The organism is Pseudomonas sp. CC11G (genome assembly GCF_056174845.1).
In genome coordinates this window covers 1-57,671 of the sequence record NZ_JBWBZC010000019.1, presented here as the reverse complement: position 1 = coordinate 57,671, position 57,671 = coordinate 1, and the positions used below count along the sequence as shown (strand labels likewise).

The following is a 57,671-nucleotide window of genomic DNA, read 5'->3' as shown; positions in this document are numbered from 1 at the left end:
TTTTCGCCGCCGCCAGCCACGCCTCCCTGCGTTGCGACAACGGCATCGCCAGCGAAGGCGACCGTGCCGTTGAAGTGCAAACCAAGTGCGGCGCTCCGGCCAGCAGCAGCGTGGTGGGTTACGAAAAAACCCGACACGGCTCGAGCAGCACCGAAGTGGAAGTGCAGGAGTGGGTGTACGGCCCACGTGAAGGCGGAATGATGTATTTCCTGCGATTTGAAGGCGGGCGGCTCATCAAGATCGAAAGCAAACGCGGCTGATCGTATCGAGCTTCTGGTCGTCGGCCATACGGCGTTGAAAGCCTTTTTTAAATGCTCACGTACTACAGTACGCTGCGCTTGAAAAAAGGCTTTCGCCTTGTCTGGCTCTAGCCCCGAAGCTCGAGGCCCAAAGATCAAAATCAAAGTCATCGGAAGACAACGTGCTGATCATCCCCGCTGAACATCCCCTGGACTGGAAAAAACCACCCGTCCTGACCCTGCTTCTGATTCTGATTCTGCTCAATACCCTGATCTACTTCGGATACCAGAGCGGCGACAGCGCGCGGATGGACGTCGCGGTCAAAACCTACCTGGATGGCGGATTACTTAACCGTGAGAAGGCGCTTTTTATCGAGTCGTTCAGCAGCCGCAACGAGCTGGATGAAGCAGACCGAAAATCACTGACCGCCGCCCCGCGGGCCGCGATGTCACGGCTGATCCTCACCGACCTGCAATTCGAAAACACCCTGCATTACACCGCCGCATACCAGGACGACGCCGACTGGAAAGCCGCCCGCGCCAAGGCCGAGGCGGCGCGCGATCAACTGAGCCATTACCGCTTTGGTTTTATTCCAGCCAAATTCACCGTGCAGGGCCTGTTCGGCGCGATGTTCCTCCACGCCGACTTCGGCCACCTGGCCGGCAATATGCTGTTCCTGTTTATCTTCGGCTTTGCTCTGGAGCGGGCGCTGGGCGGTGCGATGTATATCGGCCTGTACCTGCTCAGCGGCCTGGCATCGCACCTGCTGTGGTGGGTGATGGATCCGGTGTGGGTCACCGGCATCGGCGCCTCGGGCGCCATTGCCGGCCTGATGGGCATGTACCTGGGTATCTACGGCCTGCGGCGCATCAACTTCTTCTACTGGCTGGGGCCGATGTTCGGCTACTTCCGTGCGCCGGCGCTGTGGATTCTGCCCATCTGGATGGGCAAGGAACTCTACGGCCTGTTGCTGGCCGACGACCACGTCAACTACTACGCCCACCTCGGCGGCATCGGCGCCGGTTTTCTCGCCGTGTGGCTGCCGCGGCAGATCGGCGGGTTGAAAGTCGACGAGGCCTACCTGAACAAGGAAGACTCGGACGCCCCGTTCAAACGCGAAATCGCATCGCTCGACACCCTGATCGGCAACTTCAACCTGGAACAAGCCGCCAGCCGTGGCGTCGACTTGCTAACCCGCTACCCCGGCCGCCTGCTGCTTATCGAGCGCCTGTACCCCGTCGCCAAAAGCCGCGAAGACAAAGTGCTGCTGAGCGCCGTCCTCAAACAATTCTTCGCCCTGCCCCCGGCCACCGCCAACCTGCCGCAACTGCAACGCCTGGCCGACGACAGCGCCCAGTTCGCCCTGCTGCAACACCCCGCCGTGCAACTGCACCTGCTGCAGCGGTTGCTGCAATCCAAAGACAGCACACGCGCCTTGTCCGCCTGGCGCAAACTCATCCAAAACCGCGCCCGCCCCCCGCAGCTGCCAGCGCTAACCCTGCAACTGGCCAAACAACTCGGCCGGCAAGACGACCGCAGAAGCGTGAGCGAACTCCACGAGTTTCTGCGCGCTATCTATCCCGACGCGGAGCAGACGCAGCAGTTGGGGGTTTATCAGCGGCACATTGCCCGGTAGTCCAAACGCCGGCCGTAGGAGCCAGCTTGCTGGCGAACCTGCACACCTCGGTTGCGAATGGCGTTTGCAGGGTTCGCGAGCAAGCTCGCTCCTACAGGGGAACGCGGAGCCGTTTGGATTGCGGCCGTTACTCGGTCGAGGGTTTCGGGGCTATGGTCAGGCAAGGCGCCCCGGAGCTTTTGAGCGCAGCGTACTCTAGTACGTGAGCATCAAAAGCGAGGAGCAACGCAGCATGGCCGACGCCCCGGAAGCCGATGGTTGTGAATACAAATAAAAAGACCCCGGAGGGTTAACTCCGGGGTCTTTTTATTTGTGTTCACAACTTACTTTGAAAGTCGTGGAGCTCTTCCTGAGCTTTTTCTTTGGTCCATCCATAGCGCTCCTGAAGTTTCCCTGCCAGGTACTCGCTATGCCCTTCGGCGACATCCAAGTCGTCGTCCGTCAGGTCGCCCCAACGTTCCTTGATCTTGCCGTTGAGCTGTTTCCACTTGCCTTTGATTACGTCGGAATTCATGGGAAGTCCTCCTTTGTCTGGGCTAATCAGGCGTCACCGGTGGTCCGGGACGCCCGAGGGAATGCTGTCAGGCGGTCGACTGATTACTCAGCCGATTTCAGGCCGTCGGCAGAAACTGCCTTCACGCCTTTGATGCCTTTGGTCTTGGCCACGGCCAGGTCACGTTCAGCATCGCTTTTCACGACGCCAGACAGCGATACCACGCCTTTGTTGGTTTCAACCTTGATGTCCAATGCGCTGAGTGCGCTATCGGCTACGAAAGTGGATTTGACCTTGCTGGTGATCCAGGTATCGGTCACTGCTTCTTCAGCGGTGTCAGTGGTAGCAGCCATCATCAGCGGGGCGCTGTGAGTGTTAGCTACGTCGGCGAACGCCAGAGGGGACATCAGGGCGCCGGCAGTGGCAGCTGCGATAACGAATTTATTGAAAGGCTTGTTCATAACGTCTCACTCCTAGTTCATTTGAAAATTCCGCCACCTGTCCTGGCTGCGGTTTCATAGGAGATATCGCAAGGCGTGTGCCAACCTTGATATCAATTTTAATTCGTTATTAATCAAAGACTTAAAAACTAGAGCCACTAGCCAGTATCGTGCAGATTGCAAGTTAGCCGCTGCGCTTACATGCAATCTGCATGAACCGTTAACCGTTGGTCGCCATGCGCTCGAGAATAAGTTGCAGGGTGTCCACTTCCGCCATGAGCGGTGATTGCGGATAACGCCCACGTACAAATGCCAGCAGTTTTTTGCGCCGGCTCCACCTGGCCCAACCCTTCGGCAAAGCCACGCGCGGCCAGTAGGTAGGCCCGTGGAATATGCGGGTAGTCGGGAAAGCGCTGATGCAGGTTGCGCAGCAGGCTTAAGCCCTCACGGGTGCGATGCCGTTCGAGCAGCGCACCGGCGATGCGCTCGCATACCAGGGCGTCGTCAGGCAGGTAATCCGGTTGGAATTTGCGCGCGTTCAGCAGCGCGGTAGAAGCCATTGCCGGGCTTGAGCGGGTAGCCAGCGGCAGGTAGTGAGCGAGGTGACGCAGGCAACGCTCACGGGCGTTGAGGTTGAATAGCAACTGGTGGAAGCGCTCGTTGAGCTTGAGGTCGTCCGGCGCGCGTTCCAGGGCCAGCGTGAGAGTTTCCAGGGCGTGTTCGCTCTGACCTTCCTTGATGCGAATCTCCGCCTCGGCCATCGCCCGGCGCCGACGGTATTCGGCTCAGGGTAGCCGTTGTGGCTGTCTTCTTCGGCAATGGCGTAACCCAGCGCGCCCTGATACTGGAACACCGCGTAACCCATCATGGCGCACATCACCACGGTGAAATACGTGAACGCGAACGCGGCTATCGGCACCACGACAACGCGGGGCAAATTGTGCGACAGCATCACGGCGACCCATTCCGGCGATTGCCAGAGGATAAATAGAAAGGCGCAGAGAATGAGGTAACGCCAGCCCATGGCCTTGATCACCTGGCCGATGTCCTCAGGGCTCAGCGCCGCGCCGAGGGTTTTGTCCAGGGCCAGGCGAATGATGCTGGCCGGCATGATGATGACCAGCCCCACGGTGACCACCCAGAAGACCGCCTCGCTGCCAGAGTCAGCCGCCAACCACATGGCCACGGCACACAGGAGGAACACCGCCAGCTGTTTGAAGAACAGGCTGAAGCCTGCACCGGTAAAGGCGCTGGCCAGGCTGGGCGCAACCCTGTGCGCTTCGCTGGAAGCTTCTATTACGCTGTAGAAGTACTTGGTGGCGATGCTGAACAGCACCGTCCACAGAATGATTGAGGACGGCATAAACAGACTGGCCAGCGCCATCAACGCGCTGAACGCCAAGGGCCCGGTTTGCAGGGCATAGGTAAAAAACGCGGGAACACGCTCCCAGAACGGCTGTGCGGTATTGGCGGCGCCGAGAAATTCCAGGCGGCTGGCGCACAACGGGCAGGTCGGTGAATCTTCCGGCGCGTCGTCATTGAGCGGCGTGCAGCAGTCGCCGTAATGCCGGGGGCAGGAATGGCAGAGCCAGGTGGCAGGCTGTGCGGGGTGGTAGTGGCAAAGACTCTTTTCCATGGATACAACGTTCCTTGTGTCTCAAGCCGGTTGGGCGCCTATTCTCCGGGCAAAAAAAGAGGGCCCGCAAGGGGCCCTCTTCTCAAGCTGCGATAAAAGCTGGGGTTAAACGCCCTGAGCTTTGGCCGCTGCTACGTCTTTGATCGACAGTTTAATACGGCCGCGGTTGTCCACGTCCAGTACCAGCACTTCGACTTCCTGACCTTCTTTCAGAATGTCAGTCACTTTCTCAACGCGGGCATCGCTCAGCATCGAGATGTGCACCAGGCCGTCTTTGCCCGGCAGGATATTTACGAATGCGCCGAAGTCGACGATGCGCTCAACCTTGCCTACGTAGATCTTGCCGATTTCAGCTTCTGCGGTGATACCCAGAACGCGCTGACGTGCAGCTTCAGCAGCTTCTTTGGTTTCGCCGAAGATCTTGATCGAGCCGTCGTCTTCGATGTCGATCGAAGCCTTGGTTTCTTCGCAGATCGCGCGGATGGTTGCACCACCTTTGCCGATAACGTCGCGAATTTTGTCCTGGTCGATTTTCATCGCGATCATGGTCGGAGCGTTGGCCGACAGCTCGGTACGCGAAGTGGCCAGCACTTGGTTCATCTGACCGAGGATATTCAGGCGAGCTTCCAGGGCTTGGCCCAGGGCGATCTCCATGATTTCTTCGGTGATGCCGTTGATCTTGATGTCCATCTGCAGCGCGGTAACACCTTTGGCGGTACCGGCTACTTTGAAGTCCATGTCGCCGAGGTGGTCTTCGTCACCGAGGATGTCGGTCAGGATGGCGAACTTCTCGCCTTCTTTAACCAGACCCATGGCGATACCGGCAACCGGTGCCTTCATCGGCACACCAGCGTCCATCAGGGCCAGGGAAGCGCCGCAAACGGAAGCCATGGAGCTCGAACCGTTGGATTCGGTGATTTCCGAGACCACACGGATGGTGTACGGGAACACGTCGGCAGCAGGCAGCATGGCCTGAACCGAACGACGGGCCAGACGGCCGTGACCGATCTCACGACGGCCAGTGGCGCCCATGCGACCACACTCGCCCACCGAGTACGGAGGGAAGTTGTAGTGCAGCATGAAGGGGTCTTTACGCTCGCCTTCGAGGGTGTCCAGCAGTTGTGCGTCGCGGGCGGTACCGAGGGTGGCAACGACCAGCGCCTGGGTTTCGCCACGGGTGAACAGAGCCGAACCGTGGGTTTTGCCCAGCACGCCAACTTCGATGGCCAGAGGGCGCACGGTGCGGGTGTCGCGGCCGTCGATACGTGGCTTGCCGTTAACAATGTTTTCGCGAACGGTGCGGTATTCGATCTCGCCGAAAGCGTCTTTCACTTCACCCGAAGACGGGCCGCCTTCAACGGCGAACTTGGCAACGATCTGGTCTTTCAATTCGCCCAGACGGCCATAACGCTCGTGCTTGATGGTGATGGTGTAAGCCTGGGAGATCGCGTCGCCGAATTCGCTACGGATAGCGTCCAGCAGAACGGTGTTCTTGGCAGCAGGTGCCCACGCCCAGGTAGGCTTGCCCACTTCGGCAGCCAGTTCGCCAACGGCTTTGATCACCGATTGGAATTCGTCGTGTGCGAACAGTACGGCGCCCAGCATCTGGTCTTCGGTCAGCTCTTTGGCTTCGGATTCAACCATCAGTACGGCGTCTTTGGTACCGGCTACGACCATGTCCAGGCTCGAAGCCTTGAGTTGCTCGTAAGTCGGGTTCAGCAGATAGCCGGTGCTTTCGTGGAAGGCAACGCGGGCAGCGCCGATCGGGCCTTCGAATGGGATACCGGAGATGGCCAGAGCAGCCGAGGTACCGATCATGGCAGCGATGTCCGGATCGGTTTTCTTGCTGGTGGAAACCACGGTGCAGATCACCTGAACTTCGTTCAGGAAACCTTCTGGGAACAGGGGACGAATCGGACGATCGATCAGACGGGAAGTCAGGGTCTCTTTTTCCGAAGGACGCGCTTCACGCTTGAAGAAGCCACCAGGGATCTTGCCGGCAGCGTAGGTTTTTTCTTGGTAGTGAACGGACAGCGGGAAGAAGCCTTTGCTTGGGTCGGCTTGCTTGGCGCCAACCACGGTCACCAATACGCTGACGTCGTCGTCAACGGTGACCAATACTGCGCCGGAGGCCTGACGGGCAATGCGGCCAGTCTCGAGAGTGACGGTCGATTGACCGAACTGGAATTTCTTGATTACCGGGTTCACGGTGTATTTACCTTCTTTTTGCCTTGGGGAAATCGTGTTCTTGCAGAATTCTTGGGCAACTTCGGGATTCGGACCCGAGCACTGTCCAGGCGATACAAACAAAACCGGTGGTGCAGATAAAACTTGAGGCTGGATGCCTGCCGTTATTCACCGGGCTGCGTGAGCATACCCAATCAATAACGACAAACAACCAACCTCTAGCAGCTTCGCTATTAGCGACGCAGGCCCAGACGACCGATCAAGGTGCTGTAGCGGGTAACGTCTTTGCCTTTGAGGTAGTCCAGCAGCTTACGACGCTGGTTTACCATGCGGATCAGACCACGACGGGAGTGGTGGTCTTTACCGTTGGCTTTGAAGTGACCTTGCAGCTTGTTGATGTTGGCGGTCAGCAGTGCAACTTGCACTTCTGGCGAACCAGTATCACCAACGGCTTGTTGGTAGTCGGTAACGATCTGAGCTTTTTCTTCAACGCTGAGTGCCATGTGGGCTTCCTCTCAGTAAGGAGCTGCATTCCAGTGAATACGACTCCAATAGGCCGAGGACAAATCCTCGTATTAAAAAATGAGATGTGACCGTGCCTATTAACAGCCACCCTCGCCCACCCCGGTTTCCCGGCATGGTTCGGTCATTCTGACCGAATCAAACGACGCGGCGCGATGCGCCCGTCTTCGCTCACTTCGCCAATCCCGATGAAGCGAGCATTGTGATCGTATGCGCGGACCATGCCGAATTTCGGCGCGTCCGGGGCGCGTACAGCCTGCCCATGCAACCAGTAAAACGCACTGTGTTCCGAAAACTGCACCAGGGGCCAGTGCTCCAGGCCGCTGTCGGAAGGCAACAAGAAGCGGTCGACTGCTTCGTTACCACCGTCGGCGTGTACCTGTTCCAGCTCTTCCAGGGTTACGGTCTGGGCCAGTACAAACGGCCCTGCCTGGGTACGGCGCAGTTCTGCGACGTGTGCACCACAACCCAACGCCTGACCGATGTCTTCCACCAGGGTCCGGATGTAAGTGCCTTTTGTGCACGCGACAGACAAGTTCGCCTGTTCGCCTTCGCAGCCCAGCATTTCCAGGCGCGCAATAGTAACAGAACGCGCTTCACGCTCCACTACCTCGCCTGCACGGGCCAGTTTGTACAACGGCTGACCGTCACGCTTGAGGGCGGAGTACATCGGCGGTATCTGACTGATTTCGCCCCGGAATCTGGGCAAAACGGCTTCGATATCGTCACGACCAACGGTCACTTCACGGCGCTCGATCACGTCACCCTCGGCATCGGCCGTGGTGGTGGTGACGCCCATCTGCATCAGTGTCTCGTAACCTTTGTCTGCATCAAGCAGGTATTGCGAGAACTTGGTAGCCTCACCAAAGCACAACGGCAGCACGCCGGTGGCCAGTGGATCGAGGCTCCCGGTATGCCCGGCCTTCTCGGCATTGAGCAACCAGCGCACCTTTTGCAGCGCGGCGTTGGAGCTGAAGCCCTTGGGCTTGTCGAGCAGAATGATGCCGCTGACGTTACGGCGAATGCGTTTGACCTGAACCAACACTTACTCCTTGTCGGCAGCAGGCGTGGCATCTTCGGCGACGTGCTGGCTATCTTCAGCCACCGCGCGCTCGATTAGCGACGACAGGTGTGCACCGCGCATTACGCTTTCGTCGTAATGGAAATGCAGTTGCGGCACGCTGCGTAGCTTCATGGCGCGGGCCAGTTGCATACGCAGAAACCCGGCAGCGAGATTTAGAGCTTTAACGTTCTGGGCGATTTCTTCAGGGGTGTCCTGGCCCATCACGGTGATGAAAATCTTCGCGTGGCCGACGTCGCGACTTACATCGACGGCAGTCACGGTCACCAGACCGACGCGCGGGTCTTTCACTTCACGACGGATCAGCTGTGCCAGCTCGCGCTGCATCTGATCGCCGATACGTTGGGTACGGCTATATTCTTTGGCCATCTAACTACCTGTTACCTCCCGCCACGGCACAAAACCCTGACGGTCTGAAAGCGGCAAACGCCCGGCCAGGCGTGAGCCGGACCGGGCGTTGCGTAAAACAGCTCGAGCTTAAAGGCTGCGAGCCACTTGGATCTTCTCGAACACTTCGATCTTGTCGCCGACTTTGACGTCGTTGTAACTCTTCACGCCAATACCGCATTCCATGCCGGCACGTACTTCGGAAGCGTCATCCTTGAAGCGGCGCAGGGATTCCAGCTCGCCTTCGAAGATAACCACATCTTCACGCAATACGCGGATCGGACGGTTACGGTGCACAACACCTTCGACCACCATGCAACCAGCGATCGCGCCAAACTTCGGCGAACGGAACACGTCACGCACTTCGGCGATACCCAGGATGTTCTCGCGAACATCGCTGCCGAGCATGCCGGTCAGGGCTTTCTTGACGTCTTCGATGATGTCGTAGATCACGTTGTAGTAACGCATATCCAGACCTTCCTGCTCGACGATCTTGCGCGCGCCGGCATCGGCACGCACGTTGAAGCCGAACAGTACAGCGCTGGAGGCCAGTGCCAGGTTGGCGTCGCTTTCGGTGATACCACCGACGCCGCCGCCCACTACGCGCACTTGCACTTCATCGTTACCCAGGCCGCCCAGGGCGCCCTGCAGAGCTTCCAGCGAACCACGGACGTCAGATTTGAGGACGATGTTGAGCGTCTTCTTCTCTTCCTGGCCCATGTTCTCGAAGATGTTTTCCAGCTTGCCAGCGTGGGCACGGGCCAGTTTCACTTCGCGGAACTTGCCTTGACGGAACAGCGCGACTTCACGGGCTTTCTTCTCGTCAGCGAGTACGCTCATTTCGTCGCCAGCATCCGGCGTACCGTCCAGGCCGAGGATCTCGACCGGAATCGATGGACCGGCTTCCTTGATGGACTTGCCGTTCTCGTCGAGCATGGCGCGGATACGGCCGAAGTTCGAACCGACCAACACCATGTCGCCTTGGCGCAATGTACCGTCCTGAACCAGAACGGTAGCCACCGGACCACGGCCTTTGTCGAGACGGGACTCAACCACCACACCACGGCCAGGAGCCGAAGGGGTTGCTTTGAGTTCCAGTACTTCAGCTTGCAGCAGAACGGCTTCAAGCAGTTCGTCTACGCCAGTACCCATCTTCGCCGAAACGTTTACGAACGGGTTGTCGCCGCCCCACTCTTCCGGGGTTACGCCGTGCGCAGCCAGTTCGCTTTTGATGCGTTCCAGGTCAGCGCCAGGTTTGTCGATCTTGTTCACGGCAACGACCAGCGGAACGCCGGCGGCTTTCGCGTGCTGAACAGCTTCAACGGTTTGCGGCATTACGCCGTCGTCCGCTGCAACCACCAGGATCACGATGTCGGTCGCCTTGGCACCACGGGCACGCATGGCGGTAAACGCGGCGTGACCAGGGGTGTCGAGGAAGGTAACCATGCCGCGCTCGGTTTCTACGTGGTAGGCGCCGATGTGCTGGGTAATGCCGCCCGCTTCGCCAGCGGCCACTTTGGCGCGACGAATGTAGTCGAGGAGCGAGGTTTTACCGTGGTCAACGTGGCCCATTACGGTCACAACCGGTGCACGGGAAATCGCCTCACCTTCAAACTTCAGGGACTCGGCCAACTGCTCTTCAAGAGCGTTATCGCTAACGAGCTTGACGTTGTGGCCCAGCTCTTCAGCGATCAGCTGCGCGGTTTCCTGATCCAGTACCTGGTTGATGGTCACCGGGGTGCCCATCTTGAACATGAACTTGATCACTTCAGCCGCTTTGACCGACATCTGGGCGGACAGCTCGCCAACAGTGATGGTCTCGCCGATGGACACGTCGCGCACAACCGGACCGGTCGGGCTCTGGAAACCGTGTGCATTGCGCTTCTTCAGCTTGGCCTTGCCGCGACCGCCGCGACGGAAGCTGTCGCTTTCCTCGTCGGTAGTACGTGGAGCAACGCGCGGAGCCGGCGCTTTTTCCTTCTCTTTAACCGAAGGACGGTGCGCGGTGGTTTTGCGATCGCCACCACGACGGTCGTCGTCGTTGCGGGGTTTGTCCGGGCGACGCTGTTCGTCTTTCTTGCGCTCTTCAACCGGTGCAACAACAGGTGGCAGCTCGATATCGGCAACCACAGGTTCAGCAGTCGGCGCAGCAGCTGCGTCGGCGGCCGGCGCAGAAGTAGCGTTGTTAGCGCCGGCTTCGCGGCGGGCAGCTTCTTCAGCCTGACGTCTGGCGTCTTCGGCCGCCTTCAGGCGTGCCTCTTCTGCCGCACGCTCTTCCTGCTCGCGTTTTTGCTCAGCTTCGATTTCTTCGTTGCTGCGCTTGACGAAGGTTTTCTTCTTGCGCACTTCAACGCTGATAGTTTTGCTACCCGCAACACGCAGGGTGCTGGTGGTTTTACGCTGCAAGGTGATCTTGCGCGGCTCTTCCACTTTCTCGCCGTGACTGCTTTTGAGATGCGCCAACAGGGCTTGCTTCTCGCTATCGGTCACAACTTGGTCGGCACCGGTATGCGGCAGACCCGCTTCGCGCATCTGCAACAACAGACGCTCTACTGGGGTGGCGACCACTTGGGCCAATTCTTTGACCGTGACTTGCGTCATGCACTTCTCTCCTCAGGCCGCGAACTTACTCGAACCAATGGGCTCGGGCGGCCATGATCAACTTGCCGGCACGCTCTGCGTCGATACCGTCGATGTCGAGCAGGTCGTCAATCGACTGCTCGGCCAGGTCTTCGCGGTTAATCACGCCGCGTACTGCCAGTTCTTGTGCCAGCGCCTTGTCCATACCCTCAAGAGAGAGCAGGTCGTCGGCGGGGTGGGCGTCTGCCAGCTTTTCTTCTGTCGCGATAGCTTTGGTCAGCAGGCGATCTTTGGCGCGAGCGCGGAGCTCGGTGACGATTTCCTCGTCGAAGCCATCAATGCTGAGCATCTCTTCCATCGGGACATAGGCGATTTCTTCCAGGCTGGTGAAGCCTTCTTCTACCAACACCTGAGCAATGTCTTCGTCGACTTCCAGCTCGTCGATGAAGTTTTGCAGGATGTCGCCAGTTTCAGCTTGCTGCTTGGCCTGAATATCCGCTTCGGTCATGACATTCAGTGTCCAGCCAGTCAGTTGACTCGCCAAACGAACGTTCTGACCGCCACGGCCGATGGCTTGCGCCAGGTTGTCTTCGCCGACGGCGATGTCCATTGCATGGGCATCTTCGTCAACGATGATGGCGGCAACTTCGGCCGGTGACATGGCGTTGATCACGAACTGAGCAGGATTGTCATCCCACAGCACGATATCGACACGCTCGCCGCCCAACTCACCCGACACCGCTTGAACTCGCGAGCCGCGCATACCAATGCAGGCGCCTTGCGGGTCAATACGTTTGTCTTTGGAGCGCACGGCAATTTTGGCCCGCGAACCCGGATCACGGGAGGCGGCCATCACTTCGATCAACTCTTCAGCAATTTCTGGCACTTCGATGCGGAACAACTCGATCAGCATTTCCGGCGCGGTACGCGACAGAATCAGCTGTGGGCCGCGGTTCTCGGTGCGAATCTCTTTCAGCAAAGCACGCAGCCGTGCGCCAACACGGAAGGTCTCGCGGGAGATGATGTCTTCGCGGGCCAGCAGTGCTTCGGCGTTGTTACCCAGGTCAACGATGACGTTGTCGCGGGTTACTTTTTTCACGGTGCCGGAAATAATTTCGCCCAGACGCTCGCGGTAAGCCTCGACCACTTGGGCACGTTCAGCTTCGCGAACTTTCTGCACGATGACTTGTTTGGCGGTTTGCGCCGCGATACGACCGAACTCGATGGACTCGATCTTCTCTTCGATCAAATCACCCAACTGGGCATCAGGCTTGATCTCGCGCGCCTCGTCGAGCGTCAGCTCGGATGCCAGGTTGAACAGCGATTGATCATCAACCACGGTCCAGCAACGAAATGTTTCGTAGCTGCCCGTAACACGGTTGATCTCTACGCGAAGTTCAACTTCAACGTCGAAACGTTTTTTCGTTGCAGTGGCCAGTGCCAACTCCAACGCCTCAAAAATAACGCCGGCCGGTACGCCCTTTTCGTTGGATACCGACTCAACAACCAGCAGTACTTCTTTGCTCATCGTACGCCTCGCCTTTCGCAATCCATTGGATCCGCGGGATCCGCGTCTCAGTCAAAACTGGGAACAATATTGGCCTTGTCGATCGAATCGATCGGCAACAGGTATTCGTGGTCATCAACCAGCACCACAACGTCCTGTTCCTCTACTCCGCGGAGGAGACCCTGAAAGTTACGCCGCCCATCGAAGGGAGAACGCAGTTTGATCTTTACTTGCTCACCGGCGTGTGCGGCGAACTGTTCAATGGTGAACAGCGGCCGGTCCATGCCAGGCGAAGACACCTCCAGGGTGTACTCGCTGGTTACCGGGTCTTCGACATCCAGGACACCGCTCAACTGGCGACTGACCTTTTCGCAGTCTTCGACAAGAATGCCGTTGGCATGATCGATATAGACGCGAAGCAGGGAATGCCGCCCCTGGGACAGGAACTCGATACCCCAGCATTGATAGCCAAGGGCCTCGACTACCGGGGCCAGCAAGGCCTGCAACTCTTCTAGCTTGCTCGACACTTGAACCCCTCGTGCATGTCGTACAAATAAAAAATGGGCGAAACGCCCATCCCTTGAAGCCGCCAAACGCTAGATTTGACGACAAAACAACCAGGCCAACAAAGCAACCGGCTAACAAAAAGCCCCTAAAAAGGGGCTCCGCTACAACCGATTGCAGGGGAAGGAAGGTTAAACCACAACCTAAAGGCCATGAGCCCATCGAGCTATCAAACGGCCAATCCCCACGTTAAAGCTGGGGCCGGAGTATACGACCTAACTAACGCAAGGGTCAATCCAACCCCCAGCAACAGCAAAGCCCGCATGAAGCGGGCTTTGCTGTTTAATTGGTACCGAGAAGGGGACTCGAACCCCTACAGCCTATGGCCACTACCACCTCAAGGTAGCGTGTCTACCAATTCCACCACCTCGGCAATTAACGCACTTACTTCTGCTCTGGAGCTTGAGGTACGTCGCTAGCGTTAGACGCTGGCTTTTGCTCTTCGAGCACCGGCACATCTTCTGCTACCGGTTTTTTCTGCTGCACTTCCATCACAGCTGGATCAGGCAAACCAGCCTGACTCAGCGTGTGAGCTTTTTCTTTAGCAAAGTAGCCTAAGCCCAAGCTAGTAATGAAAAAAGCGGCCGCAAGTATAGCAGTAAAACGACTAAGAAAGGTAGAGGAACCTTGGCTACCAAAAACAGTTGCCGAAGCGCCCGAACCAAACGAGGCACCTGCATCGGCACCTTTACCCTGCTGCAACAGTACGAGCGCAACAACGCCCAACGCCGCCAACAGATGCAGAACTACAATGACAGTTTCCAGCATTTCTTAGTTTCCTGCGGCGCGACAGATCGCACCAAACTCATCCGCATTCAGAGAGGCTCCACCAATGAGCCCCCCATCGATATCCGGCATGCCGAACAATTCAACCGCATTGGCCGCCTTGACACTGCCGCCATAGAGAATTCTTACACCGCGAGCTACCTCGGCATCTTCAGCATCCAGTTGCGCACGAATCGCTGCGTGCACTTCCTGCGCCTGCTCTGGCGTTGCGGTCAGGCCTGTGCCAATCGCCCAAACCGGCTCGTACGCGACAACAGCACGAGCAAACACTTCAACACCCAACACATCGATCACACTACCCAACTGACGATTGACCACCTCGATGGTCTGCCCCGCTTCACGCTGCTCCAGGGTCTCCCCTATACACAACACCGGCGTCAAACCGGAGGCTTGCACGGCAGCAAATTTGCGCACTAGCAGCTCATCGCTCTCACCCAGAATCTGACGACGCTCGGAGTGACCAACCAACACCAATGTACAACCTGCATCAGCCAGCTGGCTCGAAGCAATTTCGCCGGTCAGAGCGCCCTGTGCATGCTCGGCCGCGCAGTTCTGCGCACCTACCGCAATGGACTTACCCTCAAGACCCGCGAGCACGTTGTTGATGTAAAGGCTCGGCGGAAACACCGCAACCTCTACACCCTCTGGCACTGCCAGTGCGTGCAGGCCTTTGATCAACTCAGCGACGCTGGCGCGGGTACCGTGCATCTTCCAGTTACCAGCTACCAAGGGGCGACGCATGTTCTACCTCGTCGATCAAAGTGGGCGCAGATGCTACCCAAGAGATTAGGGATTAGCAAGCCGAATCAGGCACAGACTTCGGTAACTACTTTAGCTAATTCATCAGCATAGCTACGGACCTGTGCCTCATCGTCGCCCTCGACCATCACCCGCACCAATGGCTCAGTACCGGATTTGCGCAGCAATACGCGGCCCCGGCCACCCATACGCTCGGTTACCCGCGCGCAGGCATCGGTAACTGCCGGATGGGAAACCGGATCGACGCCGCCGGCAAAACGTACGTTAACCAATACCTGCGGACATTTACGCAGACCCTGACGTGCCGCCGCCAAGCTCTTACCCCAGCGCTTCAACGCCAGCAGCACCTGCAGCGCAGCAATGATCGCATCGCCAGTCGTGGTGTGCTGGAAACAAACGATATGGCCCGAGTTTTCGCCGCCGATCTGCCAATTACGCTCCAGCAGTTCACTGATGACATAGCGGTCGCCAACGTTCGCACGCACAAACGGGATATTAAGATCCGCCAACGCCAGCTCAAGACCGAGGTTACTCATCAAGGTGCCAACAACACCGCCCTGCAGCTTGCCTTGTTCTTGTAGATCACGCGCGATGATGTAGAGCAGCTCGTCGCCGTCCACCAGCGCACCTGTGTGGTCGACCATAAGCACGCGGTCGGCATCACCATCAAAGCCGATACCCAGATCCGCCTCATGAGCCACCACGGCAGCCTGCAACGCGCCCATATGGGTAGAGCCGCAGTCATCGTTGATATTCAGCCCATTGGGCTGCGCCGACAGCACCGTGACGTGGGCACCCAATTCACGGAACACACTGGGGGCAATCTTGTAGGCCGCGCCATGAGCGCAATCGACAACCAACTTCAGGCCAGCAAAATCGGTGCTAGTCGGCACGCTGCTTTTGCAGAATTCGATGTAGCGACCGGCCGCGTCATTGATACGCGAGACCTTGCCCAGCTTGGCCGACTCGACCACGGTCATCGGAGCATCCAGCAACTCTTCAATCATCAGCTCCAATTCATCCGGCAATTTGGTGCCCTGACCGGAGAAGAACTTGATGCCGTTGTCATCATGCGGGTTGTGCGAGGCGCTAATAACGATGCCCGCCTCGGCGTGGAAAGTACGCGTCAGATAGGCGATCGCCGGCGTGGGCATCGGACCCAGCAGCATCACATCCGCGCCAGCAGCCGACAGTCCGGCCTCCAAGGCCGACTCAAACATATAGCCAGAAATGCGCGTGTCCTTACCGATCAAAACGCGGCAAGTGCCCTGCTTGCGAAACGCCATGCCAGCCGCCCAACCGAGCTTGAGCATAAAATCCGGGGTGATCGGAAATTCACCTACGCGCCCACGAATACCGTCGGTGCCAAAATACTTTTTACTCATACTTTCTCCGATCTTCTTATTCTGCCGCTTGCACAGCGGCAATCATGCGCACCACGTCGACCGTTTCCGGCACGTCATGCACACGCAAAATATGGGCGCCTTTAGCGACCGCCAACGCCGCCAACGCAAGGCTGCCGTACAGCCGCTCACTCACCTCACGGCCCAGCGCCTTGCCAATCATGCTCTTGCGCGAGACGCCGACCAAGAGCGGCCGACCGAGGGCGTGCAGCACCTGCATACGGTTGAACAGCGTCAGATTGTGCTCGTAGGTCTTGGCAAAGCCGAAGCCAGGGTCGAGCACCACGCGCTCGGCAGCGATACCCGCTGCCGCGCATGCGGCCATGCGCTCGACCAGAAAATCTCTGACTTCCGTCACGACATCCGCGTAAACGGGATCGTTCTGCATGGTGCCGGGCTCGCCACGCATGTGCATCAGGCACACAGGTAATTGGGTGGCCGCCACGGCCTCAATGGCCCCGTCACGTTGCAGCGAGCGTACGTCGTTGATCAAGCCGGCCCCGAGTCGGGCGGACTCGCGGATAACGGCCGGCGTGGACGTGTCCACCGAAATAATCACATCCAGCTCGCGGGCGATAGCCTCAACCACCGGCGCCACTCGCTCCAACTCCTCAACCGGCGATACTGCCCGCGCACCGGGGCGCGTGGATTCGCCGCCGACGTCGATCAGGGTGGCACCAGCTGCAACCATGGCCGCAGCATGCTGCAAAGCCAGATCAACGCGACTGAAGCGCCCACCGTCGGAGAAAGAGTCAGGGGTAACGTTGAGGATGCCCATCACGTGCGGGCGACTTAAATCAAGAAACCGGCTGCCACACGGCAGCCGGTTCGGGTATTGCGTCAGGGACATGTCAGACCTTAATGCTCGGCAGCCGGGCCACCGATAGGTTTCTCTGGCGTCTCAGCCTGATCCTGCTTGCTGATCGTGGTGCCAGAGTCGCCATCGTCTTGCCAGTCGCGCGGCTCGCGCGGTGTACGGCCATTCATGATGTCGTCGATCTGATCGGCATCGATGGTTTCGTACTTCATCAGCGCGTCGCACATGGCGTTGAGCTTGTCGCGGTTCTCTTCCAGCAGGCGCTTGGCGGTGCCGTAGCACTCGTCGATGATGCTGCGCACTTCCTGGTCGATCAACTTGGAGGTTTCAGCCGACATACTGCTCTGCTGACCACCGCCGCCACGACCGAGGAACACCTCACCATCTTCTTCGGCGTACATCAGCGGACCCAATTTCTCGGACAGGCCCCACTTGGTAACCATGTTCCGCGCGATCTGGCTGGCACGCATGATGTCGTTGGACGCGCCGGTAGTCACACCGTCAAAGCCCAATGTCATCTCCTCCGCAATACGGCCGCCATACAGCGAGCAGATCTGGCTGATCAACGCGCGCTTGGACAAGCTGTAACGGTCCTCTTCCGGCAGGAACATGGTTACGCCCAAGGCACGACCGCGCGGAATGATGGACACCTTGTAAACCGGGTCATGCTCAGGCACCAGGCGACCGACAATGGCGTGGCCGGCTTCGTGGAACGCCGTATTCATCTTCTCTTTTTCAGACATCACCATCGATTTGCGCTCAGCGCCCATCATGATTTTGTCTTTAGCCAGCTCGAACTCTTTCATCTCGACTATGCGCTTGCCTGCACGAGCAGCGAACAGCGATGCCTCGTTCACCAGATTGGCCAGGTCAGCACCGGAAAAGCCTGGAGTACCACGGGCAATGACCGCCGGCTTGACGTTGTCGCCCATTGGCACTTTGCGCATGTGTACTTTCAGAATCTGCTCACGACCGCGGATATCCGGCAGCCCCACCACAACTTGACGGTCGAAGCGGCCCGGACGCAGCAGCGCAGGATCGAGCACATCCGGACGGTTGGTGGCGGCGATGACGATAATGCCGTCATTCATTTCGAAGCCGTCCATCTCAACCAACAACTGGTTCAGGGTCTGCTCACGCTCATCGTGACCACCACCCATGCCGGCGCCACGGTGGCGACCAACAGCGTCGATTTCGTCGATGAAAATGATGCACGGGGCGTGTTTCTTGGCCTGCTCGAACATGTCGCGAACGCGGCTGGCACCAACGCCTACGAACATTTCCACGAAGTCCGAACCGGAAATGGTGAAGAACGGCACCTTGGCTTCGCCGGCGATGGCTTTGGCCAGCAGCGTTTTACCGGTACCAGGCGGGCCCACCATCAGCACACCGCGAGGGATGCGGCCGCCCAAACGTTGGAATTTTCCCGGATCGCGAAGAAATTCGACCAGCTCGCCCACTTCCTCTTTCGCCTCGTCGCAACCCGCAACATCAGCCAAGGTGGTCTTCACTTGGTCTTCGGAAAGCAACCGCGCCTTGCTCTTGCCAAAGCTCATCGGGCCGCCTTTGCCACCGGCACCACCCTGCATTTGACGCATGAAGAACATGAACACAGCGATGATGACGAGGATCGGGAAGCTGGCCACCAGCAACTGAGTCCAGATGCTCTGCTGCTCAGGCTTTTTGCCTTCAACGGTCACGTTGTTGTTGATCAGATCACCGATCAGGCCACGGTCTTCGATCATCGGGCGCACAGTAGTGAACGGCTTGCCGTCCGTGCCAATCCCGGTAATGTTGAAGCCTTCGATGGTGACTTTCTGCACACCACCATCTTTGACCTGCTCAATAAATTGCGAGTAGTTCAGCGTCTGAGGCTCGCTCGGGCTGGAAAAGTTGTTCATCACCGTCACGAGGACGGCAGCGATGATCAGCCACAAGATCAGGTTCTTTGCCATGTCGTTCAATTAGCTACCCTCTGAAGCAGGCCCCACGCGGGACGAACCTCGCATTACGGCTGGATATTTATCAGCCTAACTTACTACACAACTTCCGAACCTAGGCAGGAAGCGTCTGTAACCCTTTATGAGGCACTGCCGTGATATAGCGGCAAAACAACGCTCTATTCGTACAACGTTCGACTGAACCCTTTCTATATGGGTTCAATCTTGCGCCCCGCGAAAGCCACGGGCCAGCAAATATTGCTCACGGGACCGATCACGGGAAGACAACGGCTTGCGCATCTGTACCTTTTCGAACATCGCGCGCACCTGCTTGTGATAGACGTCAAACCCTTCGCCCTGGAAGATCTTGATCAGAAAATCACCGCCGGGTCGCAGAACCTGGCTGGCCAAATCCAGCGCTAGTTCGCACAAGTACATTGAGCGAGCCTGATCTGCCATCTTCACCCCACTCATATTGGGGGCCATATCCGAAATCACAAGGTCCACGGGATTATTGCCGACAGCCTCAAGGATCTGCGCCAGTACAGACTCTTCCGTAAAGTCACCCTGAATAAAAGTAACGTCCGGGATACTGTCCATTTCCAGGATATCGGACGCGATCAAGCGCCCTTTGTCGCCTAACACTCGGCTAGTAACTTGCGACCAGCCGCCTGGCGCAGCGCCGAGATCGATCACGGTATTGCCAGGACGCAGAATTCGATCTTTCTCCTGAATCTCCAGCAATTTGTAGCTGGCACGCGAACGGTAGCCGTCCTTCTGTGCCATTTTTACGTAGGGGTCGTCGAAATGCTCTTTCAACCAACCTTGACTTGTCTTGGAACGTGCCACTGGGCACCTCAAAAATTAACGGGGCGTGATTAACTGGGCGGTTCCGAGAGCGCTCGGGTAAACTAGCCGCCGCTTTTTACAAGATCAGACGCAGGGGTCAGATTATGCCGCTCACTCAAGAGCAGAAGAAACAGTACAAATCTATCGGTCACCATCTAAAACCGGTATTGATTGTTGCTGACAATGGTTTGACCGAAGGTGTGCTTGCTGAACTGGAGCGCGCGCTGGCTGATCACGAACTGATCAAGATTCAACTCAGAATCACTGAACGCGAAAGCCGCCTCGCCGCGATTGCCGAACTGTGCAAGGCCGGCAACAGTGAATTGGTGCAAGTAATCGGCAAAATGGCGCTGATTTACCGCAAGAACCCGAAGGCCAACAAACAGCTGTCCAACGTCAACCGCTTCAGCTGATTGCCCCTCTCTCGGTCAGTGGCGCGCTTGGCGCGCCCTGGCTGCTTCACCGTCCGGCACTGGCTGCAACACCAGCAGCGCACCGCACAACGCCAAGATTAGAAAACAGAATAGCTGCAGACGCAGCGTACCCGGCATCCAGTGATGGAGAGCGCCGTACGCCGATGCCACCAGGAAACAGGCGACCAGCAACTTGCCGCTCATTTCTTGCCAGATAGCCGAGACCCGCTCTGCCTGCACCAAAATAAGTGTTTGCAACAACACTCCCGCCACAGCCAGCAAAACCAGCAAGGGGCTAAGGGTGTTGGCAACTTCTTCGACGAGCATCGGCGCGAGGCCGATTCGCTCCAGCGCCGGCAACATCACAAAGTGCAGCAACCAGAGGCCGCCAACCCAAAAGGTCTGAGCCAGCCGCCAGCTGTTAGCACCGATCTTGATGGGCGCGCGCTTAGATATGACGAACCTCGACGATTTCGTACTCGATCACGCCGCTGGGCGTACGCACAGCGACTACATCGCCCTCTTCCTTGGCGATCAAGGCGCGAGCGATGGGCGAGCCGACAGAAATCTTGCCTAGCTTAATGTCCGCCTCGTCTTCGCCAACGATCTGGTAGGTCACGCGCTCGTCAGTCTCGACGTTCGCGATCTCTACCGTGGTACCGAAAATCACCTTGCCGGTCGGCTCAATAGCTGTGACATCGATGACCTGCGCATTCTGCATGCGGCCTTCGATATCGCGGATACGCGCTTCGACCATACCCTGCTGCTCACGAGCAGCGTGGTATTCGGCGTTTTCTTTGAGGTCACCCAATTCGCGGGCCGTGCCGATGTCCTGGCTGAGCTTCGGACGCACGACCTTGGTCAGGTGGGCGTGTTCTTCTTCCAGGGCGCGGGCGCCCTGAACGGTCATTGGGTACTTGATCATGCCTTCAATCCTGCATGCAGATCCTGCAAGCGGCGCACGGTTTTTTCAGGACCAAACTTCAACGCCTCGCAGATCGCCTCGCCCGCAGCAATGGTGGTGGTGCAGTAGATCTTGTGCTGCAGCGCGTTACGGCGGATGGAGTAAGAGTCAGCAATCGACTGACGACCTTCGGTGGTGTTGATGATCAGCGTGACTTCGTCATTCTTGATCATGTCGACCACGTGCGGACGGCCCTCGGTCACCTTGTTCACACGACGCACTTTCAAACCGGCCGCTTCAATCAGCTTGGCGGTACCCGCGGTCGCTACGATCTCGAAGCCCAGGCTGATCAGGTCGCGAGCGACACCGGCCACCAGTGGTTTGTCGTCGTCACGCACGCTGATAAAAGCCGTGCCGCCGGTTGGCAGAATTTCGCTGGCGCCCATCTGGGCCTTGGCGAATGCCTCGCCGAAGGTGTCGCCCACGCCCATCACTTCACCGGTCGACTTCATTTCTGGGCCGAGGATCGGGTCAACGCCTGGGAACTTGGCGAACGGGAACACCGCTTCTTTAACGCTGTAGAAGTTCGGAATGATCTCTTCGGTCAGGCCGACTTCTTTAAGGGTTTTGCCCGCCATCACGCGTGCAGCGATCATGGCTAGGGAAACGCCGATGCACTTCGACACGAACGGCACGGTACGCGAAGCACGTGGGTTCACTTCGATTACGAAGATGTCCTCACCCTGCACCGCCATTTGCACGTTCATCAGGCCAACCACACCAAGTTCCAAGGCCATTTTCTTGACCTGTTCGCGGATCTCGTTCTGGATGTGCGCCGGCAGCGAGTACGGCGGCAGCGAGCAGGCGGAGTCACCAGAGTGCACACCTGCTTGTTCGATGTGCTGCATGATCGCGCCGATTACCACTGTCTCGCCGTCGCATACCGCGTCGATATCGACTTCGATGGCGCAGTTGAGGAAGTGGTCCAGCAGCACCGGGCTGTCGTTGGACACTTGCACGGCTTCACGCAGATAACGCTTGAGCTCTTCTTCCTCGTAGACGATTTCCATCGCACGACCGCCCAGTACGTAGGACGGACGCACCACGAGCGGGTAGCCAATCTTGTTGGCGGCACGGATGGCTTCGTCTTCGCTGCGCACGGTGGCGTTTGGCGGCTGACGCAGGTTCAGACGCTCAACCATCTGCTGGAAGCGCTCCCGGTCTTCAGCGCGGTCGATAGCATCAGGCGAGGTACCGATGATCGGCACGCCGGCTTCTTCCAGGGCACGAGCCAGTTTCAGCGGGGTTTGGCCGCCGTACTGAACGATCACACCCTTCGGCTGTTCAACGCGGACGATCTCCAACACGTCTTCCAGGGTTACCGACTCAAAATAGAGGCGGTCCGAGGTGTCGTAGTCGGTGGAAACGGTTTCCGGGTTGCAGTTGACCATGATGGTCTCGTAACCATCGTCACGCATCGCTAACGCTGCGTGAACGCAGCAGTAGTCGAACTCGATACCTTGACCGATACGGTTCGGGCCACCGCCCAGAATCATGATCTTGTCGCGGGTCGACGGGTTCGCTTCGCACTCTTCCTCGTAGGTGGAGTACATGTAAGCCGTGTCGGTAGCGAACTCGGCTGCGCAGGTGTCGACGCGCTTGTACACCGGCAGCACTTTCAGTTTGTGACGGTGGCTGCGCAGGTTCTTCTCGGTCACACCCAGCAGCTTGGCCAGACGGGCGTCGGAGAACCCCTTGCGCTTGAGCTTGTACATCACATCACGGTCGATGGACGACAGCCCCAGGGTCTTGATGCGCTCTTCGTCCTTGATCAGGTCTTCGATCTGTACCAGGAACCAGTGATCGATCATGGTCAGCGCGTAGATATCGTCGCAGCTCATGCCGGCACGGAAAGCATCGGCGACATACCAGATGCGCTCGGCGCCCGGCACGGTCAGTTCGCGCTTGAGCACGCCCTTGGACTCGGGGTTGGTCAGATCCAGCTTTGGATCAAAACCGTTCACGCCAACTTCCAGACCGCGCAGAGCTTTCTGCAGGGATTCCTGGAAAGTGCGGCCGATGGCCATGACTTCACCGACGGACTTCATCTGAGTGGTCAGACGGGCGTCAGCTTTAGGGAATTTTTCGAAGGCAAAACGTGGAATCTTGGTAACGACGTAGTCGATGGCCGGTTCGAACGACGCCGGGGTTTTACCGCCGGTGATGTCGTTCTGCAGCTCATCGAGGGTGTAGCCCACTGCCAGCTTGGCAGCGACTTTGGCAATCGGGAAGCCAGTGGCTTTCGAGGCCAGAGCGGAGGAGCGAGAAACCCGTGGGTTCATCTCGATCACAACCATACGGCCAGTTTCCGGGCAGATACCGAACTGCACGTTCGAGCCGCCGGTTTCCACGCCGATTTCGCGCAGTACCGCCAAGGAGGCGTTACGCAGAATCTGGTATTCCTTGTCGGTCAGAGTCTGAGCCGGGGCTACGGTGATCGAGTCGCCGGTATGCACGCCCATCGGATCGAAGTTCTCGATGGAGCAGACGATGATGCAGTTGTCCTTTTTGTCGCGGACCACTTCCATCTCGTACTCTTTCCAACCGATCAGCGATTCGTCGATCAGCAATTCCTTGGTCGGCGAGAGGTCCAGACCACGGGCGCAGATTTCTTCGAACTCTTCACGGTTGTACGCGATACCGCCACCGGTGCCGCCCATGGTGAAGGACGGACGGATGATGCACGGGAAGCCAAGCTTCTCGAGCACCGCGTTAGCCTCGTCCATGTTGTGAGCGATACCGGAGCGCGGGCACGCCAGACCGATGTCTTTCATCGCCTTGTCGAACCGCGAACGGTCTTCGGCTTTGTCGATGGTGTCAGCGTTGGCGCCGATCATTTCCACGCCGAACTTTTCCAGAACCCCGTGGCGCTCTAGGTCCAGGGCGCAGTTCAAAGCGGTCTGGCCACCCATGGTCGGCAGCAGTGCGTCGGGGCGTTCCTTCTCGATGATCTTGGCAACGGTCTGCCATTTGATCGGCTCGATGTACGTGGCGTCCGCCATGGCCGGGTCGGTCATGATGGTGGCCGGGTTGGAGTTCACCAGGATGACCCGGTAACCCTCTTCGCGCAGGGCTTTACAGGCCTGGGCGCCAGAGTAGTCGAACTCACAGGCCTGACCGATGACGATGGGGCCGGCGCCGAGGATCAGGATACTTTTGATGTCTGTACGTTTTGGCATTTTCTACTCTCGAATCCTAAGGTCTGTCGGCAGGCTTAACGGCGCGCGGCCATGGCTTCGATGAATCGGTCGAACAATGGAGCAACGTCGAGCGGACCCGGGCTCGCCTCGGGGTGACCTTGGAAGCTGAAGGCCACTTTGTCGGTACGCTCGATGCCTTGCAGAGTGCCGTCGAACAGCGACTTGTGAGTAGCACGCAGGTTGGCTGGCAGGGTCGCCTCGTCCACAGCAAAGCCGTGGTTCTGGCTGGTGATCATCACCACGCCGGTATCGAGGTCTTGCACCGGGTGGTTGGCACCGTGGTGGCCGTGACCCATTTTCACGGTCTTGGCGCCGGAGGCCAGGGCCAGCAGCTGGTGGCCAAGGCAGATGCCGAATACCGGAATCTCGGTTTCCAGCACGTCCTTGATGGCCTGGATGGCGTAGTCGCATGGCTCAGGGTCGCCTGGCCCGTTGGACAGGAACACGCCGTCCGGTTGCAACGCCAGCACTTCGCTCGCCGGGGTTTGCGCCGGCACTACAGTCACGCGGCAACCGCGCTCAACCAGCATCCGCAGAATGTTCAGCTTCACGCCGTAGTCGAACGCCACCACGTGGTGCGGCAACTCGCTGGCAGCGATTTCCGGGTGGCTGTCGGTTTTCAGGTTCCACACGCTGGAGCGCCACTCGTAGCGCTCGGTGGAGCTGACTACTTTCGCCAGGTCCATGCCTTTGAGACCTGGGAAGCCGCGTGCGGCAGCCAGGGCTTGCTCGTCGGAGATGTTGTCGCCCGCCAGAATGCAGCCATTCTGGGCGCCTTTCTCACGCAGGATGCGGGTCAGGCGGCGGGTGTCGATACCGGCGATGGCCACGACATTGTTGGCTTTCAGGTAATCCGACAGCGACATGGTGTTGCGCCAGTTGCTGGCCACCAGAGGCAAATCGCGGATAACCAGGCCGGCGGACCAGACGCGGTTGGATTCAGCATCTTCCGGCGTGGTGCCGGTGTTGCCGATATGTGGATAAGTCAGGGTAACGATTTGTTGGGCATAGGAAGGATCGGTAAGGATTTCCTGATAGCCGGTCATAGCAGTATTGAACACCACCTCTCCGACGGTTTGACCGTCGATTCCGATGGCTTCGCCGCGAAAAATGCTGCCATCAGCAAGGGCGAGTATGGCTGGCTTAGTCAAGAAGACCTCCCGTAATCAAGCCTGACAGGGCATACGCAGGTTGTAAAAAAGCGGGATGACGTTTAGACACGTCACCCCGCTTTTTTTAGAATCACTTTTTCAAGTTAACTGCGCGCTTTTAGTGGACACACTAAAGCTGTAGCTTACAGAAAAAGGCATTTTTGGTCTACCCAAGATGACAACCGTTTAGTCGTCTCAGTGCAGATCAAGCACATCCTGCATGTCATACAGCCCGGCAGACTTGCCATCCAGCCACAATGCGGAGCGCACGGCACCACGCGCAAAGGTCATACGGCTAGAGGCTTTATGGGTGATTTCGACCCGCTCGCCATCCGCAGCAAACAGCACAGTATGGTCGCCCACCACATCACCGGCACGCACGGTGGCGAAACCGATGGTCTCGCGATCACGGGCGCCGGTCTGGCCTTCGCGACCATAAACCGCCACCTTCTGCAGATCACGCCCTAGCGCCTTGGCAACCACTTCGCCCATGCGCACAGCCGTACCTGATGGCGCATCAACCTTATGACGGTGGTGCGCTTCGAGAATCTCGATATCCACGTCATCGCCCAGAACCCGCGCCGCAGTATCCAGCAGTTTCAGACACAGATTGACGCCAACGCTGAAGTTGGCCGCGAACACAATCGAGACCTCCTTGCCCGCTTCAGCCAGCAGCTGTTTTTCCTCGACGCTAAAACCGGTGGTACCGATCACCATGGATTTGCCGGCCTTGCGGCAGACGTCCAGGTTTTTCAGGGTGACCGTGGGATGAGTGAAATCAATCAGCACATCGAACTGATCCAGCACATCGGCGAGGTTACCCGCCAAGGTGATACCCAATTTGCCCAAACCGGCCAGCTCGCCCACATCGGCACCAATCAGGCTGCTATCCGGACGATCGATCGCCGCGGTCAGCGTGGCGCCTTCGGCCAGGCCAATCGCCTCAATCAGGGTTTTGCCCATGCGCCCGGCGGCGCCCACTACGGCTATACGTCGCGCTATACCTGCCATGCATCAAGCTCCCAGCTAATAACTTGCAGCCGGCGAAGCGCACGAGCGCCCCGCTCAGGCCTGTTTACACGTCGCCGAAGAAACGCTTCACACCTTCGAACCAACCGCTGGCTTTCGGCGAGTGGCTGTCATCGGTGGCCAGCGACTTACGAAACTCTTCCAGCAGTTCGCGTTGACGCTTGTCCAGGTTGACCGGCGTCTCCACCGCCACCCGGCACATCAGGTCGCCAGCACCGCCGCCACGCACGGGGGCCACGCCTTTGCCACGCAGCCGGAACAGTTTGCCGGTTTGCGTACCTTCCGGAATCTTCAGCTTCACTCGGCCATCCAGGGTCGGCACTTCCAATTCGCCACCCAATGCCGCATCAGCGAAGCTGATTGGCACGTCGCAGTACAGATGCTTGCCGTCGCGCTGGAAGATCGAGTGCTCGCGCACATTCACGACCACATACAGATCGCCAGCCGGGCCGCCCATGGCGCCCGCTTCGCCTTCGCCGGACAGACGAATGCGATCGCCGGTGTCCACGCCTGGCGGCACTTTTACCGACAGGGTTTTGTGTTCTTCAACACGGCCATGGCCGTGGCAAGTACCGCACGGATCGGCAATCATCTTGCCGTTGCCGTGGCAGCGCGGACAGGTTTGCTGCACCGAGAAGAAGCCCTGCTGCATACGAACCTGGCCGATACCACCACAGGTCGTACAAGTAACCGGGCTGGTGCCCTTCTTCGCGCCGGAACCATCGCAGGTTTTGCAATTGACCAACGTCGGTACGCGAATGGTGACGGTCGTGCCGCGCACAGCCTCTTCCAAGTCCAGCTCCAGGGTGTAACGCAGGTCGCTACCGCGCTGCGCGCCGCCACGGGAACCGCCGCGAGCACCACCGAAGAAATCGCTGAACACGTCGCCGAAAATATCGGAGAAGTTCGCGCCGCCGAATCCGGCACCACCTGCGCCACCGCCACCCATGCTCGGGTCGACGCCGGCATGACCGTACTGGTCAAACGCTGCGCGCTTGTTGGCGTCGGACAGCACTTCGTAGGCCTCGTTGGCCTCTTTGAAGCGCTCTTCAGCCTCTTTATCGCCAGGGTTACGGTCCGGGTGATGCTTCATCGCCAAGCGGCGATAAGCCTTCTTCAGTTCCGCTTCGCTGGCGCCACGCTCAACACCCAGCACTTCGTAAAAGTCACGCTTAGCCATAATTCTTCAACACTCTTAAATCGGCTTCCCCAGACACGCCAACGCGGGAGCAAGCTCCCGCGTGGCGGATAACACCCGGCCAGCGCAATGGCTGGCCGGATTGGAGAGCAAGCAAATGGACGCTTACTTGTTTTCTTTAACCTCTTCGAACTCGGCATCGACTACGTCGTCGGCACCGCCTTTCGGCTCTTCCTGGCCAGGCGCTGCTTCACCAGCCTGAGGCTGCTCGGCATACATTTTCTGGGCCAGTGGAGCGGTGGCTTCGGAAAGAGCCGCTACTTTAGCGTCGATGGTTTCCTTGCTGTCGCCTTTAACGGCCACTTCCAGTTCACCCAACGCTTTTTCGATGGCTGCTTTCTCGTCCGCAGTGGCTTTGTCGCCCGCTTCGGTGATCATTTTGCGAGTAGCGTGCACCAAGGCGTCGCCCTGGTTGCGTGCACCGGCCAGCTCTTCGAACTTGCGATCTTCCTCGGCATTGGCCTCGGCATCACGCACCATTTGTTCGATTTCCTCCTCGGACAGACCCGAGTTCGCCTTGATCACAATCGACTGCTGCTTGCCGGTCGCCTTGTCTTTGGCCGACACGTGCAGGATACCGTTGGCGTCGATGTCGAAGGTAACTTCGATTTGCGGCACGCCACGCGGTGCTGGCGGAATCTCGGCCAGGTCGAACTTGCCCAGCGACTTGTTTTGCGTCGCTTGTTTACGCTCGCCCTGCAGCACGTGAATGGTCACAGCGCCCTGGTTGTCGTCAGCGGTCGAGAACACTTGCGATTTCTTGGTAGGAATCGTGGTGTTTTTCTCGATCAGCGCAGTCATCACGCCACCCATGGTTTCGATACCCAGGGTCAGCGGGCTTACGTCCAGCAGCAGAACGTCTTTCACGTCGCCAGCCAATACAGCGCCCTGGATAGCAGCACCCATGGCAACGGCTTCGTCCGGGTTCACGTCTTTACGAGCTTCTTTACCGAAAAACTCGGTAACCAGCTTCTGCACCAGAGGCATACGGGTCTGACCGCCGACCAGAATCACGTCGTGGATCGCGCCAACGTCGATACCGGCGTCTTTCAATGCGGTACGGCAAGGCTCGATGGTGCGCTGCACCAGGTCTTCCACCAGCGATTCCAGCTTGGCGCGGGAGATCTTCACGTTCAGGTGCTTAGGACCGCTGGCATCTGCAGTGATGTACGGCAGGTTGACGTCGGTCTGCTGCGCGGACGACAGCTCGATTTTGGCTTTTTCAGCAGCTTCTTTCAGACGCTGCATGGCCAGCGGATCACCTTTGAGGTTGATGCCGCTTTCTTTCTTGAACTCGTCAACGAGGTAGTCGATGAGACGGATATCGAAGTCTTCACCACCGAGGAAGGTGTCACCGTTGGTGGCCAACACTTCGAACTGGTGCTCGCCATCGACTTCGGCAATTTCGATTACCGAGATATCGAAAGTACCGCCACCCAGGTCATAAACGATCACGGTGTGATCGCCTTTTGCCTTGTCCATACCGTAAGCCAGAGCGGCCGCGGTTGGTTCGTTGATGATGCGCTTAACTTCCAGACCGGCAATGCGGCCGGCGTCTTTGGTTGCCTGACGCTGGCTGTCGTTGAAGTAAGCCGGCACGGTGATCACCGCCTCGGTCACTAGCTCGCCGAGGTAGTCTTCGGCGGTTTTCTTCATCTTTTTCAGCACTTCGGCGGAGATTTGTGGCGGTGCCATTTTCTGGCCCTTCACTTCCACCCAGGCGTCGCCATTGTCAGCTTTGACAATTTTGTACGGCACCATTTCGATGTCTTTCTGTACGACGTTTTCTTCAAAACGACGGCCGATCAGACGCTTTACCGCATACAAGGTGTTGTGCGGGTTGGTAACAGCCTGACGCTTGGCCGACTGACCGACGAGGATTTCGCCGTCGTTGGTATAAGCAATGATCGAAGGAGTGGTACGCGCGCCTTCGGCGTTTTCCAACACCTTGACGGTGCCGTTTTCGAGGATCGAGACGCAGGAGTTAGTAGTCCCCAGGTCGATACCGATGATTCTGCCCATGTTTGTTCTCCTGAAACTGAATTTGGTTGCCGCAGCAGTGGTGGCTAACTGCGGTAGCACTTAAACGCTTGACTGTTAGATGGGGGCCTTACGGCGAATTTCAAGCCTGCTCATCAATAGAAGGTTGCGGCTCGGCTGGCGCCTTGCTGACCACCACCATCGCGGGGCGCAGCAAACGGCCGTTGAGCAGGTAACCTTTCTGGAACACCTTGAGCACGCTATTGGGCTCAACACTGGTGCTTTCCTGCATCGCCATGGCCTGATGGTGCTCGGCGTTGAACGGCGCGCCGTGCGGGTCGATGGCTTCCAGGTTGTAGCGCTTAAGGGTGTCCTGGAACAGCTTGAGGGTCAGCTCCAAACCTTCACGTACGGGCTTGATGGCCTCGTCGTTCGGGTTGGACAGCTCCAGACCACGCTCAAGGCTGTCGACCACTGGCAGCAGGTCGTTGGCGAATTTTTCCAGCGCAAACTTGTGCGCCTTCTCAATATCCTGCTCGGCGCGGCGACGCACGTTCTGCATATCTGCCGCAACGCGCAACGCTTGATCCTGAGCAGCGGCCAGCTGTTCTTCCAGCGTTTGCACGCGGGCAGCCAAGTCTTCGCTCGCAGCGCCTTCTGCAGCCGTTTCGATATCGGGATGTTGGGAATTCTGGGTCTGTTCGTCGGCCATGCGGTCCTCCTGTTTAAATCGCTCGCGAGCTCGCGCGATGCTTTTTTTGAGCTCTGACTATCCGGTTCGCGAGCCTCAACTCACGGTTCTGCCGCTTATATGGGGTCACAATCTGACGATTCAAGAGCAAAGGAGGATTGTCAGGCGCAAAACAAACACTGTATAAATAACCAGACTTTACGCCTGGAGCCTCCGCCATGCTGGTACATCTTTCCGTACATAACTACGCCATCGTCGAGCACCTCGACCTCGAGCTGAATGGCGGAATGAGCGTAATCACCGGCGAAACCGGCGCCGGCAAATCGATCATGCTCGACGCCCTCGGCCTGACGCTGGGCGACCGCGCCGACAGTGGCGTAGTACGCCCCGGCGCTGACAAGGCGGACATCCTCGCCAGTTTTGATATTTCCGATATCCCCGAAGCCAAAGCCTGGCTCGCCGAACGCGACCTGGATAACGACGGCCCGTGCATCCTGCGCCGTGTCATCACCGCCGAAGGACGCTCGCGCGGCTATATCAACGGCTCGCCGTGCCCGCAGGGCGATTTGAAAGCAATTGGCGAGTTATTGATCGATATCCACAACCAGCACGAGCACCAATCGCTGCTCAAACCGGAAACCCACCGCCGCCTGCTGGATGAATATGCCGGCAGCCAGGAATTGGCGCGTCAGGTGCAATTGGCCGCGCAGCGTTGGAAGCAAACCCGCAATGAACTGGAGCGTCTCTCCAGCGCCGGCGACGAACAGCGTGCTCGCCACCAACTGCTCAGCTATCAGCTGGAAGAACTGGACAACCTGGGCCTTGGCGAAAACGAGCTGGAGCAGTTGGAGCAGGAACACAAAACCCTGACCAACGCCGAAGGCCTGCTTAGCGCCTGTCGCCTGGTGATCGAACAATGCAGCGAAAATGACGGCAGCAACGTGTTGTCGGCGCTGACAAGCAGCGTCGGTCGCCTGAGCAATTTCCGCAGCCAGCCCGGCGCCCTGGGCGAAGCGGTCAATATGCTGGCTAGCGCGCAAATCCAGGTAGAGGAAGCCATGGGCGAACTCAACCGCTTCCTCGATCACTTCGATGCCGACCCAGAACGCCTGCAATTGCTGGAAGAGCGCCTGGACAGCATCTACACGCTGGCGCGCAAACACCGCATTTTGCCGAGCGAGCTGGCGGCCATGCAGCAACAGCTGTTCGACGAGCTGGAAAGTTTAAATGCAGATGATCAGGCCACTGAGCGCTTAGCTGAAGAGCTCAGCGCTTTTGCCCGTCATTACCAGGAAAAAGCCCAAGAGCTAAGCGCATTGCGCCACGGCGCTGCGGGAAATCTGGCCAGCGCCGTTGAAGTTGAAATGCAACGTCTGGGCATGCCCGGCGGGCGTTTCAGCATCGAACTGAACGCCACCCACAGCAGCGACCCTCATCCGCAGGGCCTGGAACAGGTGGAGTTTCTGGTCAGCGCCAACCCCGGGCAGCCCATCAAAGCGCTGGCCAAAGTGGCGTCCGGCGGTGAGCTATCGCGTATCAGTCTGGCGATTCAGGTGATCACCGCGCAAACCTCGCGGGTACCGACGCTGGTGTTCGACGAAGTGGACGTCGGCATCGGCGGCCCTACCGCGGAGGTAGTCGGTCAATTGCTGCGTCGCCTCGGCGAGCGCGGCCAGGTACTGACCGTTACCCACTTGCCGCAGGTGGCCGCGCAGGGGCATCAACATTTGTTCGTGCACAAGGCGCGCGGCGACAGCGAAACTCACACGGCAGTGGCCACACTAGACAACGCGGGGCGCATCGAAGAGGTGGCGCGGATGCTGGGTGGTGTGGATCTGACCAAGGAATCTCTTGCCCACGCGCGCAAAATGGTCAATAGCGCTGCGAGCGCGTAAAAAAATCACGGCATAAAAAAACGCCGCGCCCTTCTATAAGGACGCGGCGTTTTTTATGTGGCGTTAAAAGCGATTAACGCTTCTTGCGCACATAGAGCACGAGATTGTGATCGACCATTTCGAAGCCATGCTCACGCACGATTTCTTTCTGGCGCTTCTCGATTTCAGCATCGAAGAACTCAATCACTTCGCCGGTATCGACGCACACCATATGGTCGTGGTGGCCGCCATCAGCCAGCTCGAACACGGCATGGCCGCCATCAAAGTTATGACGGACCACGAGACCTGCGGCTTCGAATTGAGTCAGAACACGGTAGACCGTGGCCAAACCCACATCTTCGCCAGCCTCCATCAGTGCCTTGTACACATCTTCCGCACTCATATGGCGCTGCTCTGCAGAATCGAGCATCTGCAGAATCTTGACCCGTGGCAAGGTCACTTTCAGGCCAGCTTTACGTAGTTCGCTATTTTCTACCATGGTCAGCTTTCTCGTGGTTGCTGCTTCGCAGCTTCCTTCAATGCAGGTATGATCGGTGGCCAAATTGCCCAGCCAAGATAGTGGAAGTCTCCCACCGATGCAAAACACCAAGCTCTTGCTGACTAGCCTCACCTTTGTGGGCTTACTCGCACTCGCCGGCTGTTCATTCCCCGGGGTTTATAAAATCGACATTCAGCAGGGCAATGTCGTGACGCAGGACATGATAGACCAGTTGAAGCCTGGAATGACCCGACGCCAAGTGCGGTTTATCATGGGCAACCCCATGATCTCGGACACCTTCCACGCCAATCGCTGGGATTACCTGTACAGCATTCAGCCCGGCGGCCGTCAGCGGTTGCAAGAGCGCGTGAGCATCACCTTCGATGCCAACGACCAATTGGCGGGCCTGTCCGGCGACTTTATGCCGGGTGTGAGCCGCGACCAGGAAATTCTTGGCCCGGGTGAAACACCCGCCGCCGCACCAAAAGCGGAAGAAAAAGCCAAGCCAGAAGAGCCAGCCAAACCCGGTTCGCTGCTGGAAAAAATCCAGAAAGATGTCGACGTCGAGACCGTACCGGTGCCAACGCCTACGCCGCTGGAGACCTCGCCGCAGTAATTCACTGCACTGGCGACATAAAAAAGCCCGGACATGTCCGGGCTTTTTTGCATCTGGGCTTCGCGTGATTTATTGCCGCTTCGCTGCGGCCTTCGCCGCTCGCTGTTTGCGCACTTCTTTGGGATCAGCAATCAACGGTCGGTAAATTTCCACCCTGTCCCCCGCCTCTAACACACGCGCCTGCGGTTCGGTCAGGGCCTTGCCGAAAATCCCTAGCGGGCAAGTGTGCACATCCAACTCTGGAAACTCCGCCGCCAAGCCACAACGCTCCACGGCCTGCCGCGCGGTGGTTCCCGCCGGCACCTGCAACGTCACCAACCGCTGAACAGTCGCCAGCGCATAAACCACCTCGACCTCGATCACTACCTCAGCCATACAGCTGTTTGGCCCGCTGGCAGAAGGCATCCACCAACGTATTGGCAGCCTGGTTGAAAAGCGGCCCCAAAGTCGCACGCACCAATTGCCCGGAGTATTCAAAGGACAGGTCCAGGCTAATCTTGCAGGCCTTGTCGGTCAGCGCCTTGAACTGCCAGACGCCGTGCAACTCACTGAACGGCCCCTCCTCCAGATTCATCTCGATGCTCTGCCCCGGCACGAGAATATTGCGCGTCACGAACTGCTGGCTGATACCGCCCTTGGCCACCTGCAAGCTCGCGCGCATCAGGGTGTCGGTGTGCTCGAACACCGTGGTGGAGGCACACCAGGGGAGAAATTCCGGGTAGTTCGCCACGTCGTTGACCAGGTCATAAAGAGCCTTCGCTGGATACGGCAACAAAGCGGAGCGTTGAATATGGGTGGTCATGCAAATCTCACTTGAATAACTGCGCGGCAAACACGACAAGGATACCGAGCGGCGCAACATAGCGCATAAGGAAGAAGATAGCGGCGAACAACGTGGGGTTGCGCATGGCCAACTCGTCACGCACCGCTTCACGGCCCATGACCCAGCCGGCGAACACCACAAAGGTCAGCGCGCCCACCGGCGGCATGATGCGCGAGGTAAAGAAGTCGATCACGCCGAACAGATCCAGACCGCCCGCCGCGCCCCACTGATACAGCTGAAAGCCGCCGCCCTCAGTGACAAAGAACTTTGCCTCTTTCCAGACATTGAACGAGAACACCGTGCCCAGGCCGAAAAACCAGCAGGCGAAGGCCAATGCCGAAGTCACCCACGCCCGGCTAAACCGCGTGCGCTCCACCAGATACGCCACCATAGGCTCAAGCAAAGAAATGGCCGAACTCCAGGCCGCCACGGTGACCAGCACGAAGAACACCACGCCGATCAACTGCCCGAACGCCACATTGCCAAACGCCAGCGGCAAGGTCACGAACATCAGCCCCGGCCCCTCCCCGGCGTTCAAGCCAGCGGCAAACACTATCGGGAACAGCGCCAGGCCGGCCAGCAGGGAAACGAAGGTATCCAACAACGCCACACCCACTACGGTGCCGGTAATCGACGTGCCCTTGGGCATATAGGCGCCGTAAACCAGGATGGCGCCAATGCCGACGCTCAACGAGAAAAAGGCATGCCCCATGGCCGGTAGCAGGCCATCGAGAACGCGCGCGGGGTCGAAGTGGAACATAAACCGCACGCCTTCCATAAAGTGGCCGGTGGTCAGGCTGTAGCCCAGCAGAATCACCAGCAGCACAAACAGCAGCGGCATCATTACCCGCAGGCTGCGCTCCAGCCCCGCGACCACACCACGGGCAATCACTCCGGCAGAAAGCACCATAAACACCGTGTGCCAGAGGATCATCCGCCACGGATCGGAGACCATATTGGCAAAGTAGCCGCTGGCTTGATCTCCATTTACACCCTGAAATTTCCCCCAGCCAACGCCCAGGATGTAGTCCAACGCCCAGCCACCGACCACGCTATAAAAGGAAAGAATCAGCAGCGCCGTAACCATGCCGGCGAAGGCCGCCCATGACCATTTGTTCGCGTGCTTCGTATGTGCCGCCAACGCCCTCAAGGCATTCGCCGGGCTTAGCCGGGAGCGGCGGCCGATCAGGGTTTCGGCCACCATCACCGGCACGCCGAGCAGGGCAATGAACAGCAAGAACATCAGCACGAATGCCCCGCCGCCGTACACGCCGGTCATATAGGGGAATTTCCAGATGCTGCCCAACCCTACTGCCGAGCCGGTGGCCGCGAAGATAAATACCCAGCGGCTGGCCCATGAGCCGTGAATTGAAACGTTGTCGCCTGCCATGAAAACCTGCCGGGAGGTGAGAGGCCCAAGGGGGCCAAAACAAAGAGGCGCGCATTGTCCGAGATTCACCCCTGCCCCTCAAGGGTGAGTGCCGCAGTGCGGCGGCCGTTAAAAGCCACGGGAAACAGCAATAGCGTAGCGGCTGCGTAAACTGTCGCCAGCGGCAGGACTACTGCCTATAATGCGCCGCCTATGGCCAAGCAAAAAAAACACCCCGAGGGCACCATTGCCCAAAACAAGAAAGCCCGTCACGACTACTTCATCGAACATAAATTCGAAGCAGGTATGGTGCTCGCTGGCTGGGAAGTCAAAAGCCTGCGCGCCGGCAAAGCCCAGTTGGTCGACAGCTATGTGCTGCTGAAAAACGATGAAGCCTGGCTGATTGGCGCCCACATCGCACCGCTGACCACCGCCAGCACCCACGTGATCGCCGACCCTGTTCGCACGCGCAAGCTGCTGCTGAACAAGCGCGAAATCGAAAAAATCACCAGCTCGGTCCAGCAGAAAGGCTTTGCCTGCGTGGCGCTCTCCATCTACTGGAAAGCCCACCTGATCAAGATCGAGATTGGTCTGGGCAAGGGCAAGAAGGAATACGACAAGCGCCACACCGAGCGTGAACGTGATTCTGACCGCGAGCTGCAGCGGGCGGTGCGTACCAAGGGTAAAGACGACTAACGTCGCTGAACCTGCAACATCCAAAAGCATCGCGGCTGAAGCCGCTCCTACGACTCGCACAATCCGTAGGAGCGGTTTCAGCCGCGATGCTTTTTGGTTTCAGCGCGGTTAAAACCCCTGCCGTCTCTCTGCCCGCGCCACGCGCTGCGCTTCCTGTAGCCCTTCGGCCAACACTTCCTGCACGTAATGAATATGGCGATTGGAGATTTCCCGCGCCTGTTCCGCGCGCCCCTCAACAATCGCGTGATACAGCTCGCTGTGCTGCTGCATCAGCATGTTGCGGGTCTCGCTACGCAGGGCGTACATGCCGCCGATATTGGTCACCACATTGCGCTTGAGCAGGTCGAACAGGCCGCGAATGGTGTGGAGCAACACCGCGTTGTGGCTGGCCTCGGCGATGGCCAGATGGAAGCGCGCATCGGCGGCGCCCTCCTCGGCTCGGCTCACTTTGCCTTCGCTGGCATAGCAGTTCTGCAAGGCTTCGAACGCTTCACGCAGACGTTGGTGATCCAGCTCCGTCGCACGCTGAGCGGCGTAGAAGGCGCAGGAACCTTCCAGCGTGTGACGAAACTCCAGCAGATCGCGCTGCGCTTCAGGATTGCTTTCCAGCAGATGCAGCAGTGGGTCGCTAAAGGTCGAGCCCAATGATTCGGCCACATAGTTGCCGCCACCCTGACGGCTGACCAACAGCCCTTTCGCCGCCAGCTTCTGAATCGCCTCGCGCAAAGAAGGCCGGGAAACCCCGAACTGCTCGGCCAATGCACGCTCCGCCGGCAGACGCTCGCCGGCCTTCAATGTGCCTTCGAGAATCATGCGCTCCAGTTGTTCGACGATATCGTCCGACAAACGGCGCTGCTGTATATGACCGAACCCCATGCCCTTCTCCACTTGCGCTCTCAGGCCCTGTGCGACCAACGCGCGGCAGCCTAACGACATCCGCCACCCGGCAACAAGAACAACCTGATTCCCAGCCCTAACGACGAAAGTAGTAGAGCCGGAAATTGACAGACTTCGTGTAGGGCTTTTACCCTGAGCCGTCGAATTTGTAAATTGGTAATACCAATTTACCCGGCGAACGAGTTGAGCACCCCACTTCGCCAAAAGCGCCTGGACCCGTGACTCAATACCCAGGCACACCCAACAATAATCAGGGAGCCAACCCACGATGCAAACCTGGCAACAGCTTTACACCCCATTGGGCAGCCTTGGGCTGTCCGCCCTCGCGGCCGTCGTACCCATCGTTTTCTTCTTTCTTGCCTTGGCCGTGTTTCGCCTAAAAGGCCATGTGGCCGGCAGCATTACCCTGGCGCTGTCGATCGTGATCGCCATCTTCGCCTTTCAGATGCCAGCCGACATGGCCTTTGCCGCCGCCGGTTATGGCTTTGTGTACGGCCTTTGGCCCATCGCCTGGATCATTGTGGCGGCGGTGTTTCTCTACAAGCTGACGGTAAAAAGCGGTCAGTTCGAGATCATCCGCAGCTCGGTTCTGTCGGTTACCGACGACCAACGTCTGCAGGTGCTGCTGATCGGTTTCGCCTTCGGCGCCTTTCTGGAAGGGGCAGCAGGTTTTGGTGCTCCGGTGGCCATTACCGCCGCGTTGCTGGTAGGCCTGGGCTTCAACCCGCTCTACGCCGCCGGGCTGTGCCTGATTGCCAACACCGCGCCAGTGGCCTTCGGCGCCCTGGGCATTCCGATCATCGTGGCCGGCCAGGTAACCGGCATCGACGCCTTCAAGATCGGCGCCATGGCCGGTCGCCAATTGCCGCTGCTGTCGGTCATCGTGCCGTTTTGGCTGGTGGCAATGATGGATGGTTGGCGTGGCATCAAGGAAACCTGGCCCGCCGCGCTGGTGGCCGGTTTGTCTTTCGCCATTACCCAGTACTTCACGTCCAACTTCATTGGCCCGGAACTGCCGGACATCACCTCGGCACTGGTCAGCCTGGTGTCGCTCACCTTGTTCCTCAAAGTGTGGCAGCCGCGTCGTAGCGCCAACGCGCAAATCGCTGGCGCTACCGGTGGCAGTGCCGTGGCCAGCGCCGGTGGTTTCGGCCAGCCGCGCACCACCACCGCCTCACCGTACAGCCTGGGCGAGATTTTCAAAGCCTGGTCGCCGTTCCTGATTCTCACCGTGTTGGTGACCATCTGGACCCTCAAGCCTTTCAAGGCGATGTTCGCGGCCGGCGGTGCGATGTACAGCACCGTGTTCAACTTCGCGATTCCGCATCTTGATCAATTGGTGATCAAAACCGCGCCTATCGTGACCGCACCGACCGCCATACCGGCGATCTTCAAACTTGACCCGATTTCGGCCACCGGCACAGCGATTTTCTTTGCCGCGCTGATCTCAATGCTGATTCTGAAGATCAGCATTAAAACTGGTCTGACCACTTTTAAAGAAACCCTGTTCGAGCTGCGCTGGCCGATTCTGTCCATCGGCATGGTGTTGGCGTTTGCCTTCGTCACCAACTACTCGGGCATGTCGTCGACCATGGCGCTTGTACTGGCCGGCACCGGCGCGGCGTTCCCGTTCTTCTCGCCGTTCCTCGGCTGGCTGGGCGTGTTTCTTACCGGCTCGGACACCTCGTCCAACGCGCTGTTCAGCTCCCTGCAAGCGACAACCGCGCACCAGATCGGCGTCAACGACACCCTGCTGGTGGCCGCCAATACCAGCGGTGGCGTGACCGGCAAGATGATCTCGCCGCAATCCATCGCCGTCGCCTGCGCCGCGACCGGGCTGGTGGGCAAGGAGTCGGACCTGTTCCGCTTCACCCTCAAGCACAGCCTGATCTTCGCCGCCTTTGTTGGCCTGATCACCCTGGCGCAAGCCTATTGGCTCACCGGCATGCTGGTGCACTGATAACCCGCTGGCCCCGGCAGCGCGCGCGTCGCCGGGGCTGAACTGAACGCGCCTCGCGCCTTTCTAGCTACGGGACGACCTTATGATTATTTCCGCCTCCTCCGACTACCGCATCGCCGCCCAACGCAAGCTGCCGCCGTTCCTGTTTCACTACATCGACGGCGGCGCCTACGCCGAGTACACCTTGCGCCGCAACGTCGAAGACCTGGCCAGCATCGCGCTGCGTCAGCGGGTGCTGCGCAATATGTCCGAACTGAGCCTGGAAACCCGTCTGTTCAATGAAACCCTGGCGATGCCGGTTGCGCTGTCGCCGGTCGGTTTGACCGGCATGTACGCCCGCCGAGGCGAAGTGCAAGCGGCCAAGGCTGCAGCAGGCAAAGGCATTCCGTTCACGCTGTCGACCGTGTCGGTCTGCCCGATTGAAGAAGTGGCGCCGGCCATCGACCGGCCGATGTGGTTTCAGCTCTACGTGCTCAAAGACCGCGGCTTTATGAAAAACGCCTTGGAGCGCGCCAAGGCCGCCGGCGTCACCACCTTGGTATTTACCGTCGACATGCCTGTGCCAGGCGCCCGTTACCGCGACGCCCACTCGGGCATGAGCGGCGCCAACGCCGGCATGCGCCGCATGCTGCAAGCCATGACGCATCCTAGCTGGGCGTGGGATGTCGGCCTGCTCGGTCGCCCACACGACCTAGGCAATATCTCCGCTTACCGGGGCAACCCAACCGGCTTGGCCGACTACATCGGCTGGCTGGGCGCCAACTTCGACCCGTCGATTTCCTGGAAAGACCTGGAGTGGATCCGCGACTTCTGGGAAGGCCCGATGGTGATCAAAGGCATTCTCGACCCCGAAGATGCGAAGGACGCGGTGAAGTTCGGCGCCGATGGCATCGTGGTGTCCAACCACGGCGGCCGCCAACTCGACGGCGTGTTGTCTAGCGCCCGCGCCATGCCGGCGATTGCCGATGCGGTAAAAGGCAAGCTGGCGATTCTGGCCGACTCGGGTATTCGCAACGGGTTGGACGTGGTGCGCATGCTCGCCCTCGGCGCCGACACCGTGATGCTTGGCCGCGCCTTTATCTACGCCCTGGCAGCCGCTGGCGGCGCAGGCGTGACTAACCTGCTGGAGTTGATTGAAAAGGAAATGCGCGTGGCCATGGTGCTGACCGGCGCCAAGACCATTGCCGATATCAGCGAAGAGTCCTTGGTTCGCGAAATCGGCAAAGCGCAGGTGGAGCAGTTCCAGCAATAAGCCGGCCTGCGATTCCGAATCACACGATTCACCGCATCACGTTCAGGAGCAACCATGACGCTGCCCACCGCCTTCCTCGCCGCCGCTGAACAGCTGATCCCGCGCGAGCGGCGTTTCGACGATCCGCTTTCCACGTTGGCCTTCGGCACCGACGCCAGTTTCTATCGGCTTATTCCCAAGCTGGTGGTGCGAGTGGAAAGCGAGGAAGAGGTGGTGCAGTTGCTGAAGCTGGCCCACGCCGAAAACGTACCGGTCACCTTCCGCGCCGCCGGTACCAGCCTGTCCGGCCAGGCCATCAGCGACTCGGTATTGATCGTGCTCGGCGACAACTGGAATGGCCGGGAGATTCGTCAGAACGGCGGGCAGATCCGTCTGCAACCCGGCGTGATCGGCGCTCAGGCCAACGCCTGGCTCGCGCCGTACGGGCGCAAAATCGGTCCCGACCCGGCGTCAATCAATGCCTGCAAAATCGGCGGCATTGTCGCCAACAATGCCAGCGGCATGTGCTGCGGCACGGCGCAAAACACCTACCACACCCTCGCCGGCTTACGCCTGGTATTGGCTGACGGCACGCGGCTCGACAGCGAAGACCCGGCCAGTGTCACTGCCTTTCAGAACAGCCACGGGGCCCTGCTCGAGCAACTCGCCGACCTGGGCCGAAACACCCGCGCCAACACCGAGTTAGCCGCCAAGATCCGCCACAAATACCGGCTGAAAAACACCACAGGCCTGCCCCTTAACGCCCTGGTCGATTACGACCAGCCGCTGGACATCCTCACTCACTTGCTGGTGGGCTCCGAAGGCACGTTAGGCTTTATCAGCGCAGTCACCTACGACACCGTGATCGACCATCCGCACAAAGCCTCGGCGTTGATCGTATTCACCGATGTGGAGAGCTGTTGCAACGCCGTTACCGTACTGAAAAGCCAACCGGTTTCGGCAGTTGAATTGCTCGACCGCCGCAGCCTGCGCTCGGTAGAAAACAAAGCCGGCATGCCGGCCTTTGTGCGGGAATTGTCGGAAGGCGCCTGCGCCCTGCTGATCGAATCCCGCGCCGCGAGTGACAGTCTGCTGCAAGAGCAGATCGGTCTGATCATGGCGTCTCTGGTCGGCTTCCCGGTGGAAAAGCAGGTGGACTTCAGTACCGACCCCACTGTGTACAACCAACTGTGGGCCATCCGCAAAGACACCTTCCCCGCAGTCGGCGCCGTGCGGCAAACCGGCACCACGGTGATCATCGAAGACGTGACCTTCCCGGTGGAGCACCTGGCCATCGGCGTGCACCGCCTGATCGCCCTGTTCGACAAACACCGCTACGACGAAGCCATCCTGTTTGGCCATGCCCTGGAGGGCAACCTGCACTTCGTGTTCACCCAGGCATTCGACACAGCCGAACAGGTGGCGCGCTATTCGGCGTTTATGGACGACGTCGCGCAATTGGTGGCTGTGGAGTTCGGCGGCTCGCTGAAAGCCGAGCACGGCACTGGGCGCAATATGGCGCCCTTTGTTGAGCTGGAATGGGGCAGCGACGCCTACCAGTTGATGTGGCAACTCAAGCGCCTGCTTGATCCGCGCGGCATCCTCAATCCGGATGTGGTGCTCAGCGAAGACCCACAGGTGCACCTGAAAAATCTGAAGCCGCTGCCGGCCGCCGACGAGATTGTGGATAAGTGCATCGAATGCGGGTTCTGCGAGCCAGTGTGCCCGTCCAAAGGGCTAACCCTGAGCCCACGCCAGCGCATTGTGATATGGCGCGATATCCAGGCCAAACAGCGCGCCGGCATCGACACCACCGCGCTTGAGCGGGACTACCAATACCAAGGCATAGACACCTGTGCCGCCACCGGCCTGTGTGCACAACGCTGCCCTGTCGGCATCAATACCGGCGAGCTGGTGAAAAAGCTGCGCGCCCGGCAGGCCGACCAGGGCAAAGCCGCCGCCTGGCTAGGCCGCCATTTTCACGCCGCACTGCAAGGGGCGCGCTTTACGCTGCATGTCGCCAACGGCGCGCGAATGATGCTCGGGGCACCGCGGCTGGCGAAGGTGTCTGCCGCACTCAGCAAGGCCTCGCAACAGCGTGTTCCGCAGTGGAACGCGGCCATGCCGCAGCCGGAAAGCGCCATTCGCTTCAACTTGCCGGTTGAAGATCAGCGCCCGCGGGTGGTGTATCTGGCGGCCTGTGTGTCGCGTGTGATGGGTCCGGCAGCCGGCGACCGCGAGCAGCAATCGTTGCTGGGTAAAACCCAGGGCCTGCTGGAGAAAGCCGGCTACCAGGTGGTGTTCCCCGACAACCTGGACAACCTCTGCTGTGGCCAGCCCTTCGCCTCCAAGGGCTACAACGAGCAGGCGGAGAGCAAACGCCAGGAGCTGATCGGCGCCCTGCTCAAAGCCAGCCGCGGCGGCCTCGATCCGATTTACTGCGACACCAGCCCGTGCACCCTGCGCCTGGTTCAAGACCTCGGCGAACAACGACTGGACCTGTATGACCCGGTGCGGTTTATTCGCACGCACCTGGTCGACCGACTGGAGTTCACGGCCCAGGAAGCGCCCATCGCCGTGCACGTCACGTGCAGCACCCAGCACCTGGGCGAAAGCCAGGCACTGATTGATCTGGCGCGCCTATGCAGCAAACAGGTGGTGGTACCCGAAGGCATTCACTGCTGCGGTTTTGCTGGCGACAAAGGCTTTACAACACCAGAGCTCAACGCCCATTCGCTGCGCAGCCTGAAAGACGCCGTGCAGTACTGCGACGAGGGTATTTCCACCAGCCGCACTTGCGAAATCGGCCTGAGCCAGCATGGCGGCATCGACTACCACGGGTTGGTGTATCTGGTGGATCGGGTGACCCAACCGCGCGGCGCTGTCTCCGCATAAGCCGAAAAAACACTGAACCGCTGCGTTTCGGTGAAAGTCCATCTGTATACGCCCGCTTGTTTAGGCGGGTTTTGACAGTCTCGCCCCTCACGGCTCCGCGAGCCCCATCCGGGGGTTCTGGACGAGAGCTGCAGCCCCGAGAAGGAGATTCACCATGAAGCGCACCGCCTTGCTGTATTCAGCGGCACTACTGTCCGCGACCCTGATGGCATCACCTGTTTTCGCCGCCGATCTGTGCGACTCCAACCTGCAAAAAATCAAGGACACCCTCACCACCAAAGAGGCCACCTTGAGCGAGTCACTGAAAACCGAAGTGACTGAACTGCAGGCCAAAGCCAATGACGCGAAGGCCGCCGGTGACGACAAGAAATGTGCAGAAGCATCCGCCATGGCTGTACAGCGCCTGGAAGCCCCGAACACCGAGGGCAGCGGTAAAGGCAGCGGCAGCTGATCACGCTGCTTACGCCCATAAAAAAACCGGCGCATTGCCGGTTTTTTTATGGGTCGTTTCCACGCAATAGTTAACGATTGATCACCACGACATCTCCCAGCAACTTCATCGCCATTTGCCGCAGCTGTTGCAGATCGATGGGCTTGGCCAGGCAGGCCTGAGCGCCACGGCGTATGGCGTCGGCGAACACCTCCTCATCGGCGGCGGCACTTATCACCAACACCGGCACCTCACTGAGATGAGGCGTGCGTCGCATCATGTCGAGGATATGCAGGCCATCGCCGTCGGGCAGATCCAGGTCCAGCAACAGCAGGTCCGGCGTGAAGCTTTCCAGCACCGCATAGGCTCGCTGGATGGACGCGGCGCCGCGCACATCCGCCATTTCTCGCAGCCCCTCCTGCAATACGCGCATGCACGCCGGGTGGTCTTCAACACAGAGCACCGCCGCCAATTCTTTAGGTTCCTCGACAGCATCCGCCTGCGCCTGAGCGCTGCTGTCGGGGGCGGCCGCGCTGGGTAAATCAATCCAGAAGCGGCTGCCAATACCCGGCGTGCTCAGCAACCCCAGTTCGCCATCCATCAACTCCGCCAGCTCGCGACTCAATACCAGGCCGATACCGGCGCCGGGGATGGTCGAATTCTCCCAACCCAACCGCTGAAACGGCTGGAATAGTTTGGACTGCTGCTCATCAGTAAGGCCCGGACCGGTGTCCTGCACCCACAAACGAATGCCCGTAGAACGCACCTCAAAGCCCAGACTGACCATGCCCTGCGGGCTGTTGTACTTGATGGCGTTAGAGAGCAGGTTCAGCAACACCTGACGTACCCGACGCACATCGGCCCACACAAACAGCCCCGGTTGCTCAGTGGCCATCACCTGCAACTGCTGACCCCGCTGCAAGGCTTCTGGCAGCACCAGCTCGGCACAACTGCGCAACAGATCAGCCACATCCACCGCCGAAAAGCGCAGTTGCTGACGGCGGCTTTCGATACTGGAGAGGTCGAGAATATCCTCCACCAAGGCCGTCAGGTGGCGGCTGGCGTTGACGATTTCCCGCGCGTAATCGGCCTGCTGCTCGCCGCCCGGTTGCTCCTGGGCATCCAGCTCGATCAATTGCGCAAAGCCGTAAATCGCATTCAGCGGCGTGCGCAATTCGTGGCTCATGCTCGACAGAAAACGGCTCTTGGCCTGGCTCGCTTCCTGGGCCTCCAGGCTGGTACGGCGCAGGTCTTCCTGCACCTGCTTGAGGCTGGAAATATCCACGTGGGTACCGGCCACTCGCAGCGGCCGGCCGTTCGTATCACGCTCCAGCACCTTGCCGCGACTCAGTAGCCAAACGTACTGGCCATCGGCATCGGCAAAACGGTATTGCGCTTCGAAGGTGTCTTCGCTGCTGTCCGCAAAACCGAAACGCAGTTGCCGCAGGCGGTCCAGATCATCCGGGTGCACGCGGTGGTTGAACTCGGCAAACGTCAGGCACTGAATATTCAGACCATACCGTTTCACCCCACGCCCGCGCACCGTGATGGTCATGCTCCGCGCCTCGACTTCCCAGACGCTCTCGGTGGTACTTTCCAGCACCAGCTCCAACTGGCTTTGCGCCTTGTAGCGCTCGTCTTCACTGGCCTGCAACTGACGCCCGGTCTGCTGCGCCGACTCGGCCATATAGGCCAGTTCGTCAATCTCGATGTCTCCGGCCTGCGGCCTGAAGTTGCCACGGCCCAGCTCGCCCATCATGTCCACGACCTCGGCCATGGGCTTGGCCAACTTGGCCGTCAGCAAGCGCGAGCGCCGCCACATCCAGGCGAAGAACAGCAGATAGAAAAACAGCAAACCGGCAATCAACAGATAGCCAATTTGCTGATAACGCTCAGCCAGATTGTTGGTGGCCTGGAAAATATTCGCCTCATCCACCACCACCAACAAACGCCAGCCGGTTTGCGGAATTTCGCTCCAGGCCACCAGTTGCTTGCGCCCGCCGAGCAGCACTTCTTTCACTTCACTGCGGCTGGAATTCATCGCCTGCAACAGTGGCTGCAGATCGCGGCGGTCCTTGAGATCGAAGTCGTCGGGTTTCAGTACTTCACGGCGCACCGCTTCGGCGTAGCTGTATTCGGTCAATTCATTGAGGCCGAAATCCTGCTCACCGGCGGCCGGCAAGGCGATCACTTTTTGATCGCGGCTAACCAGCACGGCATAGCCATGCCACGGCACCTGCAGGTTGCCGATTTCGCTGACCATCTGCCCCACGGTGATATCCAGCCCCACCACGCCTTCGAGGAAATCGCCGGTGTACACCGGCGCGATAGCCGACATCATCCAGCCCTGGCCGGCGGGATCGAGGTACACGTCGGTCCACACCACCTTGCGCTCAGGGTTGTGCTTGGCGTCAGCCAGGTAATAGAAGTTGTAATCGGGGATCACCATGTCGTGCGCATAGCGATCGGGCGTCATAAAGAAGGGGTAGATGCGGTTGTAGCTGTCCCAACTGTTGAAATACAGCGCCGACACCAGCGGGTTGGCATCGCGGATCCAGCGCATCAGCACGTCCACGCGCGACAAGCGCAGGGCTTTTTCGTGGTCCTGTTTATCCACCGGCGTGGTGTTGGAATAGAACGACGCGGCGCGGCCATCGTCACGGTGGGTGTAATGCACACCATCGGGAGTGACCGAATAGCGAGAACGTTCCAGCGCGTCGGCGTGGTAGGTCATGTCACCGAGGGCGCGGGTGGTGGCCGCCTGGTAGACCTTGGCCTGCGCTTCCAGCCCTTCGAGCCGCCGACCGATGATCTCGCCTTCACGCTGCACGGTACCGGTCAAATCTTGCGCAGCGCGCTGCTGCAGATAATCCAGCTGGGTGTCGCGGATGGCGGTATTGGTGAGCAGATACACAGCGATAAGCACCGACTCCACCAACACCAGTGGAATCAGGGCGCTTTGCAGAAATGCGCGCCAAATCCATTGGCGCAGGGGGTAACGCGGCGAACTCGGCATAGGGCAGGTCTCAAGAATATCGGCACGTTACTACAGAATGCTTTTGAGCCTAATCATATAGCCTGTTGGCGGGAATGATGTACGGCAAGCCGGTCGACTCACCGGAACCTTTCCCGTACACTGCCGGTCCCAATCGTGTATCACGGTAGGTTTTGGGGCCGATTAGGATTCGACGCCGGTTACAAAACTTGAGGGGCATGCCGAGTTGGTAACAGAACTCGTAAATCCACTGTTGCAAAACTCTATAATTGCCAATGATGACAATTACGGTGCCCAACTAGCTGCGTAAGCAGCCTAGTCGCACTTCTGGTAGCTTCGGCTCCAGCAATCACGAGGGGATGTCTGTAAACCCAAAGTGATTGTCATATAGAACAGAATCGCCGCGTAGTACGTTGTGGACGAACCGGCTAAAACTTACACAACTCGCCCAAAGCACCCTGCCCGTCGGGCGGCTGAGGGTTAACTCAATAGACACGGCTAAGCATGTAGAACCGACAGCAGCGGACTGGCGGACGGGGGTTCAAATCCCCCGGCTCCACCAGATAAAAAAGCCCCCGAAGACGCAAGTCTTCGGGGGCTTTTTACTGCGCGCAGTTTATGCCTCAACGCACCTTGGCACAGCGCTCCTCAGCCTCTCCCAAGGCCTACAACTCGCAGTGGTGAACAATCTCGCTAAAGTCGTCCGGTTGATAGTGGCTGTCAAAACCTAGCGTTTTCAGCAGCCGATGCAAGTGCACATTGCTGGCCAGATCAGTCGCCTTCATGTGTTTGAAGCCGTTGCGCCGCGCCGCATCCATCAGGTGTTCCATCAATACGCGACCCAACCCCTTGCGCTGCCAATCATCGGCCACCACCACGGCGAATTCGCAATGGCGATGCTGCGTTTGCGCGTAACGGGCGACGCCGATTTCGCGCAGCTCGCCGTTGTCATGCACGAGCGCCACATAGGCCATGTGCAAGGGGTATTGCACGTCCATCAGGTGATCGATCAGCGCCGCCGACGGCTCGCTGAATGAGCAGAGAAACCGCGCGCGGCGCGCTTCCGGTGATAGGCGTTTGATGAATTGCAGCTCGCGCTCACGGTCTTGCGCTTGTAAAGGGCGGATCAGCACATGGCTGCCGTCATCCAGGGTGTCGATCCAGTGTTCGGTTAGGCTGGGCAGGCTCAGTGGCGGGGATTCTCTGAGCGTCATTGCATGGGGTGTCATGGTGGTAGTCCCAAGGCTGTGAAGAAACAGGTAGCAGGCGTCAGGCCGAACGATCCAGAGGATTGAACGCGGCCTCGGTACGGCGGAACTTGCCGGGCGCCGCGCGGGGTAAAACATGCGGCGCCGCGATGCGTTTACGTAGTTGGCTGACGAACGCTTCGGCCTGGGCATCGGAGCTGAACCGCACGTGGTAGTCGTCCAGGTGCACTGTGCAGGGCTGCCCTGCGGTGCTGTGATCGATTGCAATCAACATAAAAGAGCCCTCCAGCTCAGGGGGTAATGGCCACTTTCAATACGCCGTCGCGCTGATGCGCGAACAGTTCGTAGGCGGCCTCGATGTCGTCGAGTTTGAAACGGTGGGTCACCAGAGGCTTGAGGTCGACGCTGCCGCTGGACACCACTTCCATCAGCCGGCGCATGCGCTCCTTGCCGCCCGGGCACAGGGTGCTGACGATGCTGTAATCACCCAGCCCCGCAGCAAAGGCATTCACCGGAATGGTGAGGTCACTGGAATACACACCAAGGCTCGACAACGTGCCGCCGGGACGCAGCACGCGCAGGCCCCACTCAAAGGTCGATTGGGCGCCAAGGGCTTCGATCGCCACGTCGGCACCTCGGCCGCCGGTGATGGCCATGATTTGTGCCACCACGTCGCCCTGCTTGAAGTCCACCACATGGGTGGCGCCCATGCTGCGGGCGACGGTCATACGCTCGGCCACGGTGTCGACGCCGATGATGGTGGTGGCACCTTTAAGTCGTGCGCCGGCCACGGCACACAATCCAATCGGGCCGAGGGCAAACACCACCACGGTGTCGCCGATTTTTACGTCACCGCGTTCGGCGCCGCTAAACCCGGTGGACATGATGTCCGGGCACATCAGCACCTGCTCGTCCGTCAGGTGGTCGGGAATTGGGCAAAGGTTGACCATGGCATCCGGCACCCGCAGGTACTCGGCCTGGCTGCCATCGATGAGGTTGCCGAGCTTCCAGCCGCCGGTGGCGCGAAACCCGTGCGGTGTGTCGGGCCCGTCTTGTGAAGCGCAGCCGCATAGGCAGGCAAAGCTGTGGCCGCTGGGAGTGATGGCGCCGGCGATGACCCGCTGGCCTTCGGTAAAACCCTTCACCTGAGCGCCCAACTTTTCAATGATGCCGACCGGCTCATGGCCAATGGTCAGGCCTTTTTCCACGGGGTATTCGCCGCGCAGGATATGCACGTCGGTACCGCAGAGCGTGGTGGTGGTAATACGGATCAGCGCGTCCAGCGGGCCGATATCGGGGATAGGTTTTTCGGCGAGAATGATGCGGTTCTTTTCAACAAAGACCGCGGCTTTCATAAGTGCCATGACTGGGGTTCCGATGCGAGATTTGCGTCAGATTGTCCCTACAACCCCCGTCGGCTATTGATAGAGATCAACCTGAGGGGACAGCGCGGCAGGCATTCGCGACCGGACGTCGGCTAAGCTGCGCAGCGCAAGCAGATGCTGCCGTTCCGCCCACAAACACTGTCACGCCTTTTTCCCGGCGCCAAAAAACAATAGATGGCTGAGTGCCATTGCGGCATACTGCGACCCACTTCGCATTATCAGGACTCGCTGTAATGACATGGACTGTTGAATCGCTCGCCTCCTTTGCCCGCCTGCGGCATTTATCTCTCGAAATACCCTCGCTTCACGGCTAATCACGCCTGGTATTACCCGTCTGTTCACTGACCGGTTTCCGGCGTCGTTGCACCCTCGATTTGAGTCTGCCCACCTGCGGCACCGGCTCCTTACATCCTGAAAACGAGTAGGAATACCCCTGTGAAAAAAACAGCTTTGGTCGCCATCAGCGCGTTGTCCGTCGTTCTGCTGTCTGGCTGTGCGGCCACCAAAAAAGCCACGTCGGCCCTGGACTACAGCACTGGCACCTACGTCAGCGAACAGCAACTGAATGGGTTCCAGAAAGGTAAAACCCGCCAGGCCGACGTGATTGCCGCCATCGGCAACCCGCCGCAAAAAGCCGAAATCATGGGCAAGGAAGTGTGGACGTACACCTACACCCTGATCCCCGCGCTGCCGTTCAAACCCAACAAATTCGAGAACACGGTCGTCGAGTTCGACAAGAACGGCGTGCTGGTCAACGCCTATAAATCCGGCGGCACACCTGGCCAGAGCGGCAACGCCCTGCTCGATGCGGCCGGCATGTAAGCCACGCAAACGCAAAGGGTGCCATGGCCTGCGCGATGGCACTTGCAATGGATGGCCAGACGGCCGCAACAGCCTCAGCCACGCGCCGAGACTTGAAACGAAGAGGTAAGGGAATGATCAATTTCAAGACCATGCGGCCGACTGCCCTGGCCGTCGCTGTAGCAGTGGGTCTTAGCGGCTGCGCCAGTGTTGATAACGCCGTAAGCGATAACAACTCGGGCGTGGTATGCGGGGCCGGTGCGCTCGCCGGTGCGCTGCTGATTGGCGGCATTACCGCGGCGGCCGGCGGCAACTCCAAGCAGATCGCCACCGGCGCTGCAGCAGGCGGCGCTCTGGGCTGTGGCATCGCCTACGCCTACAAGCAGCGCGTCGATCGCCTGCGCGCCGTGGCCAAGCAACAAGGCCTGGACGCACAGGTCAATGAAATCCAACGCGTCAACGCCGAGGGCAAAACAGAAACCGTCGGCGTCGAAGCACTGGTACAAGTGCAGGAAATGTTCCCGTCCGGCTCCTCCACCCTGACGCCCGAGGGCTATACCAAGCTCAGCGCCATGGCCAAGGAATTTGCCAGCTCGCGGGAAAAATCCACGCAGGGCGCGCAGAGCAAAAAGGTGCTGGTGGTTGGCCACTCCGACTCCACCGGCAGCGCCGCATTGAACCAGAGCCTTTCCGAAGCACGCGCGCGCAGCGTTAGCGAAATTCTCGCTACGGCCGGTATTCCCAAGCAGGACATTTTCTTCCAGGGCGCCGGTTCGTCGCGCCCGGTCGCCGACAACACCACCGTGGAAGGCCGCACCAAAAACCGCCGGGTCGAATTCGTCGAAGTCGACAACCAGGACGTGCTGGTGCAACGCGTACGCAGTGAGCGCAACAACTCCAAATACCTGGCCCACGGCACCGCCGTCGAGCAGAAGGCCAAGCCAGCGCCAGCCAAAACGGCGTCTTCCAGCAAGCCGACAAGCTCCAGCCAACCGACCGAAGTCGCCAAAGCCCCAACGCTACCGAGCGGCCCGAAGGCACCGGTTATCGTGCAACTGGACAGCAAGGGCGGCATCGATTTTGGTGGCTCGCCGGTTACCGATACGCGCTCGACCCTGGCCAGCCATATCACCCCGAAATCGTCGAGTTTCTCCCTCATCGGCACGGCCTACGCCGACCAGCCGGTGGTGTCATGCGTGGGCGACTTGCCGCGCGTGGATGGTGAGGTAAAAAACCTGGCCACTGGCGCCACGCTGAAAGACTTCGCTACCACCGATTTCTACCCCGGGCTGAACGGCCAGGTGTGGGCGCAAAAGGTGAACGGCCATGTGGCCAGCGTGGGGCCGATCGGCATTCTGCGCGACAGCGCGCAAGTTCCGGTCGCGCCCAAAATGCAGTTCATTTCCGACTTCGCCAATGCGGCGCAAAAGAAACAATCTCAGCCCTTCCAGTCCATCGCCAACACCTACGAAGGCGAGACCGAAGTGCTCTACCGCGTGTTCGCGGTAGACCAGAAGAATGCGCCGGTGTCCTGCATGGACATCGTGTTCGACAAGCGTGCCGGCACGGCTACTGCCGGCGAAATCTACTACGCCAAACAGGGTGACGCTTACGTCGCTCCGTTCCAGCCTATCCGCCGCTAAGGAAGCCAGCATGCTCGATACATTCCAGACGTTTTTCAGCCTGTATTGGCACTTCATCGTGCCGGTCATGGTCATCATCTTCCTGGCCATTCCGATCATCGTGAACTGGTACGAAGTGCGCTTCTGGCTGATGCAAACACGCATCGCCGTACCATGGCTGGGGCGCATTGCCCATTGGGTGAAAAACCCCGGTTCCAAGGAACAGGCCAGTGCTGAAAACCTCAATGCAGTGGGCTTCTATGAGTCCGAATCGCAGCTGTGCATGAAGTACGAAACCTACTTCCGTAACCACCAGCCTTCGGAAGCCAACTTCCGTCGTTGCCAGGACTACCTGGGCAAGATCGACGAAGACAATCGCCGCGAAAAAGGCATCGGCATGTGGTCGCTGATCATCGTGCTGATGCTGATCGAAGCCTCGGCCTTCGGCTTCGCCCTGGCCCCGTTCGCGCTCACTCTGGCTACGCCCAATACCGCACTGGCCGGAGCGTTTGCCATCGGTTTGGTGATCTCGATCATCGGCTTGTTCCTGTCGGAATTTGCCGGGCGCCAGATGTATCTGAACAGCGTGGTCGCCAAGACCCTGTCGTTCGAAAACATGCGCAGCGCCGGTGACGCCGGCGATATGGTGCGCACCCATATCGTCACCATCGACAACACCAACGTTGACGACGACAAGCCGCACTATCAGCAACTGCTCAACCGGGTAAAACTGCCTAAAGATGGCGAGAAGCCGGCCAAGCGCTTCGGCCTGATCGCCGCTTACGGCGTGTTTATTATCGGCCTGGCCGTCGCTGCTTTCTGGGTGCGTACCGAAACCCTGAACGCCCAGGAAGCCGAGCTGGTGGCCAACCCGCCTGCCATTTCGCAATCGGCCGATGACTTCCCCGCTGCAAGCGGTGATGACTTCCCGCTGCCAAGCGATATGCAAAACATCGCCAAGGAATCGGCCGGCAAATCGGCGCAAGACCAGATCGACGCCATGCACCGTGCATCGCTGGTTACCTTTGCGGTATTGAGCGGCCTGTTTATCTTTATTCAACTGACCAGTACGTTCCTGGCCTACACCTTCGGCTTTGCCGGCACTTACTCGCGCGTGGCGTGGGAGATGATTCACAAGTTCTCCAGCGCCGATGACTTTGTCCGCTACCACGCCGCCAAAGCACGGCACGTGGCCACCGACGCGCAAACCGCGCTGGGCAAACTACAGGCCCTGCAACTCAACGTCTTCCGCGCCAACGGCACCGACCGCGAGCAACTGAAGAAAGACACCGTGCGGCGTACCTTCGACGTGTTTATTGCCGAGCAAGATGGCAAGAAAGCCTTCAAGGAACAGAAAGGCCACCTGGACAAGCTGAGCAACGACAGCCAGCAAGTCATCCGCAACTACCTGCAAAAAGCCACGGCAGACCTCAACACCGCGATCGAGCAGAACGACAACGCGCGCATTGCCGAAATCGTACGGGTGGCGCGTCCGCGACTGGACCAGATCAAAGACCCGGCACTGTTCGCCCTGCGCGACGCCTTCAAAGGCACCGCCGACATGTTCGCCGCCGATGTCAGCCCAGCGCCGGTAAACGCGCCGGTTGCCCCGGTTGCCGCCGTGACCGTGGCCGTTGCCGTCGCACCGGTGGAAGTCGCACCTGCGCCTGTTGAGCCTGCGCCAGTGGTTGAGGCGGCGCCTGTTGCCGCCGCTAGCGGCGCGTTCGACCCGCACCAGTTCGGCGACCTGACGGAGTTCCACGACGACGACCTGTCCTACGTGGCGTCGTCCAAGGGCGTCGAGCTCGACACCATCAAGCGCGCCCGTCGTCTGCAAATGCTGACCAAGGCCTGACCCGGTTGCCGGTGAGCACCTGGCTCACCGGCACTTGCCCCGACTACGGAGACACCATGACGTTCAAGCGCCTGCTACTGGCCCTGCTGCTGGCCCCCTTCACCCTGTTGGCGGCCGAACGCAACGACGTGCCCAGCTGCTACACCCAGGCCCGTATCGACGAATTTCGCAGTGCCCCGTCCGGGCGAATGCTGACCGTCGTGGTGGACCAGACCACACCGCTCACAACCGATCTGCAGCGCACCGCCTGGAACCACATCAAGCGGTTTATGAAACCGGGCGACAAGATTCGCCTGTACTCATTCAGCGCCTACTTGGAGGGGCACTACACCCGCCTGCAGTACGCCGGCGAACTGGAACAACCGCTAGACCCCAAGGTGCTCGGCAACGTGCCCATGATGTCCACGCGCAAGTTTGATGGCTGCCTCAAAGGCCAACAGGCAGCGATGTTCCAGAGCTTCGGCAAAGCCTTTGCTTCGGTGATGGGCAAGGCCAGTTCGGACATTCCGCGCAGCGAGATTCTGTTCAGCCTCAAAGCAATTGGTGAAGACACCGCCAAAGCCGAAGGTGTTAACGAGCAGGTGATACTGCTGGTGTCCGACATGCTGGAATACAGCGACTTCGGCAGTTTCTATACCGCCGGCGGTATTCGTCAGATCGACCCGGCGGTCGAAATGGCCAAGGTTGAAAAGCAGAACCTGCTGGCCAACTTCAGCGGCGCGCGCGTGTACGTGCACGGCGCGGCGTTTGTCCCCACCACGGCGAAGAACGGCTACCGCAGCGGCAAGATGATTCAGAACCTGGAGAGCTTCTGGCGAACCTACTTCGAGAAATCCAATGCCACGTTAAATGGCTTCGGTAACCCGGAACTGACCATCGCGGTGGAGTAACTAAAAGGCCGGTTTATACCGGCCTTTTTTATCTCAAGAACGCGCGCCCTCTTCTTCGCGCAACGCTCCACTCATCTCGTCGCAGCTACGCGACCACCCTGTCAGCCACTCGGGCATTACCGGCGACTCTTCAGCTAAACCCAGGTGCCGCGCAAACTCCCCCGGCGCCACACCGCCCTTGGGCGAGCGAAACAGCCCGCGCATCACCACCACGCCCAGCACCCGTCCGTCCTTTACAAAGCGGTGTTCCATAAAGCTCCATTTGTGGTCCCAGCCGAGCATGCGGGTGTGGATTTCAAAGGCCTCGAACAACCGTAGCTCTCGACGGAATTTGCCCCAGGTGTCGCCCACAATCGGCACAGCCTTGTGCTTGAGCGCCACGCGAAACGCACCACTGCGCAGGACGTAATCCATGCGACCCAGGTCAGCCAAGGTGAAGTAGCGGCCGTTGGTGACATGCCGATTAAGGTCCAGGTCCAGCGGCCATACGCGCATACGCACAACCGTGGTGGCCATCGGCGCCACCGGTTTGCGCCAGGGGCGGCGCAGCAGCATCAGGAAAAGTCGGAACCAGAGATTCATAAGTACGCCAATCAGTGTGTGTTGGCGGGCATCTTAGGGCGCGGCATTGCGCTACAGTAGATGCACAAATGACTTTTTTCATGCGAAATGCGCAATAGGGTCTGTTATGCACGTGACGCTACTTCTGGCAGAACACTGCTCAGCCGCCAGCGCCAACATTGCGTTGGAAGTGCTCAGCGCGGCGAACCAGTTTGCCGATGCCCCGTTGTTCGACGTGAAGGTCGCCTCGCTCGACGGTAACGACGTGACCTCCCAAGCCGGCCAGGTCATGCAGGTGCAGTGCGCCATGGATGCATCGCCCATACCGATCTCGTGCTGGTGCCCGGTTTTCTGTTCACGCTGAAACAAGCTTTGCCGACCTTCCCCGCTTACGCCGAGTGGCTGAACCGCCAGCATGCGCAGGGCGCAGTGGTGGCCTCGATGTGCACCGCGGCGTTTGTGCTGGCCGAAGCGGGTTTGCTCAACGGCATTCGCGCCACCACCCACTGGGCCTTCGCCGACCTGCTGCGCCGCCGTTACGAGCAGGTGCTGCTCGACGACGCGCAGATCCTCTGCGAAGACAACCGCGTTATCACCTCGGGCGGTGCCAGTGCCGCCATGGATTTGCTCCTGCATCTGGTTCGGCGCTTCGCCTCGTTGGAGCTGGGCGCAACAATGCAGCAAGTATTTGCTGGTAGACGCGGTGCGCAGCGAGCAGTCGGTGTATGTGATGTGGTCGCTGCCCAAAAACCACGGCGACGGCGAGGTTCTGCGGGTGCAGAACTGGCTCGAAGACCACTTGCCGAGCCGTTGCTGATCGACGAACTGGCGCAGCAATTCGGCTTCGGCGTGCGCAACTTCAAGCGCCGCTTCAAGGAGGCCACCGGCTACACGCCCATCACCTACCTACAAACGCTGCGATTGGAAAAAGCCAAGCACTTGCTGGAATCCACGCGCATGAGCCTGGACAGCATTACCTACAAAGTCGGGTACGAAGACAGCAACTCGTTTCGCCGGTTATTTCAACAGCGAGTGGGGCTGCTGCCAGCGGCGTATCGCAAGCGGTTTCAGGTGCGGACGGGATGAGTGGTGCTGGCTACCAGTACTCTGGCTTACTATCGCGGGTTTCTTGGGCAGAGGGACTTTCGGCGGCAGCTGATGCGCCGCGAGCTCTGCTACCGAAATGTAACGACGCAGCCAATCGGCATGCTGTTTGAGCGAGCCTGGCGCCTCTCGGTGCAAGCGCTCAGCATCTCCACGATGGGGAAGAATTACGCCTAGCCGAACGTGGGGAAAGTCCTCACGTATCGCCGCCAGAGCCGGGGCAAGATCCGAGTCACCGGAAACCAGCACGATTTGTTCAATCTGCAACTGATCTGAACGACCGGCTGCGCGATACATACCCAGCGCAAGGTTAACGTCGGTTTCCTTTCATCGAGCTGCCAGATCGCGACCTGATCCAAACGCGATGCCTGCTGCCCTTCCACAAATCGGGAGAAAAACCCTTGGTAAGCCGGTGGGCCCCCAACGTAATTGCCACACCTCTTGCCTGCAAAGCACGAAGGTACCGCTCTGGGCGTCGTTGGAAGCTTGACCGCGCGTAGCGAGCCTAGCGATGACGGGAGCGGAGTAGTAGAGTAGTAGTTGACCGATGAAAGTGTGCTGCAGGATCCTGAATAGCGAGGATGGAACCTAGCAATGCAGGCAGGTCCAGCCACTTATGGGGCGACCCATGAAGTACGCCGTAATACAGGTTGTAGCCGTCAACAAAGAAAGCTGTTCGCACAATTCCTAATCCCTGGAAACGAAAAAACCGGCTTTAGGCCGGTTTTTTCACCCAAGGCTGAAGCTGAACTTAATCGGCTCGCCAAGGGTTGAGTCGTGGTCAAAGTATTCTTAATAAAGAGCCCTGTTCAAGGACGATGTTTAGCAGCCATAGCTGTCGGACTAACCTGCAACGCGCTCCCCGCCTTCATACATGCCTACCTCCCGCGTGGGGCGCCACTTCCGTTCCAAAGCTACACGCGTGGTCTGAATTAACTCACAGCAGTGTTCGCCAACAGCTGTGTAACTTTGCGAATTGTTCGCTCAAATCGACAATATTTCACGCCACCCATGGAAAACTGAGCGCCGAAAACAGCCGCAATCGTAACCACCCCTGGAGTTTTTAAGATGCTGGCTATAGCGCCTTCGTACCTTGATTCAGGGGCACTGAAGCCCCACCGAGAGCCGGACAAGCACCTGCTGCGCGAGCTGATTCAAGCCGCAGGCCTGCGCTCTTCCATGCCTCGCCTCAAGGTGTTGGCCGCACTGGCCGCTGCCAGCACGCAGGTCGCTCCCGCGGAGAAAAACATTTCCGGGACCGAACTGCATCAGCGCCTGAACAGCGCCGGCGAGCCGTGTGCCTGGCCAGCGTGCGCGCGTGTTACGACGCCTGAACAAGGCGGGCCTGGTTCACTGGCTAGGGCGTGATCGCTACTGCCTTGCAGCAGATGTAGAGGTCGCGCTGATGGCTGCACAGCACGATACGGAGTCCGCCGCCGTTCGCTGTTTGAATAAAGCGGGCGTCGACGCTGCCCACAGCACCGGTTATCACCTGCTCAATGGCCTA

The 57,671-nt window shown here is 59.1% G+C and carries 49 protein-coding genes, 1 tRNA gene, 1 other RNA gene and 1 pseudogene (1 of these 52 running past the window's edge); 16 read left to right on the top strand and 36 right to left on the bottom strand.

What is annotated here, in order from left to right; genetic code table 11:
• Nucleotides 1-260: the 3' portion of a DUF2845 domain-containing protein gene (locus AC0V2S_RS20255; protein WP_475511285.1), read on the top strand. Its footprint begins 37 nt before the window's first position; only the last 260 of its 297 coding nucleotides appear in the window; the start codon falls outside the window, past its left edge; the stop codon is at nucleotides 258-260.
• Nucleotides 261-421: 161 nt separating this feature from the next.
• Complete coding sequence (locus AC0V2S_RS20250) at nucleotides 422-1,876, top strand: rhomboid family intramembrane serine protease (RefSeq protein ID WP_475511284.1); 1,455 nt, start codon at nucleotides 422-424, stop codon at nucleotides 1,874-1,876.
• Between the two features lie 316 nt (nucleotides 1,877-2,192).
• Here AC0V2S_RS20250 and AC0V2S_RS20245 read toward each other — a convergent pair whose 3' ends face one another.
• The 18 genes from AC0V2S_RS20245 to rlmE all read right to left on the bottom strand — a co-directional run bounded on the left by AC0V2S_RS20245 (nucleotide 2,193) and on the right by rlmE (nucleotide 19,827).
• Entirely contained in the window at nucleotides 2,193-2,390 is a 198-nt protein-coding gene (locus tag AC0V2S_RS20245) for a CsbD family protein (RefSeq protein WP_475511283.1), read from the bottom strand.
• Nucleotides 2,391-2,473: 83 nt separating this feature from the next.
• Nucleotides 2,474-2,830: a BON domain-containing protein gene (locus tag AC0V2S_RS20240; protein ID WP_475511282.1), complete on the bottom strand. Its 357-nt coding sequence runs from the start codon at nucleotides 2,828-2,830 to the stop codon at nucleotides 2,474-2,476.
• 176 nt (nucleotides 2,831-3,006) lie between these two features.
• A complete protein-coding gene (locus AC0V2S_RS20235) occupies nucleotides 3,007-3,369 on the bottom strand; it encodes a hypothetical protein (RefSeq protein ID WP_475511281.1) in 363 nt (120 codons plus the stop codon).
• Nucleotides 3,348-4,445, bottom strand: a complete 1,098-nt coding sequence (locus AC0V2S_RS20230) for a hypothetical protein (protein ID WP_475511280.1) — start codon at nucleotides 4,443-4,445, stop codon at nucleotides 3,348-3,350. Before AC0V2S_RS20230 ends, AC0V2S_RS20235 begins: the two co-directional genes overlap by 22 nt.
• Nucleotides 4,446-4,550: 105 nt before the next feature.
• Complete coding sequence (gene pnp / locus AC0V2S_RS20225; RefSeq protein WP_475511279.1) at nucleotides 4,551-6,653, bottom strand: polyribonucleotide nucleotidyltransferase; 2,103 nt, start codon at nucleotides 6,651-6,653, stop codon at nucleotides 4,551-4,553.
• Between the two features lie 212 nt (nucleotides 6,654-6,865).
• Nucleotides 6,866-7,135, bottom strand: a complete 270-nt coding sequence (gene rpsO / locus AC0V2S_RS20220) for a 30S ribosomal protein S15 (RefSeq protein WP_010447232.1) — start codon at nucleotides 7,133-7,135, stop codon at nucleotides 6,866-6,868.
• Between the two features lie 143 nt (nucleotides 7,136-7,278).
• The gene (gene truB, locus AC0V2S_RS20215) at nucleotides 7,279-8,196 is read right to left on the bottom strand and encodes a tRNA pseudouridine(55) synthase TruB (protein WP_475511278.1); all 918 of its coding nucleotides are present in this window, start codon (nucleotides 8,194-8,196) and stop codon (nucleotides 7,279-7,281) included.
• A 3-nt stretch (nucleotides 8,197-8,199) separates the two neighbouring features.
• Complete coding sequence (rbfA, locus tag AC0V2S_RS20210; protein ID WP_475511277.1) at nucleotides 8,200-8,604, bottom strand: 30S ribosome-binding factor RbfA; 405 nt, start codon at nucleotides 8,602-8,604, stop codon at nucleotides 8,200-8,202.
• Between the two features lie 108 nt (nucleotides 8,605-8,712).
• The gene (infB, locus tag AC0V2S_RS20205) at nucleotides 8,713-11,223 is read right to left on the bottom strand and encodes a translation initiation factor IF-2 (RefSeq protein WP_475511276.1); all 2,511 of its coding nucleotides are present in this window, start codon (nucleotides 11,221-11,223) and stop codon (nucleotides 8,713-8,715) included.
• Between the two features lie 25 nt (nucleotides 11,224-11,248).
• Complete coding sequence (nusA, locus tag AC0V2S_RS20200) at nucleotides 11,249-12,730, bottom strand: transcription termination factor NusA (RefSeq protein WP_475511275.1); 1,482 nt, start codon at nucleotides 12,728-12,730, stop codon at nucleotides 11,249-11,251.
• 47 nt (nucleotides 12,731-12,777) lie between these two features.
• Entirely contained in the window at nucleotides 12,778-13,236 is a 459-nt protein-coding gene (gene rimP, locus AC0V2S_RS20195; protein WP_271197318.1) for a ribosome maturation factor RimP, read from the bottom strand.
• A gap of 324 nt (nucleotides 13,237-13,560) precedes the next feature.
• Nucleotides 13,561-13,646: transfer RNA gene (locus AC0V2S_RS20190), tRNA-Leu, on the bottom strand.
• Between the two features lie 11 nt (nucleotides 13,647-13,657).
• Nucleotides 13,658-14,041 (bottom strand): preprotein translocase subunit SecG, encoded by a 384-nt coding sequence (secG, locus tag AC0V2S_RS20185; protein ID WP_475511274.1) that lies wholly within the window; start codon nucleotides 14,039-14,041, stop codon nucleotides 13,658-13,660.
• A gap of 3 nt (nucleotides 14,042-14,044) precedes the next feature.
• Nucleotides 14,045-14,800, bottom strand: a complete 756-nt coding sequence (gene tpiA, locus AC0V2S_RS20180) for a triose-phosphate isomerase (protein WP_475511273.1) — start codon at nucleotides 14,798-14,800, stop codon at nucleotides 14,045-14,047.
• Nucleotides 14,801-14,865: 65 nt separating this feature from the next.
• Entirely contained in the window at nucleotides 14,866-16,203 is a 1,338-nt protein-coding gene (gene glmM / locus AC0V2S_RS20175) for a phosphoglucosamine mutase (RefSeq protein WP_475511319.1), read from the bottom strand.
• Nucleotides 16,204-16,219: 16 nt separating this feature from the next.
• Nucleotides 16,220-17,071 (bottom strand): dihydropteroate synthase, encoded by an 852-nt coding sequence (gene folP, locus AC0V2S_RS20170; protein WP_475511272.1) that lies wholly within the window; start codon nucleotides 17,069-17,071, stop codon nucleotides 16,220-16,222.
• A gap of 8 nt (nucleotides 17,072-17,079) precedes the next feature.
• A complete protein-coding gene (ftsH, locus tag AC0V2S_RS20165; RefSeq protein ID WP_475511318.1) occupies nucleotides 17,080-18,993 on the bottom strand; it encodes an ATP-dependent zinc metalloprotease FtsH in 1,914 nt (637 codons plus the stop codon).
• Between the two features lie 204 nt (nucleotides 18,994-19,197).
• Nucleotides 19,198-19,827, bottom strand: a complete 630-nt coding sequence (gene rlmE, locus AC0V2S_RS20160) for a 23S rRNA (uridine(2552)-2'-O)-methyltransferase RlmE (RefSeq protein WP_271197313.1) — start codon at nucleotides 19,825-19,827, stop codon at nucleotides 19,198-19,200.
• Between the two features lie 104 nt (nucleotides 19,828-19,931).
• On the opposite strand from rlmE, the gene yhbY reads away from it, so the two are divergent.
• Complete coding sequence (gene yhbY, locus AC0V2S_RS20155; RefSeq protein WP_475511271.1) at nucleotides 19,932-20,240, top strand: ribosome assembly RNA-binding protein YhbY; 309 nt, start codon at nucleotides 19,932-19,934, stop codon at nucleotides 20,238-20,240.
• 15 nt (nucleotides 20,241-20,255) lie between these two features.
• Here yhbY and AC0V2S_RS20150 read toward each other — a convergent pair whose 3' ends face one another.
• From AC0V2S_RS20150 to grpE, 8 genes are all read right to left on the bottom strand, one after another.
• Nucleotides 20,256-20,618, bottom strand: coding sequence for an MFS transporter (locus AC0V2S_RS20150; protein WP_475511270.1), 363 nt, complete (start codon nucleotides 20,616-20,618; stop codon nucleotides 20,256-20,258).
• A 70-nt stretch (nucleotides 20,619-20,688) separates the two neighbouring features.
• A complete protein-coding gene (gene greA, locus AC0V2S_RS20145) occupies nucleotides 20,689-21,165 on the bottom strand; it encodes a transcription elongation factor GreA (RefSeq protein ID WP_475511269.1) in 477 nt (158 codons plus the stop codon).
• The gene (carB, locus tag AC0V2S_RS20140; protein WP_475511268.1) at nucleotides 21,162-24,383 is read right to left on the bottom strand and encodes a carbamoyl-phosphate synthase large subunit; all 3,222 of its coding nucleotides are present in this window, start codon (nucleotides 24,381-24,383) and stop codon (nucleotides 21,162-21,164) included. Before carB ends, greA begins: the two co-directional genes overlap by 4 nt.
• A 35-nt stretch (nucleotides 24,384-24,418) precedes the next feature.
• The gene (gene carA / locus AC0V2S_RS20135; protein WP_475511267.1) at nucleotides 24,419-25,555 is read right to left on the bottom strand and encodes a glutamine-hydrolyzing carbamoyl-phosphate synthase small subunit; all 1,137 of its coding nucleotides are present in this window, start codon (nucleotides 25,553-25,555) and stop codon (nucleotides 24,419-24,421) included.
• 195 nt (nucleotides 25,556-25,750) lie between these two features.
• A complete protein-coding gene (gene dapB / locus AC0V2S_RS20130) occupies nucleotides 25,751-26,566 on the bottom strand; it encodes a 4-hydroxy-tetrahydrodipicolinate reductase (protein WP_475511266.1) in 816 nt (271 codons plus the stop codon).
• 64 nt (nucleotides 26,567-26,630) lie between these two features.
• Nucleotides 26,631-27,764, bottom strand: a complete 1,134-nt coding sequence (gene dnaJ / locus AC0V2S_RS20125) for a molecular chaperone DnaJ (RefSeq protein ID WP_108098221.1) — start codon at nucleotides 27,762-27,764, stop codon at nucleotides 26,631-26,633.
• Between the two features lie 123 nt (nucleotides 27,765-27,887).
• Nucleotides 27,888-29,804, bottom strand: coding sequence for a molecular chaperone DnaK (dnaK, locus tag AC0V2S_RS20120; RefSeq protein ID WP_475511265.1), 1,917 nt, complete (start codon nucleotides 29,802-29,804; stop codon nucleotides 27,888-27,890).
• A 100-nt stretch (nucleotides 29,805-29,904) separates the two neighbouring features.
• Nucleotides 29,905-30,513: a nucleotide exchange factor GrpE gene (grpE, locus tag AC0V2S_RS20115; protein WP_475511317.1), complete on the bottom strand. Its 609-nt coding sequence runs from the start codon at nucleotides 30,511-30,513 to the stop codon at nucleotides 29,905-29,907.
• 158 nt (nucleotides 30,514-30,671) lie between these two features.
• On the opposite strand from grpE, the gene recN reads away from it, so the two are divergent.
• Nucleotides 30,672-32,348, top strand: coding sequence for a DNA repair protein RecN (recN, locus tag AC0V2S_RS20110; RefSeq protein ID WP_475511264.1), 1,677 nt, complete (start codon nucleotides 30,672-30,674; stop codon nucleotides 32,346-32,348).
• A gap of 73 nt (nucleotides 32,349-32,421) precedes the next feature.
• Here the strand turns inward: recN and fur are convergent, their stop codons facing one another.
• On the bottom strand, nucleotides 32,422-32,826 hold the full coding sequence (gene fur, locus AC0V2S_RS20105; RefSeq protein WP_110616982.1) for a ferric iron uptake transcriptional regulator: 405 nt from the start codon (nucleotides 32,824-32,826) through the stop codon (nucleotides 32,422-32,424).
• A gap of 97 nt (nucleotides 32,827-32,923) precedes the next feature.
• Between fur and AC0V2S_RS20100 the strand changes: the two genes are divergently transcribed.
• Entirely contained in the window at nucleotides 32,924-33,442 is a 519-nt protein-coding gene (locus AC0V2S_RS20100) for an outer membrane protein assembly factor BamE (protein ID WP_475511263.1), read from the top strand.
• A gap of 69 nt (nucleotides 33,443-33,511) precedes the next feature.
• On the opposite strand, the gene AC0V2S_RS20095 is transcribed toward AC0V2S_RS20100, so the two are convergent.
• Genes AC0V2S_RS20095 through AC0V2S_RS20085 form a run of 3 tightly spaced genes read right to left on the bottom strand, consistent with a single transcriptional unit; the run spans nucleotide 33,512 to nucleotide 35,655 of the window.
• Nucleotides 33,512-33,817, bottom strand: a complete 306-nt coding sequence (locus tag AC0V2S_RS20095) for an RnfH family protein (protein WP_475511262.1) — start codon at nucleotides 33,815-33,817, stop codon at nucleotides 33,512-33,514.
• Nucleotides 33,810-34,244 (bottom strand): type II toxin-antitoxin system RatA family toxin, encoded by a 435-nt coding sequence (locus AC0V2S_RS20090; protein ID WP_475511261.1) that lies wholly within the window; start codon nucleotides 34,242-34,244, stop codon nucleotides 33,810-33,812. Before AC0V2S_RS20090 ends, AC0V2S_RS20095 begins: the two co-directional genes overlap by 8 nt.
• A gap of 7 nt (nucleotides 34,245-34,251) precedes the next feature.
• The gene (locus AC0V2S_RS20085) at nucleotides 34,252-35,655 is read right to left on the bottom strand and encodes a sodium-dependent transporter (RefSeq protein ID WP_475511260.1); all 1,404 of its coding nucleotides are present in this window, start codon (nucleotides 35,653-35,655) and stop codon (nucleotides 34,252-34,254) included.
• Between the two features lie 192 nt (nucleotides 35,656-35,847).
• Here AC0V2S_RS20085 and smpB point away from each other — a divergent pair, with 192 nt between their 5' ends.
• On the top strand, nucleotides 35,848-36,330 hold the full coding sequence (gene smpB / locus AC0V2S_RS20080; RefSeq protein ID WP_108098230.1) for an SsrA-binding protein SmpB: 483 nt from the start codon (nucleotides 35,848-35,850) through the stop codon (nucleotides 36,328-36,330).
• Between the two features lie 108 nt (nucleotides 36,331-36,438).
• Here smpB and AC0V2S_RS20075 read toward each other — a convergent pair whose 3' ends face one another.
• Entirely contained in the window at nucleotides 36,439-37,206 is a 768-nt protein-coding gene (locus tag AC0V2S_RS20075) for a GntR family transcriptional regulator (RefSeq protein WP_475511259.1), read from the bottom strand.
• A 289-nt stretch (nucleotides 37,207-37,495) separates the two neighbouring features.
• On the opposite strand from AC0V2S_RS20075, the gene AC0V2S_RS20070 reads away from it, so the two are divergent.
• The 4 genes from AC0V2S_RS20070 (at nucleotide 37,496) to AC0V2S_RS20055 (ending at nucleotide 43,764) form a co-directional block, all read left to right on the top strand.
• Nucleotides 37,496-39,187 carry a lactate permease LctP family transporter gene (locus AC0V2S_RS20070; RefSeq protein WP_475511258.1) on the top strand — a complete coding sequence of 564 codons (1,692 nt, stop codon included), beginning with the start codon at nucleotides 37,496-37,498 and terminating at the stop codon, nucleotides 39,185-39,187.
• A gap of 82 nt (nucleotides 39,188-39,269) precedes the next feature.
• Nucleotides 39,270-40,439 (top strand): FMN-dependent L-lactate dehydrogenase LldD, encoded by a 1,170-nt coding sequence (gene lldD, locus AC0V2S_RS20065; protein WP_475511257.1) that lies wholly within the window; start codon nucleotides 39,270-39,272, stop codon nucleotides 40,437-40,439.
• A 54-nt stretch (nucleotides 40,440-40,493) separates the two neighbouring features.
• Complete coding sequence (locus tag AC0V2S_RS20060; RefSeq protein WP_475511256.1) at nucleotides 40,494-43,313, top strand: FAD-binding and (Fe-S)-binding domain-containing protein; 2,820 nt, start codon at nucleotides 40,494-40,496, stop codon at nucleotides 43,311-43,313.
• Nucleotides 43,314-43,467: 154 nt separating this feature from the next.
• The gene (locus tag AC0V2S_RS20055; RefSeq protein WP_475511255.1) at nucleotides 43,468-43,764 is read left to right on the top strand and encodes a hypothetical protein; all 297 of its coding nucleotides are present in this window, start codon (nucleotides 43,468-43,470) and stop codon (nucleotides 43,762-43,764) included.
• Between the two features lie 70 nt (nucleotides 43,765-43,834).
• Here AC0V2S_RS20055 and AC0V2S_RS20050 read toward each other — a convergent pair whose 3' ends face one another.
• Nucleotides 43,835-46,759, bottom strand: coding sequence for an ATP-binding protein (locus AC0V2S_RS20050; protein WP_475511254.1), 2,925 nt, complete (start codon nucleotides 46,757-46,759; stop codon nucleotides 43,835-43,837).
• A gap of 154 nt (nucleotides 46,760-46,913) precedes the next feature.
• On the opposite strand from AC0V2S_RS20050, the gene ssrA reads away from it, so the two are divergent.
• Nucleotides 46,914-47,300: a transfer-messenger RNA gene (ssrA, locus tag AC0V2S_RS20045) on the top strand.
• A gap of 103 nt (nucleotides 47,301-47,403) precedes the next feature.
• Here the strand turns inward: ssrA and AC0V2S_RS20040 are convergent.
• Genes AC0V2S_RS20040 through AC0V2S_RS20030 form a run of 3 tightly spaced genes read right to left on the bottom strand, consistent with a single transcriptional unit; the run spans nucleotide 47,404 to nucleotide 49,310 of the window.
• The gene (locus AC0V2S_RS20040; protein ID WP_475511253.1) at nucleotides 47,404-47,952 is read right to left on the bottom strand and encodes an N-acetyltransferase family protein; all 549 of its coding nucleotides are present in this window, start codon (nucleotides 47,950-47,952) and stop codon (nucleotides 47,404-47,406) included.
• Nucleotides 47,953-48,007: 55 nt separating this feature from the next.
• Nucleotides 48,008-48,220, bottom strand: a complete 213-nt coding sequence (locus AC0V2S_RS20035) for a hypothetical protein (protein ID WP_475511252.1) — start codon at nucleotides 48,218-48,220, stop codon at nucleotides 48,008-48,010.
• Nucleotides 48,221-48,236: 16 nt separating this feature from the next.
• Entirely contained in the window at nucleotides 48,237-49,310 is a 1,074-nt protein-coding gene (locus tag AC0V2S_RS20030; RefSeq protein WP_475511251.1) for an NAD(P)-dependent alcohol dehydrogenase, read from the bottom strand.
• A 456-nt stretch (nucleotides 49,311-49,766) separates the two neighbouring features.
• On the opposite strand from AC0V2S_RS20030, the gene AC0V2S_RS20025 reads away from it, so the two are divergent.
• The 4 genes from AC0V2S_RS20025 to AC0V2S_RS20010 all read left to right on the top strand — a co-directional run bounded on the left by AC0V2S_RS20025 (nucleotide 49,767) and on the right by AC0V2S_RS20010 (nucleotide 54,499).
• Nucleotides 49,767-50,153, top strand: coding sequence for an outer membrane protein assembly factor BamE (locus tag AC0V2S_RS20025; RefSeq protein WP_475511250.1), 387 nt, complete (start codon nucleotides 49,767-49,769; stop codon nucleotides 50,151-50,153).
• A 113-nt stretch (nucleotides 50,154-50,266) separates the two neighbouring features.
• Entirely contained in the window at nucleotides 50,267-51,775 is a 1,509-nt protein-coding gene (locus AC0V2S_RS20020; RefSeq protein ID WP_475511249.1) for an OmpA family protein, read from the top strand.
• A gap of 10 nt (nucleotides 51,776-51,785) precedes the next feature.
• On the top strand, nucleotides 51,786-53,609 hold the full coding sequence (locus AC0V2S_RS20015; RefSeq protein ID WP_475511248.1) for a hypothetical protein: 1,824 nt from the start codon (nucleotides 51,786-51,788) through the stop codon (nucleotides 53,607-53,609).
• A 56-nt stretch (nucleotides 53,610-53,665) separates the two neighbouring features.
• Nucleotides 53,666-54,499: a hypothetical protein gene (locus tag AC0V2S_RS20010; protein ID WP_475511247.1), complete on the top strand. Its 834-nt coding sequence runs from the start codon at nucleotides 53,666-53,668 to the stop codon at nucleotides 54,497-54,499.
• A 33-nt stretch (nucleotides 54,500-54,532) separates the two neighbouring features.
• On the opposite strand, the gene AC0V2S_RS20005 is transcribed toward AC0V2S_RS20010, so the two are convergent.
• Nucleotides 54,533-55,081, bottom strand: coding sequence for an acyl-CoA thioesterase (locus tag AC0V2S_RS20005; protein WP_475511246.1), 549 nt, complete (start codon nucleotides 55,079-55,081; stop codon nucleotides 54,533-54,535).
• Nucleotides 55,082-55,187: 106 nt separating this feature from the next.
• Here AC0V2S_RS20005 and AC0V2S_RS20000 point away from each other — a divergent pair.
• Nucleotides 55,188-56,146: pseudogene (locus AC0V2S_RS20000) on the top strand (GlxA family transcriptional regulator).
• Nucleotides 56,147-57,671 lie beyond the last annotated feature (1,525 nt).

Bases quoted from the DNA above. Each gene is read 5' to 3' on its own strand.
- fur (WP_110616982.1), bottom strand. From the start codon at position 32,826: ATGGTAGAAAATAGCGAACTACGTAAAGCTGGCCTGAAAGTGACCTTG.
- AC0V2S_RS20035 (WP_475511252.1), bottom strand. From the start codon at position 48,220: ATGTTGATTGCAATCGATCACAGCACCGCAGGGCAGCCCTGCACAGTG.
- AC0V2S_RS20010 (WP_475511247.1), top strand. From the start codon at position 53,666: ATGACGTTCAAGCGCCTGCTACTGGCCCTGCTGCTGGCCCCCTTCACC.
- AC0V2S_RS20020 (WP_475511249.1), top strand. From the start codon at position 50,267: ATGATCAATTTCAAGACCATGCGGCCGACTGCCCTGGCCGTCGCTGTA.
- rbfA (WP_475511277.1), bottom strand. From the start codon at position 8,604: ATGGCCAAAGAATATAGCCGTACCCAACGTATCGGCGATCAGATGCAG.
- dnaJ (WP_108098221.1), bottom strand. From the start codon at position 27,764: ATGGCTAAGCGTGACTTTTACGAAGTGCTGGGTGTTGAGCGTGGCGCC.
- AC0V2S_RS20040 (WP_475511253.1), bottom strand. From the start codon at position 47,952: ATGACGCTCAGAGAATCCCCGCCACTGAGCCTGCCCAGCCTAACCGAA.
- tpiA (WP_475511273.1), bottom strand. From the start codon at position 14,800: ATGCGTCGCCCCTTGGTAGCTGGTAACTGGAAGATGCACGGTACCCGC.
- AC0V2S_RS20230 (WP_475511280.1), bottom strand. From the start codon at position 4,445: ATGGAAAAGAGTCTTTGCCACTACCACCCCGCACAGCCTGCCACCTGG.
- greA (WP_475511269.1), bottom strand. From the start codon at position 21,165: ATGATCAAGTACCCAATGACCGTTCAGGGCGCCCGCGCCCTGGAAGAA.
- glmM (WP_475511319.1), bottom strand. From the start codon at position 16,203: ATGAGTAAAAAGTATTTTGGCACCGACGGTATTCGTGGGCGCGTAGGT.
- AC0V2S_RS20005 (WP_475511246.1), bottom strand. From the start codon at position 55,081: ATGAATCTCTGGTTCCGACTTTTCCTGATGCTGCTGCGCCGCCCCTGG.
- AC0V2S_RS20245 (WP_475511283.1), bottom strand. From the start codon at position 2,390: ATGAATTCCGACGTAATCAAAGGCAAGTGGAAACAGCTCAACGGCAAG.
- ftsH (WP_475511318.1), bottom strand. From the start codon at position 18,993: ATGGCAAAGAACCTGATCTTGTGGCTGATCATCGCTGCCGTCCTCGTG.
- yhbY (WP_475511271.1), top strand. From the start codon at position 19,932: ATGCCGCTCACTCAAGAGCAGAAGAAACAGTACAAATCTATCGGTCAC.
- AC0V2S_RS20030 (WP_475511251.1), bottom strand. From the start codon at position 49,310: ATGGCACTTATGAAAGCCGCGGTCTTTGTTGAAAAGAACCGCATCATT.
- secG (WP_475511274.1), bottom strand. From the start codon at position 14,041: ATGCTGGAAACTGTCATTGTAGTTCTGCATCTGTTGGCGGCGTTGGGC.
- AC0V2S_RS20070 (WP_475511258.1), top strand. From the start codon at position 37,496: ATGCAAACCTGGCAACAGCTTTACACCCCATTGGGCAGCCTTGGGCTG.
- lldD (WP_475511257.1), top strand. From the start codon at position 39,270: ATGATTATTTCCGCCTCCTCCGACTACCGCATCGCCGCCCAACGCAAG.
- AC0V2S_RS20060 (WP_475511256.1), top strand. From the start codon at position 40,494: ATGACGCTGCCCACCGCCTTCCTCGCCGCCGCTGAACAGCTGATCCCG.
- recN (WP_475511264.1), top strand. From the start codon at position 30,672: ATGCTGGTACATCTTTCCGTACATAACTACGCCATCGTCGAGCACCTC.
- smpB (WP_108098230.1), top strand. From the start codon at position 35,848: ATGGCCAAGCAAAAAAAACACCCCGAGGGCACCATTGCCCAAAACAAG.
- folP (WP_475511272.1), bottom strand. From the start codon at position 17,071: ATGTCCCTGACGCAATACCCGAACCGGCTGCCGTGTGGCAGCCGGTTT.
- dnaK (WP_475511265.1), bottom strand. From the start codon at position 29,804: ATGGGCAGAATCATCGGTATCGACCTGGGGACTACTAACTCCTGCGTC.
- AC0V2S_RS20100 (WP_475511263.1), top strand. From the start codon at position 32,924: ATGCAAAACACCAAGCTCTTGCTGACTAGCCTCACCTTTGTGGGCTTA.
- AC0V2S_RS20085 (WP_475511260.1), bottom strand. From the start codon at position 35,655: ATGGCAGGCGACAACGTTTCAATTCACGGCTCATGGGCCAGCCGCTGG.
- infB (WP_475511276.1), bottom strand. From the start codon at position 11,223: ATGACGCAAGTCACGGTCAAAGAATTGGCCCAAGTGGTCGCCACCCCA.
- AC0V2S_RS20235 (WP_475511281.1), bottom strand. From the start codon at position 3,369: ATGGCTTCTACCGCGCTGCTGAACGCGCGCAAATTCCAACCGGATTAC.
- nusA (WP_475511275.1), bottom strand. From the start codon at position 12,730: ATGAGCAAAGAAGTACTGCTGGTTGTTGAGTCGGTATCCAACGAAAAG.
- rpsO (WP_010447232.1), bottom strand. From the start codon at position 7,135: ATGGCACTCAGCGTTGAAGAAAAAGCTCAGATCGTTACCGACTACCAA.
- carB (WP_475511268.1), bottom strand. From the start codon at position 24,383: ATGCCAAAACGTACAGACATCAAAAGTATCCTGATCCTCGGCGCCGGC.
- AC0V2S_RS20015 (WP_475511248.1), top strand. From the start codon at position 51,786: ATGCTCGATACATTCCAGACGTTTTTCAGCCTGTATTGGCACTTCATC.
- AC0V2S_RS20075 (WP_475511259.1), bottom strand. From the start codon at position 37,206: ATGGGGTTCGGTCATATACAGCAGCGCCGTTTGTCGGACGATATCGTC.
- AC0V2S_RS20050 (WP_475511254.1), bottom strand. From the start codon at position 46,759: ATGCCGAGTTCGCCGCGTTACCCCCTGCGCCAATGGATTTGGCGCGCA.
- AC0V2S_RS20095 (WP_475511262.1), bottom strand. From the start codon at position 33,817: ATGGCTGAGGTAGTGATCGAGGTCGAGGTGGTTTATGCGCTGGCGACT.
- AC0V2S_RS20240 (WP_475511282.1), bottom strand. From the start codon at position 2,830: ATGAACAAGCCTTTCAATAAATTCGTTATCGCAGCTGCCACTGCCGGC.
- AC0V2S_RS20090 (WP_475511261.1), bottom strand. From the start codon at position 34,244: ATGACCACCCATATTCAACGCTCCGCTTTGTTGCCGTATCCAGCGAAG.
- dapB (WP_475511266.1), bottom strand. From the start codon at position 26,566: ATGGCAGGTATAGCGCGACGTATAGCCGTAGTGGGCGCCGCCGGGCGC.
- AC0V2S_RS20055 (WP_475511255.1), top strand. From the start codon at position 43,468: ATGAAGCGCACCGCCTTGCTGTATTCAGCGGCACTACTGTCCGCGACC.